Source organism: Streptobacillus canis (assembly GCF_009733925.1).
GTDB lineage: Bacteria > Fusobacteriota > Fusobacteriia > Fusobacteriales > Leptotrichiaceae > Streptobacillus > Streptobacillus canis.
The window spans coordinates 1-44,376 of record NZ_WOEI01000011.1 but is presented as its reverse complement, the minus strand read 5'-3'; the positions used below and the strand labels follow the sequence as shown (position 1 = coordinate 44,376).

Annotated in this window: 39 protein-coding genes, 1 tRNA gene and 1 rRNA gene; 28 read left to right on the top strand and 13 right to left on the bottom strand. The window is 28.2% G+C overall.

All coding sequences use genetic code 11. The annotated features are described in order from the left end of the window. The first annotated feature begins 11 nt into the window (after positions 1-11). The 13 genes from rrf to GM111_RS04110 all read left to right on the top strand — a co-directional run bounded on the left by rrf (position 12) and on the right by GM111_RS04110 (position 12,190). Positions 12-120: ribosomal RNA gene (gene rrf / locus GM111_RS04170) — 5S ribosomal RNA — on the top strand. Between the two features lie 14 nt (positions 121-134). After that, positions 135-211: transfer RNA gene (locus GM111_RS04165), tRNA-Asn, on the top strand. Between the two features lie 248 nt (positions 212-459). After that, positions 460-1,251, top strand: a complete 792-nt coding sequence (locus tag GM111_RS04160; RefSeq protein WP_197034481.1) for an HAD family hydrolase — start codon at positions 460-462, stop codon at positions 1,249-1,251. Between the two features lie 12 nt (positions 1,252-1,263). Beyond that, positions 1,264-2,988 (top strand): glycoside hydrolase family 3 protein, encoded by a 1,725-nt coding sequence (locus GM111_RS04155; RefSeq protein WP_156299610.1) that lies wholly within the window; start codon positions 1,264-1,266, stop codon positions 2,986-2,988. A gap of 8 nt (positions 2,989-2,996) precedes the next feature. After that, the gene (gene uidA, locus GM111_RS04150; protein ID WP_156299609.1) at positions 2,997-4,763 is read left to right on the top strand and encodes a beta-glucuronidase; all 1,767 of its coding nucleotides are present in this window, start codon (positions 2,997-2,999) and stop codon (positions 4,761-4,763) included. A 12-nt stretch (positions 4,764-4,775) separates the two neighbouring features. After that, the gene (locus GM111_RS04145; protein ID WP_156299608.1) at positions 4,776-6,218 is read left to right on the top strand and encodes an MFS transporter; all 1,443 of its coding nucleotides are present in this window, start codon (positions 4,776-4,778) and stop codon (positions 6,216-6,218) included. 54 nt (positions 6,219-6,272) lie between these two features. Further along, the gene (locus GM111_RS04140; RefSeq protein WP_156299607.1) at positions 6,273-7,307 is read left to right on the top strand and encodes a LacI family DNA-binding transcriptional regulator; all 1,035 of its coding nucleotides are present in this window, start codon (positions 6,273-6,275) and stop codon (positions 7,305-7,307) included. Further along, entirely contained in the window at positions 7,304-8,713 is a 1,410-nt protein-coding gene (uxaC, locus tag GM111_RS04135) for a glucuronate isomerase (protein ID WP_156299606.1), read from the top strand. The genes GM111_RS04140 and uxaC overlap by 4 nt, the downstream gene beginning before the upstream one ends. Continuing rightward, positions 8,710-9,753 carry a mannonate dehydratase gene (gene uxuA / locus GM111_RS04130; RefSeq protein WP_156299605.1) on the top strand — a complete coding sequence of 348 codons (1,044 nt, stop codon included), beginning with the start codon at positions 8,710-8,712 and terminating at the stop codon, positions 9,751-9,753. Before uxaC ends, uxuA begins: the two co-directional genes overlap by 4 nt. Positions 9,754-9,755: 2 nt before the next feature. Then, the gene (locus GM111_RS04125; protein WP_156299604.1) at positions 9,756-10,580 is read left to right on the top strand and encodes an SDR family oxidoreductase; all 825 of its coding nucleotides are present in this window, start codon (positions 9,756-9,758) and stop codon (positions 10,578-10,580) included. A gap of 2 nt (positions 10,581-10,582) precedes the next feature. Further along, positions 10,583-11,218 carry a bifunctional 2-keto-4-hydroxyglutarate aldolase/2-keto-3-deoxy-6-phosphogluconate aldolase gene (locus tag GM111_RS04120; RefSeq protein ID WP_156299603.1) on the top strand — a complete coding sequence of 212 codons (636 nt, stop codon included), beginning with the start codon at positions 10,583-10,585 and terminating at the stop codon, positions 11,216-11,218. A gap of 86 nt (positions 11,219-11,304) precedes the next feature. Beyond that, entirely contained in the window at positions 11,305-11,577 is a 273-nt protein-coding gene (locus GM111_RS04115; protein ID WP_197034480.1) for an autorepressor SdpR family transcription factor, read from the top strand. Beyond that, positions 11,570-12,190, top strand: a complete 621-nt coding sequence (locus tag GM111_RS04110) for an SdpI family protein (protein WP_197034479.1) — start codon at positions 11,570-11,572, stop codon at positions 12,188-12,190. The genes GM111_RS04115 and GM111_RS04110 overlap by 8 nt, the downstream gene beginning before the upstream one ends. Positions 12,191-12,235: 45 nt before the next feature. Here GM111_RS04110 and GM111_RS04105 read toward each other — a convergent pair whose 3' ends face one another. Continuing rightward, positions 12,236-13,324 carry a glycerol dehydrogenase gene (locus GM111_RS04105; RefSeq protein ID WP_156299600.1) on the bottom strand — a complete coding sequence of 363 codons (1,089 nt, stop codon included), beginning with the start codon at positions 13,322-13,324 and terminating at the stop codon, positions 12,236-12,238. Between the two features lie 166 nt (positions 13,325-13,490). Here GM111_RS04105 and GM111_RS04100 point away from each other — a divergent pair, with 166 nt between their 5' ends. From GM111_RS04100 to GM111_RS04050, 11 genes are all read left to right on the top strand, one after another. After that, positions 13,491-14,846: a glucose-6-phosphate isomerase gene (locus GM111_RS04100; RefSeq protein WP_408022634.1), complete on the top strand. Its 1,356-nt coding sequence runs from the start codon at positions 13,491-13,493 to the stop codon at positions 14,844-14,846. Between the two features lie 12 nt (positions 14,847-14,858). After that, positions 14,859-15,374, top strand: a complete 516-nt coding sequence (locus GM111_RS04095) for a hypothetical protein (RefSeq protein WP_156299598.1) — start codon at positions 14,859-14,861, stop codon at positions 15,372-15,374. 14 nt (positions 15,375-15,388) lie between these two features. Further along, positions 15,389-15,850, top strand: a complete 462-nt coding sequence (locus tag GM111_RS04090) for a hypothetical protein (RefSeq protein ID WP_156299597.1) — start codon at positions 15,389-15,391, stop codon at positions 15,848-15,850. A 152-nt stretch (positions 15,851-16,002) separates the two neighbouring features. Then, positions 16,003-16,872: an MliC family protein gene (locus GM111_RS04085; protein ID WP_156299596.1), complete on the top strand. Its 870-nt coding sequence runs from the start codon at positions 16,003-16,005 to the stop codon at positions 16,870-16,872. A gap of 132 nt (positions 16,873-17,004) precedes the next feature. Beyond that, positions 17,005-18,069, top strand: a complete 1,065-nt coding sequence (locus GM111_RS04080; protein WP_156299595.1) for a thiolase family protein — start codon at positions 17,005-17,007, stop codon at positions 18,067-18,069. Positions 18,070-18,071: 2 nt separating this feature from the next. Then, positions 18,072-19,208, top strand: coding sequence for a hydroxymethylglutaryl-CoA synthase (locus tag GM111_RS04075; RefSeq protein WP_156299594.1), 1,137 nt, complete (start codon positions 18,072-18,074; stop codon positions 19,206-19,208). A gap of 1 nt (position 19,209) precedes the next feature. Continuing rightward, a complete protein-coding gene (locus GM111_RS04070) occupies positions 19,210-20,430 on the top strand; it encodes a hydroxymethylglutaryl-CoA reductase, degradative (protein WP_156299593.1) in 1,221 nt (406 codons plus the stop codon). 15 nt (positions 20,431-20,445) lie between these two features. After that, on the top strand, positions 20,446-21,753 hold the full coding sequence (locus tag GM111_RS04065; RefSeq protein WP_156299592.1) for a C1 family peptidase: 1,308 nt from the start codon (positions 20,446-20,448) through the stop codon (positions 21,751-21,753). Between the two features lie 11 nt (positions 21,754-21,764). Continuing rightward, positions 21,765-22,562: an aldo/keto reductase gene (locus GM111_RS04060; protein WP_156299591.1), complete on the top strand. Its 798-nt coding sequence runs from the start codon at positions 21,765-21,767 to the stop codon at positions 22,560-22,562. A gap of 226 nt (positions 22,563-22,788) precedes the next feature. Next, positions 22,789-23,322, top strand: coding sequence for a Panacea domain-containing protein (locus GM111_RS04055; RefSeq protein WP_156299590.1), 534 nt, complete (start codon positions 22,789-22,791; stop codon positions 23,320-23,322). Continuing rightward, positions 23,294-23,647 carry a type II toxin-antitoxin system PemK/MazF family toxin gene (locus tag GM111_RS04050; protein WP_197034478.1) on the top strand — a complete coding sequence of 118 codons (354 nt, stop codon included), beginning with the start codon at positions 23,294-23,296 and terminating at the stop codon, positions 23,645-23,647. Before GM111_RS04055 ends, GM111_RS04050 begins: the two co-directional genes overlap by 29 nt. Positions 23,648-23,699: 52 nt before the next feature. Here the strand turns inward: GM111_RS04050 and GM111_RS08215 are convergent, their stop codons facing one another. Next, on the bottom strand, positions 23,700-23,885 hold the full coding sequence (locus tag GM111_RS08215; protein ID WP_197034477.1) for a hypothetical protein: 186 nt from the start codon (positions 23,883-23,885) through the stop codon (positions 23,700-23,702). Positions 23,886-23,906: 21 nt separating this feature from the next. Beyond that, entirely contained in the window at positions 23,907-24,314 is a 408-nt protein-coding gene (locus GM111_RS08210) for a 5'-nucleotidase C-terminal domain-containing protein (protein WP_197034476.1), read from the bottom strand. Between the two features lie 181 nt (positions 24,315-24,495). Between GM111_RS08210 and GM111_RS04040 the strand changes: the two genes are divergently transcribed. Beyond that, the gene (locus GM111_RS04040) at positions 24,496-25,512 is read left to right on the top strand and encodes a hypothetical protein (RefSeq protein WP_156299588.1); all 1,017 of its coding nucleotides are present in this window, start codon (positions 24,496-24,498) and stop codon (positions 25,510-25,512) included. A gap of 26 nt (positions 25,513-25,538) precedes the next feature. Here GM111_RS04040 and GM111_RS04035 read toward each other — a convergent pair whose 3' ends face one another. The 3 genes from GM111_RS04035 to GM111_RS04025 all read right to left on the bottom strand — a co-directional run bounded on the left by GM111_RS04035 (position 25,539) and on the right by GM111_RS04025 (position 28,931). Beyond that, positions 25,539-26,723 carry an ADP-ribosylglycohydrolase family protein gene (locus GM111_RS04035; RefSeq protein ID WP_156299587.1) on the bottom strand — a complete coding sequence of 395 codons (1,185 nt, stop codon included), beginning with the start codon at positions 26,721-26,723 and terminating at the stop codon, positions 25,539-25,541. A 2-nt stretch (positions 26,724-26,725) separates the two neighbouring features. After that, positions 26,726-27,625, bottom strand: coding sequence for a GTPase Era (gene era / locus GM111_RS04030; RefSeq protein WP_156299586.1), 900 nt, complete (start codon positions 27,623-27,625; stop codon positions 26,726-26,728). 82 nt (positions 27,626-27,707) lie between these two features. Beyond that, entirely contained in the window at positions 27,708-28,931 is a 1,224-nt protein-coding gene (locus tag GM111_RS04025) for a phosphoglycerate kinase (RefSeq protein WP_156299585.1), read from the bottom strand. A 157-nt stretch (positions 28,932-29,088) separates the two neighbouring features. On the opposite strand from GM111_RS04025, the gene lacD reads away from it, so the two are divergent. The 3 genes from lacD to GM111_RS04010 all read left to right on the top strand — a co-directional run bounded on the left by lacD (position 29,089) and on the right by GM111_RS04010 (position 35,980). Further along, positions 29,089-30,063, top strand: a complete 975-nt coding sequence (lacD, locus tag GM111_RS04020) for a tagatose-bisphosphate aldolase (RefSeq protein ID WP_156299584.1) — start codon at positions 29,089-29,091, stop codon at positions 30,061-30,063. Positions 30,064-30,159: 96 nt separating this feature from the next. After that, on the top strand, positions 30,160-34,593 hold the full coding sequence (locus tag GM111_RS04015) for a S6 family peptidase (protein ID WP_197034475.1): 4,434 nt from the start codon (positions 30,160-30,162) through the stop codon (positions 34,591-34,593). Between the two features lie 136 nt (positions 34,594-34,729). Beyond that, positions 34,730-35,980, top strand: a complete 1,251-nt coding sequence (locus GM111_RS04010) for an ATP-binding protein (RefSeq protein ID WP_156299582.1) — start codon at positions 34,730-34,732, stop codon at positions 35,978-35,980. A gap of 16 nt (positions 35,981-35,996) precedes the next feature. Here the strand turns inward: GM111_RS04010 and GM111_RS04005 are convergent, their stop codons facing one another. From GM111_RS04005 to GM111_RS03980, 7 genes are all read right to left on the bottom strand, one after another. Further along, positions 35,997-37,430, bottom strand: coding sequence for an arylsulfatase (locus GM111_RS04005; protein ID WP_156299581.1), 1,434 nt, complete (start codon positions 37,428-37,430; stop codon positions 35,997-35,999). Then, positions 37,427-37,594, bottom strand: coding sequence for a DUF6903 family protein (locus GM111_RS08205; protein ID WP_197034474.1), 168 nt, complete (start codon positions 37,592-37,594; stop codon positions 37,427-37,429). Before GM111_RS08205 ends, GM111_RS04005 begins: the two co-directional genes overlap by 4 nt. Before the next feature lie 8 nt (positions 37,595-37,602). Further along, on the bottom strand, positions 37,603-38,490 hold the full coding sequence (locus tag GM111_RS04000) for a carbohydrate ABC transporter permease (protein WP_231479766.1): 888 nt from the start codon (positions 38,488-38,490) through the stop codon (positions 37,603-37,605). A gap of 11 nt (positions 38,491-38,501) precedes the next feature. Beyond that, positions 38,502-39,398: a carbohydrate ABC transporter permease gene (locus GM111_RS03995; protein WP_156299580.1), complete on the bottom strand. Its 897-nt coding sequence runs from the start codon at positions 39,396-39,398 to the stop codon at positions 38,502-38,504. A gap of 66 nt (positions 39,399-39,464) precedes the next feature. Continuing rightward, a complete protein-coding gene (locus tag GM111_RS03990; RefSeq protein ID WP_156299579.1) occupies positions 39,465-40,793 on the bottom strand; it encodes a carbohydrate ABC transporter substrate-binding protein in 1,329 nt (442 codons plus the stop codon). Positions 40,794-40,818: 25 nt separating this feature from the next. Next, positions 40,819-42,936 (bottom strand): 1,3-beta-galactosyl-N-acetylhexosamine phosphorylase, encoded by a 2,118-nt coding sequence (gene gnpA / locus GM111_RS03985; RefSeq protein ID WP_156299578.1) that lies wholly within the window; start codon positions 42,934-42,936, stop codon positions 40,819-40,821. An 8-nt stretch (positions 42,937-42,944) separates the two neighbouring features. Next, positions 42,945-44,123: an SIS domain-containing protein gene (locus GM111_RS03980; RefSeq protein WP_231479765.1), complete on the bottom strand. Its 1,179-nt coding sequence runs from the start codon at positions 44,121-44,123 to the stop codon at positions 42,945-42,947. Between the last annotated feature and the right edge of the window lie 253 nt (positions 44,124-44,376).

Here is a 44,376-nt window from a genome sequence, read left to right as displayed (position 1 = left end):
AACAAAACAAGTTTGGTGACAATAGCCACAGGGATACACCTAGTTACATTTCGAACCTAGAAGTTAAGTCTGTGTACGCTGAAAATACTTAGTAATAGGGAAGATAGGTAGTTGCCAAACTTTTTTTAAATCATGACTTTGTAGCTCAGTCGGTTAGAGCATCTGACTGTTAATCAGAGGGTCGAAGGTTCGAGTCCTTCCAAGGTCGCCATTTAATATTTAAAACAGAATACATAGAAGCCTTTTGGCTTCTTTTTTTTTGTTTTTTTATTTTCCCCTCTTGACTATTTTAAATTTCAAGGTATAATATGTTATAGAAAAAGGAAAACGGTTTCTATAAAGCAAGTAAAACTGCTTTATTTAATTATATTAATTATGGTAAACGGTTACCATATAGTAACTTTTTTATTTAACTCTATATGGTAAACGGTTACTAAAATGAAAGGAGTAATTAAATTAATGAAAAAAATAGTATGTGTAGATTCTGATGGTTGTGTAATGGATACTATGAATTATAAGCATATTGAATGTTTTGGTCCTCTTGCTGCAGATATTTGGAATGTAGAAGAGAGAGAAGAATTTTTAACTTTATGGAATAAGATTAATCTTTATTCAAAAACTAGGGGTATAAATAGATTTCATGGTTTAAATGAAATATTTAAAATCTTTAGTGAAAAATATTCTAAATATTCTATGTTAAAAGAAGTTGATAATTGGATAAACTCCACTAACGAATTATCAAATAATTCTTTAATAAGAGAGATAGAAAAAACAGATTCAGAAGAATTGAAAAAGACTTTACATTGGAGTATGGAGGTTAATAAAAGAATAGAATCTCTAGTTGGTATGGATAAACCATTTGAAATGGTAAAAGAAGCTTTTGATGCAATGAAAGGTAATGTTAAAATAGTAATAGTCTCATCTGCAAATAAGGAAGCAATACTTTCTGAATGGGAAAGACATGGTTTGCTTGAATATGTAGATATAGTAATGGGACAAGATTCAGGGACTAAAAAAGACTGTATAAAGAAATTAGTAGATGAAGGAATAGATCCTAATGATATATTAATGATAGGAGATTCACCTGGAGATATTACGGCAGCCAAAGATAATCAAGTACATTTCTATCCAATAATATTTGATGATGAAGCTAGAAGTTGGACTAGATTTAAAGATAGTATTTTAGATGAATTCATATCTAATAAATATATAGATCAAAAATATATAGATGAATACAATAGCAAGTTATAGTTAGGAGGAACAATGTCAAAATTAGTTAATTTAAGAGAAAAACCATATAACTTAAATGATGAACAAATTAAATGGGTTGAAGATACATTAGCAAATATATCTGATGAAGAAAAAATAGGGCAATTATTCTTTAATTTATTTTGGTTAGGTAATTCACCATTTGCTGAAGCCAAATATTCAAATGAGGAAATTATTACTAAATTTAAAGTAGGAGGAGCTAGATATCAAGGTGGTAATAAGTATGAAGTAATGAATTTATTAAACTCATTACAAGAAAATTCTAAAATACCTTTATTAATAGCTGCAAATTGTGATTCAGGTGGAAATGGAGCATGTTCTGATGGGACATATATTGCAACAGCTGCTATGTGTGAAGCTAGTGGAGATACAAAAGTTTCATATAATGCTGGGTATGTAAGTGGAGTTGAGGAAGAAGCATTAGGAATAAATGTAAATTTTGATCCGTGCGTAGATATATTAAAAAATTGGAGAAATACTATAGTTAATACAAGAGCTTATGGAAGAGAAGTAGATGTAGTAATTAAACATACAAATGCCTATTTAGAGGGACTTGATAAAAGTAATATTATAAAATGTATTAAACATTTTCCAGGAGATGGAACAGAAGAAAGAGATCAACATTTAATACTTGGAGTAAATGAGCTAACTGTTGAAGAATGGGAGAAGAGTTTTGGTGAAGTTTATAGAAATCATATAAATAATGGAGTTGAAATGATAATGGCAGGACATATTGCATTACCACATTATCAAAAATTAATAAATCCAAGTCTTGAGGATGAAGATATTTTACCAGCTACATTATCTCCAGAATTAATAGAAGTATTGCTAAAAGATAAATTAAATTTTAATGGATTAGTAATTACCGATGCTTCACATATGTTAGGAATGACTGCAAGTATGAGAAGAAAAGACTATGTTCCTTTAGCGATAGCTTCAGGATGCGATATGTTCTTATTCTTTAATGATATAGATGAAGATTTTAATTATATGTTAGAGGGATATAAAAATGGAATTATTACTGAAGAAAGGTTAAATGATGCAGTAAGAAGAGTATTAGGACTTAAAGCTAAATTAAATCTACATATAAGACAAAAAGAAAATACTTTATTAAAAGATGAAAAAGGATTGGATATTATAGGTTGTGAAAAACATTTAGAAATGCAAAAAGAAGCGGCAGATAAAGGAATAAGTTTAATAAAAAATACTAAATTTGAATTGCCTATAAGACCTGAAACACATAAGAAAATAAGACTATATATTCTTGAAGGTGAAAAAAATGGAATATATAAACCAAATGAAAAATTTCAAGAATACTGTGTTAAGAAGTTAGAAGAAAAAGGTTTTGAAGTTACAGTAAATGAACCTGGTAAGAGAGAAAAAGGATCAATAGAGAAATATAGAAGTGAAGTAGATGCAGCTTTAGTATTTGCAAATATTAAAGGATATGCAGAAGCAAACAATATGAGAATTAAATGGAGTGGACCTATGTCTAATGAAATACCTTGGTATGTACATGAAGTGCCTACAGTAATGGTATCATTTAATTTCACTAACCATTTACATGATGCAACTATGGTTAAGTGTTATATTAATGCATATTGTGACAATGAAGTAACTATAGATCATTTAATAGAAAAATTAATGGGTGAGTCAGAATTTAAAGGTCAACATTTCAATGAAAATGTATGGGCTGGACAATGGCAAGCTAAATTATAGGAGGAAATATGTTATATCCATTATCAACATTGAGTAGGGAAATTATTGAATTAAATGGAATTTGGGATTTTCAATTTGAAAATGATGATATGAAGTATATGATTAGTGTCCCAGGATCATTTAATGATCAATTCTCAGAATTTGAGAAAAAACATTATGTAGGAAATATGACTTATACTAGAAAATTTACTGTAAGTAAATATATGTTAGAAAAAAGAATATATTTAAGATTTGGTTCAGTTTCACATATAGCTAAAGTATATGTTAATAATGAATTAGTAGGAGAACACAAAGGTGGATTTACACCATTTGAGTTTGAAATTACAGATGTAGTTAGTTTAGGAGAAAATAAATTAGAAGTTTTAGTTTCTAATGTATTAGATCATACTTCACTTCCAGTAGGTAATTATAAAGAAATTAAAGATGAAAATGGAAATGTAGTAAAGAAATTAGTAGATGAAAACTTTGATTTCTTTAATTATTCAGGAATACATAGACCTGTAAAATTATGGATAAAACCTAAAAATCATATAGAAGATATTACTATTACTTATGATGTATTAGATAATAATGCTAAAGTTAATGTAAAAGTAGATACTATAGGAAGTATAAAGGAATTAAAAGTAACTATATTGGATGAAGAAAATAATATAGTAGCAAGTGGAGAAAATTTAAATATATCTAATGTTAGATTATGGGAACCATTAAATGCTTATCTATATAAAGCTAAGGTTGAATTAATAAATGAAAATAATGAAGTAGAAGATGAATATATTGAAGAGTTTGGGATAAGAACTGTTGAAGTTAAAAATAATCAATTTTTGATTAATGGTAAACCATTTTACTTTAAGGGATTTGGAAAACATGAAGATACTTATCTTCATGGAAGAGGACTTGATGAAGTAGCAAATGTTGTAGATATCAGTAGAATGAAATGGTTAGGAGCTAATACATTTAGAACATCTCACTATCCTTATTCTGAAGAAATGATGAGACTTGCAGATAGAGAAGGGATAGTAGTCATAGATGAAACTACAGCAGTAGGATTAATGGAAAATTTTGGATTTGATCTAATGGGTAGTTCAGAAAAGAAAAATACTTGGGAAACATTAAATACTACAGAAGCTCATGAACAAGTAATTAGAGAATTAATTAAAAGAGATAAAAATCATGCATGTGTTGTAATGTGGTCTATTGCAAATGAACCATCTACAGCAGAAGTAGGAGCGCATGAATATTTTGAACCATTATTTAAACTTGCAAGAAGTTTAGATCCTCAAAATAGACCATGTACTTTTGTAAATATAATGCTTGCACCAGCAGGTAAATGTTTAGCAACAGATTTAGTTGATGTAATCTGTTTAAATAGATATTATGGTTGGTATGTAAATCTTTCTGATTTAGAAACTGCAGAAAATAATATGAGAGCTGAATTGGAATACTGGCATCAATTATTTCCAGATAAACCAATAATGTTTACAGAATATGGTGCAGATACTATTGCCGGGATGCATGATATAGATATTAGAACACCTTTTACAGAAGAATTTCAAATAGAATATTATAAAATGAATGAAAAAATATTTGATGAACTAGATTATTTTGTAGGTGAACAAACATGGAATTTTGCTGATTTTCAAACTAAATTTGGAATTTTTAGAGTACAAGGAAATAAAAAAGGTGTATTTACAAGAGACAGGGCACCAAAATTTGTAGCACATCACTTAAAACAAAGATGGAATAATATACCAGAATTTAATTATAAAAAGAAATAATAGGAGGAAACAATGGAACAAATTAAATATAACAGAGCCAAAGTATGGCAAATAGCTTTATTTTCAGTAAATAATACTGCAACTAATATGTTTTTTATATTAACATTTTATTTAGGATATTTTGCAACAGGGTTTATGGGAGTTGCAACAGTTGTAATATCAAATATTTTAACAGCAATGAGAATATTTGATGGAATTACAGATCCGCTTGTAGGATATTTAATTGATAAAACAGATGGAAAATTTGGGAAATTTAGACCATATATGGTTATAGGAAATATAATAATGTCAATTACAATGACATTAATTTATGTAGTAACGCCTACATTACCAGAAGCAGTTAGATTTCCGTTTTTCTTAGTAGTTTATATAATTTTTATCCTTGGATATACATGTCAAACAGCAGTAACTAAAGCTGGACAAGCTTGTATAACGAATGATCCTAAACAAAGACCATTATTTTCAAGTTTTGAAGGTGCTTATACATTAGTATTTTTATCTTTAATTTTCCCTATGTATGTAAATGGATATTTATTACCAAAATATGGTAATGCATTTACTTTAGAGTTATTCAGAGAATTTTTATTTACATTTATGTTTGCAAGTATGATATTAACAGTATTAGCAATTATAGGAATATATCAAAAAGATAGAACAGAATTTTTTGGAGCTGGAAATGCAACTGCAAATATTAAGTTTAAAGATTATGTAGATATTATTAAAAATAATAGAGCAATACAAACATTAATAGTAGCGGCATCAACTGATAAAATTGCAGGAACTACATCAGGAAATGCAGCAGTTGGTATAATGGTTTATGGAATTATTATGGGGGATAATACTTTACAATCGAAAATGGCTTTAATAACTATAGTTCCAGCATTCTTATTATTACAATATTTTGCACAATATTCAAGAAAATTAGGAATTAGAAAAGGTATGATAACTACAGCTTGGGGAGCAATTATTACTTATATTCTATTATTCTTATTATTCCAATTTGGAGATCCAACTAAGATAAGTGCAAATAACTTATTTGGATTTGAAACTATAGCATTTATAGTATTATGGTGTATAGGTAGAGGAATAGTTGGTGCAAGTGGAGGATTAACAATAAATGCAATAGCAGACTGTGCTGATTATGAAACATATAGAACAGGGAAATATGTGCCAGGTATGATGGGAACATTATTCTCATTTGTTGATAAAGTTATTTCTTCAGTTTCAACTACAATAATAGGTCTAGTAGTAGCAATGATAGGATATACTAATGGATTCCCTAAAATTGGAGATCCAAATACTCCACAATTATTCTATGCAGCGATGTTCTTATTTATAGGAATGCCAGTACTTGGATGGATAGCTTCAGTTATTTCATTAAAATATTATCCATTAACTCCAGAAAAAATGGAAGAAGTACAAAAACATATTAGTGATTTAAAACAAGCAAAATAAAAACATTCTTTATTGACAATTTTTATAATTAATTATAATATTAAGGTGATAAAATTGTTAAGAAAGTGTGAAATTATGAAAGAGAAAGTTACTATAAAGACAATAGCAAAAATAGCAGGAGTTTCTGCAAAAACAGTCTCAAAAGTTATAAATAATCAAAGTGGTGTAAAAAATTCAACAAGAATTAAAATTTTAGAAATTATGAAATCGAATAATTATAGTATTAACTATAATGCTAAAAGGTTATCTGAAAGTAAATCTAGAAATATAGCTTTAATAGCTAATATTTCTAGAAAACACCCTTTGAATAAAAATTATATTATAATGCAACATATTTTAGAAAATATTGTTGATTATGATGTAATAGTATACAATTCTGTTGCTGATTTACAAGAAAATCCTTATGGGGGTATAGCTAAAAGTTATTATGATGGTATAATACTTTTAAATCCAAGAGATATAGAGGATATAGAATATGTTAAAAAAAGTGAACTACCTTTTGTTATATCAGGAATATATGGTAACTATAGTTATGTAGGGACAGATCAGTTTCAAAGTGGTATTATAGCAACAGAGCATTTAATAAATTTAGGATGTAGTGACATAGTTTTTTTACTTGATAATAAAGAAAGTTTAACTGCAAAAAAAAAGATTCAAGGATTTAAAAAAGCTTTGGAGCTATATAATATTAAAGATAAAAAACAAAGTATTTTAGATGGTTATTCAACACCTGAAAGTGTAGAAAAATATATCATAGAAATTTATAAAAAGAAAAAGTTACCAGAAGCAATATTAATTGATTCTGACTATCCGGTATTTGGTGCATTGAGAGCTTTTCAAAAACTTGGAATTAAATGTCCAGAAGAAATTAAAGTAGTAACATTTGGTAATACTTTTATATGCTCTGTATTAACACCATCTATAACAGCAATAAAACAAAATTTTGAATTGATAGCAAAGAAATTATTAGAAATACTTATAGAAAAAATTGAAAGTGAAAATAATATAGATAAAAGCTTTGAAATAGCAGCAGAACTTATTATTAGAGAATCTACAATAAATGAAAATAGAAAGGATAACATAAAATGAGTTTTATAAATGATGATTTTATGTTACATAATGATATATCAAAAAAATTATATAACATTGCAAAAGAACAAAAAATAATTGACTATCACTGTCATTTAGATCCTAAATTAATAGCAGAAGATAAAGAATTTGAAGATATAACTGAAATATGGCTTTTAGGTGATCATTATAAATGGAGAGCTATGAGAGCAAATGGAGTTAAAGAAGAAGAAATAACTGGAAAAAATACGAGTAATAAAGAAAAGTTTAAAGCATGGGCAATGACGCTTGAAAATACTTTAGGAAATCCATTATTCCATTGGTCAGCTATGGAATTAAAAAAATATTTTGGTATAGATGAAATTTTAAATGAGGAAAATTGGGAAAGAATTTGGGATAAATGTAATAAAGTGATTAAAGAAAAAAAATATAGTCCTAAAAAGATAATTCAAATATCTAATGTAGATTACGTATGTACTACTGATGGACCACTTGATGATTTAAAATATCATGATGAAATAAAAAAAGATAAAAACTTTAAAGTAAGAGTAGAACCAGGATTTAGACCTGATATATTTTTTAATGTATATAATGAAAATTTTTTATCAAATGTTGAAAAATTAGGAAATTTAGCTAATATTAAAGTTTCAAATTATGATGAATATATTAATGCATTTTATAATAGAATTACTTATTTTAAAGAAAAAGGATGTAGTATTTCTGATCATGGTATATCTAAATTAGAATTTAGTAATTATACTAAAGATGAAATAAATGATATTTTTTTAAAAGTTTTAAGAAAAGAGAAAATAACTAAATTAGAATATAGTAAGTATTTAACAGCTTTGCTTGTAGATCTAGCAAAAAAATACAAAGAATATAATTGGGTAATGCAATTGCATTATGGAGCTATTAGAAATAATGATAGGACATTATTAGAAAAAATAGGAGCTGATGCGGGAAGTGATTCAATAATGGATCAAGGTAATGTAGCAGAAAACTTAAACTTAATATTATCATTAATGAAAGAAAATGAAGGGTTACCTAAGTTTATAGTATATAATTTAGAACCAAGTCAAAATAATATGGTATCATGTACTTTAGCAAATTTTAGTTCAAATTTACCTAAGGGGTATTTACAATTTGGTTCTGGTTGGTGGTTTAATGATACTAAAGAAGGTATGTTAAGACAATTAAAAGCATTAGCAGATCAAGGATTATTAATGAATTTTGTTGGAATGCTTACAGATTCAAGAAGTTTTGTATCGTATACAAGACATGATTATTTTAGAAGAATATTCTGTGAATTTATTGGTAATTTAGTTATATTAGGAGAAATTCCTAATAATGATAGATTATTAACAAAATTAGTAGAGAATGTTTCATATAGAAATGCTCTAGAATATTTTGGTTTGGAGGAAAAATGAAAATGACATTTAGGTGGTATGGGAAAGATGATCCTGTAACACTAGAAAATATTAGACAGATACCTGGAATGACTGGAGTAGTAACAGCAGTGTACAGTGTCCCAGTAGGGGAAATTTGGCCTATAGAAGATCTTGAAGAATTAAGAGAAATGGTAAATAGTCATAATCTAGATATGGAAGTAATAGAAAGTATTCCTGTTCATGAGGATATTAAATTAAGAAGAGGAAACTATAAAGAATATATTGAAAATTATAAAGAAAATATTAGAAGATGTGCTAAAGTTGGGGTTAAAACAATTTGTTATAACTTTATGCCAGTATTTGATTGGACGAGAAGTCAACTTGATAAAGTATTAGAAGATGGGTCAAAAGCTTTAGTTTACTATAAATCACAAATTGACAAACTAGATCCAACTAAGCTTGCACTTCCAGGATGGGATTCATCATATAGCCCAGAACAAGTAAAAGAGTTAATAGAATCTTATCAAAAATTAGGAGAAGAAGGATTATGGAACAATTTGAAATTATTCTTAGATGAGATTATTCCAGTTGCAATTGAATGTGATATTGATATGGGTATACATCCAGATGATCCACCTTGGCCAATATTTGGAATTCCAAGAATAATTAAAAATGAAGCAGATTTAGATAGATTTTTATCGTTATATGATGTAAAAAATAATGGTTTAACACTTTGCTCAGGTTCTCTTGGATGTAGTAGAGAAAATGATTTTGTAGCTATGGTAAAAAAATATGCTGGAAAGGGAAGAGTTCCATTTGCACATTTAAGAAATGTAAAAATATTAGAAGATGGAAGTTTTGAAGAATCAGCTCATCTTTCAAGTGAAGGTTCTCTTGATTTTGCGGCCATAGTTAAGGCATATTATGAAGCTGGATTTACAGGATATGTAAGACCAGATCATGGTAGAGAAATTTGGGGAGAAAAGGCAAGACCAGGTTATGGATTATATGATAGAGCATTAGGAGCTACATATATCAATGGACTTTGGGAAATGTGTAAAAAGAATAAAGGAGAGTAAAAGTGTTAGAAAATAAAGTTGTTGTAATTACAGGTGCAGGAGGAATTATTTGTTCGGAAATGGCTAAATTTCTTTCAACAAAAGGGTGTAAAATTGCATTACTTGATTTAAATTTTGAAAATGCAAAAAAAGTTTCAGATGAAATCAATCAAAATGGAGGATATTCTATACCTGTAGTATGTAATGTTTTAGATGTAGAAAGTATAAAAAAAGCAAAAGAAGAAATAGATAAACATTTCGGTGGGTGTGATATATTAATTAATGGTGCAGGAGGAAATTCTCCAAAAGCAACGACAGAAAATGAATATCATGAGACAGATTTACCAAATGATACAAAAGATTTTTTTGGATTAGAACAATCAGGAATAGAATTTGTATTTAATTTAAATATTTTAGGAACTATATTGCCTACACAAGTATTTGCTAAAGATATGGTAGGAAGAGAAGGTGCAAATATTATCAATATTTCAAGTATGAATGCGTATACTCCATTAACAAAAATACCTGCTTATTCAGGAGCAAAAGCAGCTGTAAGTAATTTTACACAATGGACTGCAGTTCATTTTTCACATGTTGGGCTAAGATGTAATGCAATAGCTCCAGGATTCTTAAGAACTATGCAAAATGAAAAATTATTATTTGACGATAATGGAAATCCAACTAAAAGAACTGAAAAAATATTAAATAGTACTCCAATGGGAAGATTTGTATTGCCAGAAGAGTTAAATGGTGCTTTAGAATTTTTAGCAGATAGTAGTAAATCAAGTGCTGTAACAGGAATTTGTATTCCAGTTGATTGTGGATTTTCAGCATATTCGGGGGTGTAATTATGGAAAAAAATTTATTTCAAAAAATATATGATGATAAATTAATTGCAGTAATTAGAGGAAAAGATGATGATGATGCATATAATATTTCTAAAAAGGTAATAGAAGGTGGAATTAATATAATTGAACTTACTTTTTCTACTCCTTTTGTAGAAAATACTATAGAGAAATTAACGAAAGAAAATATACCTGGTGTTGTAGTTGGAGCTGGAACTGTTCTTGATGACATTACTGCTAGAATAGCAATAATGAAAGGGGCAAAATTTATAGTATCTCCTCATCTAGATGTTGAAATCTCTAAAGTGTGTAATAGATATAAAGTTCCGTATTTACCAGGTTGCGCAACTATTACAGAAATAGTTAAAGCTTTAGAAAGTGGTGCAGAGTTAATTAAATTATTCCCTGGTGATTTATTGGGGCCTAACTTTATTAAAAATGTTAAAGGACCTATTCCACATGCTAAGATGATGCCATCTGGTGGAGTAAGTATAGATAATATGGATAAATGGTTAGATGCAGGAGTATTTGCATTGGGTATAGGAAGCGCTTTAACTAAAAATATTAAAACTTTAGGCTATGAAAGTGTTAAAGAAGAAACAAAAAAATTTGTTGAAAAATATAATGAATTAAAAAAATAGAAGACGTAAGTCTTCTTTTTTTCTTGACTTTTTAATCTATTTAGAATATAATCTAATTAGATAAATATCTAAATAGAGGTGAGATTATGTTCAAAGAAACTTTTAAAGCCCTCTCTGATCCCATTAGAAGAGAAATACTTTTACTTTTAAAAAATGGTAGAATGAGTGCTGGAGATATTGCAAATTCATTTAATATTACTGCTCCAACAGTTTCTTATCATTTAAATTTATTAAAAAAAGCGGATTTAATACGAGAGAGCAAATACAAAAACTTCATTTATTATGAATTGAATATTTCAGTATTTGAAGAATTAATTTTATGGTTTAATAATTTTAAAGGAGATGACCAAGATGCTTAATAAGAAAAAAGTGATGATTTCTATTGTTTTATGTTTATTACCTATCATATATGGATTAGCAGTTTATTCTAGATTACCAGAAATGATCCCTACACATTGGAATTTTAGTGGAGAAATAGATGGATATACTTCAAAAAATATGTTCATATTCGGTATGCCATTACTTTTTGCAGCTATAAATGCATTTTCAATATTTGGTGTTAAAGAAGATCCTAGAAATGCAGAAAATCAAAAAACATTTTTATTTAAAAACTTTATTTGGTTAATACCTATAATGTCTAATTTTATTATGATAATAACTATACTAGTATCATTAGGATACAATATTAGTGTTTCTAAATTAATATTTGTACCTATAGCAATACTATTTATAGTTTTAGGTAATTATATGCCTAAATGTAAACAAAACTATACTATAGGTATTAGAACTCCATGGACTTTAAATGATGAAGATAATTGGAATAGAACTCATAGATTTGGTGGAAAAATGTTTGTTTTAGCTGGAATAGTTACCCTATTTTCAGTAATTACAGAATATGCATTCTTTGTTTCATTTGTGTTTATATTTGCACCAACAGTATATTCATATTTGATATATAAGAAGATAATATAATTTGATAATAATGTATAAAAAAAGGTGGCATTGCCACCTTTTATGTTATCTTGAACCTAATTTATCTGCTGTAAGTAATGCTGCAAATACATCATCAGCTGTTACTTCAAATGGCATATTATGGATAGTTTCACCAGGTGCTACTGAAGCTTTAGCAACTTCATATAGAGCTTCTCTAGAAACTTTATCCATATTTAAGTCTTTAAGACAAGTTGGTAATCCTACTGATTTACAGAAAGTAATAACCTTATTTATTTCTTCTAGTGATCTATTTTCAAGAACTAATTGAGTTATAGTACCAAATGATACTTTTTCTCCATGATACATAGAATGTCCTTCATGTAAGATAGTTAATCCATTATGTATTGCATGTGCTGCTGCAAGTCCTCCACTTTCAAATCCTATTCCACTTAAGTAAGTATTTGCTTCTACAACGTTTTCAAATGCTTTAGTAACAACTTTTTGTTCACAACTTGCCATAGCTTTAACTCCATCTTCCATGATGATGTCTAAGCAAAGTTTTGCAAGAGCAATAGCTGTTTTAGAAGGTTTTCCACCTGCTATAGTATTAGAATTTGAATCAAGACAAGCTTTTGCTTCATAATATGTAGCTAAAGCATCTCCTATACCTGCTGCAAGTAATCTTGCTGGAGCGTTTACTATAACTTCAGTATCCATTACTACTACATTAGGATTAGCTTTTAAGAATAAATATTGTTCAAATTCTCCGTTATCTGTATATATAACTGATAAAGCTGAACATGGTGCATCAGTTGATGCGATAGTTGGAACAACTATCATAGGTAAATGAGAATAATGTGCAGTAGCTTTACCGCAATCTATAGTTTTTCCTCCACCTATAGTAATAACAACATCACAATCTTTTTCTTTTAATAATTCAATATTTCTGTTAATTTCATTTTTAGAGCATTCTCCGTTAAATACTTCTAAATGGTGTTTAATATTTTCAGCTTCAAAGCTTGATTTAATATCAGAAGCATATTTTTCAAAAATGAATCTATCAACTAAGATATATGCTCCTTTTTCACCTAAATTTTTGAAATAATGTGATAATTTTTTGATTTCACCAAAACCTTGAATATATTTTGATGGCGAAAAAATGTTTCTAGTCATCGTATACCTCCATAATTTTATAATACTAATATAGTATACCTTGTTTTTTTAAAAATACAAGTTAAAAGATAGTGGAAAATAAAAGTAAATGTATATAAAGTATTGAAAGAAATTTGATTTTAGTATATACTTAATAGATAGAGACAATTTTTTGAAAGAAGGATGAATGATGAAACTAAGATTAGAAACAACATATGTAAAACCATTTATTGGTAAACACGAATATGATCAAATTAGACCGTTTGTAGAACTTGCAGACAAAATACTTATGGACAAAACTGGAGCAGGAAATGATTTCTTAGGATGGTTAGATCTTCCTAAAAATTATGATAAAGAAGAATTTGCTAGAATTAAAAAAGCAACTGAAAAAATCCAAAATGATTCAGAAGTATTAATAGTAATAGGTATAGGTGGATCATATTTAGGAGCTAAATCAGCTATAGAATTTTTATCTAATACTTTCTATAACAATATGAGAAAAGAAGATAGAAAAACCCCTGAAATATATTTTGCTGGAACTAATATGTCACCAGTATATTTACAACACTTACTTAATTTAGTAGGAGATAGAGACTTCTCTATAAACGTTATTTCTAAATCAGGAACAACTACAGAACCTGCTATAGCATTTAGAGTATTTAAGAAAAAATTAGAAGAAAAATATGGAAAAGAAGAAGCAGCTAAAAGAATTTATGCAACTACAGATAAAGCAAAAGGGGCATTAAAGAATTTAGCAACTAGTGAAGGATATGAAACATTTGTAGTACCTGATAATGTTGGAGGAAGATTCTCAGTATTAACTGCAGTAGGGCTATTACCTATAGCAGTAGCTGGAATTAATATAGATGAATTAATGCAAGGTGCTCATGATGCTATGGTTGATTATTCAACTAAAGAATTCTATGAAAATGATGCTATGATTTATGCTGCAACAAGAAGTCTTTTATACAATAAAGGTAAAAACATGGAAATCTTAACTAACTATGAACCAAGACTTCACTATATCGCAGAATGGTGGAAACAACTATTTGCTGAATCTGAAGGAAAAGATGGAAAAGGAATTTATCCTACAAGTGCTGATTTTTCAACAGATTTACACTCTATAGGACAATCTATACAAGAAGCTAGAAGAACTATGTTTGAAACAGTTCTATTAATAGACACTCCAGAAGTTGATATAGAAATAGAAAAAGAAGAAGTAGACTTAGATGGATTAAATTATTTAAGTGGTAAAGGAATAGACTATGTAAATAAACAAGCTGCTAAAGGGGTAATACTTGCACATGTTGATGGTAATGTACCTAACCTTGTAATTAATATACCTGAAGCAACTCCATATCATTTAGGATATATGTTCTATTTCTTTGAAAAAGCAGTTGCAATAGGTGGATATATGTTAGGAATTAATCCATTTGACCAACCAGGAGTTGAAGAATACAAGAGAAATATGTTTGCTCTTTTAGAAAAACCAGGATTTGAAGAACAAACTAAAAAACTATTAGCAAGATTAGAAAATAGATAAGAGGGAGAAAATATGAAGAAAATATTTAAAAGCTTTTTAATTGTAATGTTAACATTCTTTACAATTTTATCTTGTAGTGCACCAGGACAATCTAAAGCTGCATTAGAAAAAGAAATGGAAATGATTAGACAAGAAAAATTCTTGGATAGAGAAGATTTCATATCTAATGCTGTTGATAACTTATTAAAAGAATTCACATATACAGTAGGAGAAACTAAGGAAACTGGAGAAAATTCAGAAATTAAATTAGACATGAAGAGAATTGATATTAAATTCTACGTTACAGACATGTTACAAAAAATGGTGAAAGATACTTTTGCAGGAAAAATTAATAGTGAGGAAGAATTTAATGAAAGTATAGTTGATTACTTAACTAGTTTAGATAAGAATAACTTAAAATATTCAGAAAAATCTTTCAATATTAAAATGCAAAAAGTAGATGGTAATTGGAAATTATCAGATATTAGTAGAAATGAAATCATGGAATTTATGATTGGAGATCTTAAAGGACAATTAGATACTAAATAAAAGGAGAGATGAAAATGAAAAAATTAGTTTTATTATCAGTTACATTATTATCATTAACAACATTTGCTAATTTTGATTCAGCAAATTCAAATACAATGATGATGAAAGAAAAACATTCACAAGAAACTATGGTAAAATTACATAAGGAGGAACATGCGCATAATCATGAGCATGAACATGAAATAGAAGATTTTGTAGTATATAACTTCCATAATGAAAAAGGCCAACCACATTCTCATATGTTAGTTATAGTTGAAGAAGATGAAGCATTTGTTAGAAAAGATGGAGTAGAATATGAATTAGAAAGAGTAATAAGTGGTTCAGGAGATATGTTTAAAAGTAAAGATGGAACTATCATAGTAGGAATTAAAGCTAAATCAGCTTATATAGATATTAATGGTAAAATGATTACTTATTTTTTAGTAGGTAGGGCAAGTACATCTTATGCAAAACATTTAGAACATGATCATAAATAAAGCAGGATATCCTGCTTTTTTTTCTTTGATTTTTTTTTAAAATTCTAAGTTAAATTTAATTTATATAAAGAAAAATATAATAAAAAAGAAAAGGAAAAAAAATAATAAAGTGATATACTTACACCATGATAATAAAAAAGGAGAGATTTTAAATGAAAAAATTAATGGTAATACCTATGTTACTTTTAGCGATGAATGCTTATTCAAATTCAAATACAATTATGAATACAAATAAGATGGTGAAAAATGAAAAAGATTTAATGGAAAAATTAGATGAGGAGATCATTTTAAATTTACATAGTACTCATGGGAAACATTCACATGCAAAGCTAAGAATAAAAGGAGATGAAGCTTTAGTAAATGTTGATGGAAAAGAATATAAGTTAAATAGAAAAGTTAGTGCATCAGGAGAGAAATTTAGTGATGGGAATGTAAATTTAGCTATGAAGGGTAATGAGGCATATATAGAAATAAAAAATGTACTTAAAAATTATGAAATAGAACAAGAATCATTAGATGAAGTTAAATTTGTAATGACAAATGTTGAAGGAAATAAGAAAACAACTATAAAAGGAACAATAAAAGGAGATGAAGCTTTAGTAAATGTTGATGGAAAAGAATATAAGTTAAATAGAAAAGTTAGTGCATCAGGAGAAATGTTTACAGATGGTATGGCAACTTTAGGAATTAAAGGTGATATGATATTTTTTGAATTAAATGATAAACATGAAGAATCATTTGATGAAATTATTTTAAATCTTCATAATATTAAAGGTGAAGCTCATTCACATGTATTAGCTGTAATTAAAGGGGATGACTTATTTTTAAAAGTAGATGGAAAAGAATATAATTTAAAAAGAACTATGAGTGCATCAGGAGAAATGTTCAGCAATGGTAAAGTAACATTTGGAATCAAAGGTAAAGAAGCATATGTTGAAATGAACGGTAAAGTTGCAAGCTATGTAGTAACAGGGCAAGCATCTAAAGGTTATGCAAAAGATATGAAACACGACCATAAATAATAAATTAATCGAGAAAATGGCAGGATTTTATCCTGCTTTTTTTTCTAAGATAAAATAAAGTTCTTTTAGTTGATAAAATCTTAAATAAAAGATATAATTAGTATATATGAAATAATTTTAGGAGGAGAAAAATTGGTATCAATAATAAAGGCTATGAGGACAGCCATAGGTAAGTATAATGGGATGTTTAAAGATATAGAGCTTGTAGATTTTTCAGCTGATTTAGTTAAGAATATTACAGAAGGAATAAAAATTGATGAAGTAATATTAGGTAATGTATTGGCAAATAATTTAGGGCAAAATATAGCAAGACAAATAGCTATTAAAGGTAATTTAGGAGAAGAAGTTCCAGCATATTTAGTAAATATGGTATGTGGATCTGGAATGAAGGCTATAGAACTTGGATTTAATAGTATAAAAAGTGGAGATAATAAGGTAGTACTTGTAGGTGGAGTAGAGAAAATGACAGGAAGTGAAAACATGCTAAAAGATGGATTAACTGATGCATTTTCTAATACACATATGGGAATTACTGCAGAAAATATTGTAGATAGATATGGATTTAGTAGAGAAGTTTTAGATGATTTTGCATTTAATTCTCAAAGAAAAGCACAAACTGCTATAGAAAATGGATATTTTAAAGAAGAAATATATAATGAGATGGTAGATGAATATCCAAGATTTAATTTAGAAAGAGAAAAACTATCAAAATTAAAAGCAGCATTTAAAGAAGATGGTAAAGTAACTGCAGCTAATTCATCAGGTATTAATGATGGAGCTGCAATGTTAGTATTGGCAGATAATGAATATGCTAGAGATAATAATTTAGAAATATTAGCAACTATCAAAGGATTTGCTACAGTTGGAAATGATCCAAACTATATGGGACTTGCTCCAATATTTTCAACTAAAAAACTTTTAGAAAAATATGATTTAAGTGTAGAAGATATAGATTTATTTGAAGCAAATGAAGCTTTTAGTGCAGTATCTTTAGCATTTAATAAGGAACTAAATATACCGGAAGAAAAAATAAATGTTAATGGTGGAGCTATAGCTTTAGGGCATCCTATAGGAGCAAGTGGAGCTAGAATAGTAATAACATTAGTACATGAATTAATAAGAAGAAACCTAAAAAGAGGTATTGCAACTCTTTGTGTGGGAGGAGGTCAAGGAATTTCAATTTTAATTGAAAGATAATTATGAATATAGGAATAGATAAAATAGGAGTAGAATTCTCTGATAAATATTTAGATATTAAAGATTTAGCTGTTTCTCGTAATGTAGAAGTAGAAAAATATACTAAGGGTATAGGACAACTTGAAATGTCATTTACTTCTAAAAATCAAGATATAGTTACTCTTGCTATTAAGGCAGCAAGAGATATTCTAACAGAAGAAGATAAAAAAGCAATAGATGTAGTAATAATAGGAACTGAAAGTTCAGTTGATGAATCTAAGGCTTCAAGTGTGTATATCAAAAATTATTTAGGAATTAATGATTTTTGTAAATGCATAGAAATAAAGCAAGCATGTTTTGGAGCAACAGCAGCTCTTGATTATGCTAAAGCACATATAGCGCTTAGACCAGAATCTAAAGTTTTAGTAATAGCAGCAGATATTGCTAAATATGGTAAAAATACTGGTGGTGAGGTTACTCAAGGTGCAGGTGCCATAGCTATGCTTATTTCTCAAAATCCTAGCATAGTTAAATTTAATAATGATGAAGTATCTGTAAGTGAAGATATTATGGATTTCTGGAGACCAACTTATTCAAAATATGCTATAGTTGATGGAAAATTTTCAGTGGATAAATATTTAGAGTTATTGAAAAGATCATACGATGAGTATAAAAAATATAATGACACTAACTTTAAAGCAATTTGCTTACATGTTCCATATAGTAAGATGGCATACAAAGGGCTTACATCTATTACAGGAGATGAAAATATTTTAAATGAATTTGAAGCATCTACTATGTATAATAAAAGGGTAGGAAATATATATACTGGTTCATTATTCCTATCTATGTTATCATTAATATTAAATTCTAAAAATATTAAATCTGGAGATAGAATAGGAATGTTTAGTTATGGTTCAGGAGCTGTAGCTGAATTTTTTTCTATAACTTTAGTTGATGGATATGAAAAAGTATTAGATAAAAAATTAATAGAAGAAAAATTAAATAATAGAAGAAGATGTAGTGTAGAGGAATATGAAAATATATTCTTTGAAGATATTATCTTAGATGAAGAAGGTAATGCAGATATTGGTATGATTGAAGATAGTGCTTATCTTAGAGAAATTAGAAATCATAAAAGAATATATGAAGTGATATAATATGTGGAAAGATAGCTACAAAAAAACAAGAGAAGAAAGAATAAAATTACTAAAAGAAAATGGAAATATTGGGCATGAATCTTTTGAATATTTAATGGATTCATCTGTACTTAGTAATGAAATGGCAGATAAGTTTATAGAAAATCAAGTAGGTGTTTACGGTATACCTTTAGGTCTTGCAACAAATTTCTTAATTAATGATAAAGAATATGTAATACCATTTGCTATAGAAGAACCATCGGTTATAGCTGCAGCATGTAATGCTGCTAAAATAATTAAAAATAGTGGTGGTTTTAGAGCAAGAATAGTAGAAAGACTAATAATAGGTCAAATAGCAATATACGATGTTATAGAATATGAAAAAAATATTTCAAATATTTTAGCAATTAAAGATAAGTTATTAAATATTGCAAATGAATCTCAGCCTAATATAGTTAATTTAGGTGGTGGAGCTAGAGATATTAAAGTAGAAAGAAAAGAAGACTTTTTAATTATATATCTTTATGTAGACACAGTAGATGCCATGGGTGCAAATACTGTAAATACTATGCTAGAAACCATAGCTCCAGTTATACTTGAAGTATGTCATGGTACTAAATTAATGAGCATAATATCTAATTATTCAACTTCTAGTATGACTCATGCAGAATGTAGTATAGAAGTAGAAGAAAGTTTAGGTAAAAGAATAGAAAAAGCTATTGAATTTGCCAATATAGATACCTATAGAGCTGTAACTAATAATAAGGGTATATTTAATGGTATAGATGCCATATCACTTGCTACAGGTAATGATTGGAGGGCAATAGAGGCAGGACTTCATGCTTATGCTGCAAGAAGTGGGAAATACCAAAGTTTAAGTAACTGGAAATATATAGATGGTAAATTACACGGAAGCATTGATTTACCACTAGCTATAGCAAGTTTTGGAGGATCTGTAGGGGTTCATCCTACAAGTAAGATAGCTTTAGAAATATTAGGTAATCCTAATGCTAAAGAACTAGCAGAGATAACTGCATGTGTTGGACTTGCACAAAATTTTGCTGCACTTAGGGCCTTAGTTACTGTGGGAATACAAAAAGGTCATATGAAATTACAACTAAAATCATTTGGAATGTATTTAGGTTTAAGTGATGAAGAAATAAAAAAATTAGAAATAGAATTTGAGAATGAAACTCATATTACTTTAGACAAGGTTAAGGAAAAAATTAAATATATAGATTAGAAAGAAGGAATTTTTATGAATCTTGGAGAAATGGAAAAAAAATTTAAGGAGAAAAATTATAGAGTATTACAAAATGCTACTCTTAGAATGGGTATCACAGATGCTGTCATGAATAATGATGTATTTGCTGAAACTATACATGTATTTTCTGAAAATATTGAAACAGGTAAGGTTACTAGCCAAAAATCTAGTGGAAGATGTTGGATATTTGCAGCTTTAAATACATTAAGACATAAAATGAATAAAGAGTACAATCTAGAAAATTTTGAATTATCTCAAACATATACATTCTTTTGGGATAAATTAGAAAAATCAAACTTTTTCTTAGACGCTATAATTAAAACTCGTAGCGAAGATATAGATTCAAGAATAGTGCACCATCTATTATCTACACCACAACAAGATGGAGGACAATGGGATATGGTTGTATCTCTAATACAAAAATATGGAGTGGTACCAAAAAGTGCTATGCCAGAAGTATTTCACTCATCAAATTCAGCTATGTTAAATAAACTATTAAACAAAAAATTAAGATTAAATGCTGAAATAATTAGAAATAGTGAGTTAGATGAAAAAGGATTATATGATCTTAAAGAAGAAATGATGGGAGAAATATATAACTTCCTATGTGTTATGTTAGGAGTTCCACCAAGAACAGTTAACTTTGAATATTATGATAAAGATATGAAATTCCATAGAGATTTAGAAATTAGCCCACAAGATTTCTATAATAAATATATCAACATGGATTTAAATGAATATGTAAGTGTAATTAATGCACCTACACAAGATAAACCTTTCTATGAAATGTTTACAGTAGAATTTTTAGGTAATGTTATAGGTGGAAAACCTGTAAGATATTTAAATTTACCTATGAATGAATTTAAAGAGTTAGCTATAAGACAACTTAGCGATGGAGAAACTGTATGGTTTGGTTGTGATGTAGGTCAAAATTCTCATAGACAATTAGGAATTATGGATTTAAATTTATACGAATTTGAGAAGAGTTTAGGAATTAAATTTGAACAAAGTAAAGCAGCTAATCTAGAATATTGTGAAAGTTTAATGACTCATGCTATGGTACTTTCTGGAGTAAATATAATTGATGGTAAATCAACTAGATGGAAGGTAGAAAATAGCTGGGGTGAAGCTAATGGTAAAGATGGATATTTTGTAATGAGTGATGAATGGATGGATAAATATACTTATCAAATAGTAGTAAATAAAAAATATCTATCTAAAGAACTACAAAATAAATTAAAAGATGAACCAATAAAATTAAGACCATGGGATCCTATGGGGTCACTTGCAATTTGTAAATAAAAGGAGAAAATATGAATATAGGGAAGTTAGGATTTGGAGTGTATAAATTAACTGATGAAGAAAAAATGAGAGTGGCACTTCAAACTGCAGTAGAAGCAGGTTATAGGTTAATAGATACAGCGACTTTCTATAAAAATGAGAAATTTATTGGAGATTTCTTAAAGACTTGTAAATTAAAAGATGAATTAATAATTACAACTAAAGTTTGGCCAAGTGATATGAGTTATGATGATACATTAAGATCATTTGAAAAAAGTCATAAACTACTAGATGGAAAAGTAGATATACTATTAACACACTGGCCACATCCAGAAAAGTTTATCGAATCATACAAGGCTATGGAAAGATTAAAAAATGAAGGAGCAGTTAAGGAAATAGGAGTATGTAATTTTAAGATACATCATTTAGAAAAACTTAAAGCTAATTGTTCTATTAAACCTTTCTTTAATCAAGTTGAGCTACATCCTAAGTTTTCACAACCTGAATTAAGAGAATATTTAAAGAAAGAAGGTATACAAGTAGAAGCTTGGATGCCTATAGCTAAAGCTAAGTATTTAGATGATGAAGTATTAGTAGAAATTGCAAAAAAACATGATGTTACTAGTTCACAAGTAATATTAAATTGGCATATTCAAAGAGGAATTTATGCAATACCTAAATCTGAAACACCTTCAAGAATTATAGAAAATTTTAATTCTCAAAATTTCACTTTAGATGAAGAAGATTTGAGAAAAATTGATTTAATGGATGGTGGAGTTAGATTTAGCGCTGATCCAGACGAATTCCCTTATGATAGAAAAATAGATTAATTAAATTTTTATACTAAAAAACCTTTACTTTTTTTAATTTATATGTTAATATAAATTAGGGCTGGTTGTTGAGTTAAATGATTGACATAAATTAGGGTAATTGATATTATTTAGTTAAGAAAAGAATTAAAGTATGGTGTCCCACTACCTGAGAGCAAAGGTGGAACATTAATTCAGCAGACTGGAGGAATCCATTCTGCTTTTTTTTTTAGGGGAGGGAGGTTAAATGGAAGATATAATTGACGTTGCAAGATATATCTCTATTAAGTTTTTAAAGAAATATGGATTTAATATTGATGAAATAAGGCTACAAAAGCTTGTATATTTTTCTCAAAAAGAATCCATGCTTTATACTGGAAATATACTTTTTTATTCTAAGATGAAGGCTTGGAAATACGGGCCTGTATCTATAAAGGTAAGGATGGCATATAGGAATAGAAAGGTATTTAGAAAGAGGAAAAGGCTTAATGTTTTTAATAGATATATTATTAATAATGTAATAGAAAAATATTCATCATTTTCACCTAGTAAGTTAATAGAGTTAACCCATAAAGAAAAGGCATGGAGAAAAGCTAGAGAAGGGTTAGACAAAGATGATAGATGTACAAAAAATATATGTATTATGCTAATTTATGAAGAAAATGAAAGAGTTTATGATACTTACTGGGATATGTATTGTGATGAATTTGAAGATCATATTATAGATAAGAGGGACGATTATGGTGGGGAAAATGTATATAGCCTTATTTCCATATTTTGATATAGGAACTAAGCGGAAAGGGTTAAAAGAGAGACCAGTTTTAGTAATAGGAGAAACTAATGATAATGATTGTATAATTTTACCTGTTTCAACAATAACGAAGAAACAATATTACAATCCAAAATATGATGTAGAGATAGATCCGGAGAAATTTCCTAAACTAAATTTAGCAAGACTTTCATATATTAGGGTTCATAAGCAAGCTATAATATATAAAAGGGCACTACATAAAGAAATAGGAGATTTAAAATTAGACTATAATACTAAGTATTATGAAATAATCAAGAAATTAGAAGGTTTCAATAATACTATTTATGATAACTAAATATTTGTTTAAATAAAAAGTTCAGACTCATAGTGAGCCTGAACTTTTCATATTATTTAACTTCATCAATTTTTATTGATTTAACGTTTAATGTTCTTCCATCTTTAATTTTTTCAGCTAATTTTTCAAGTAATGGATTGTTGAAGTCATAGTTAATGATTTCCCAGTTTCCATCTAATTTAGGAGTAACTACTCCATTTTGTTTTTCAGTAACATATTTAATGATTAAATCTCTCATTGCTCCTGCAGTTTCTAAGCTTTAATCATAATATTTATCTGCTTCAGTTACTAAACCTAAAGTAGAAATAGTTCCAAATTTATAGTTATTTACTGCTAATTTGTATGTAGTCTTAGGATCTATAGGTTTACCATTAATAGTTGCATCAACTATTTTTTCTCCATCTGGTTTAGTTATGTCTACTTTGTAGTTTACTCCAGCGAACATATCATAGTTATATCCTCTTACATTTTCATTTTCTGCTCTTTGTTGTTTGACAAGTGTAGCAATTCTTGTTAATCCATTGTTTGATTTTTGTTCATCTATTGCATATTTATATGAAAATAGTCTTCCATGAATATCAGATGATTCTAATAATACGACTTTAACCTCTTTAGTAAAAGTAAAAAATACTAATACTAAAAGAAGTGAAAAGAAAAGTTTTTTCATGATAGTTCTCTTTTTTGTTTGGTATCTAACTTTATTATACATCAAATATTTTTTTTGAGTATAAAAGTTTTTCATTTATATGATAAGTATTTGAAAGTCCTTAGTCATGTTGAATTAAGATATTTGCTGTGATATAATTAGCTATATCTCAAAAAGGAATAATAAAAAGGAGAAAATAAATATGAAAAAAGTTATATTATTAACGTCAATGTTACCACTTGCAGCAATGGCTAGTGATAAGGTATTTGACTTTAACAATGCAAAACCATTTGGAGGAGAAGTAGAAACTAATTTAACTGTTTCAAATGAAATATCTGCAGGATATAAAACTGATATTAAAAACACAATGGTTAAGCATGATTTAGCAGTAAAAACTGATGTATATGAATTTGTTACATTAGGAGCTAAATTAGGTTATGGATATAAAGGAACAGCAAATGGAGTATATTTTGATGTAGAAAGTACAGAAATTAATGCGAAGGCAGACTTTAAAAAATATGGTAATGTAGGAGTAGCATATGAATTTGGTGGAAAATATGGACCAGCAGTTAGAGTAAAATATGCTAACGAAGGTAAAATTAATCCTGTGACTGTAGGAGGACATGTAGAATACAAACATGTATTTACACCAAAAGTTCAAATACGTGATATATTTACTGGAGATATGAATATAGTAGATGGAGAAGTTTATGTTTCTCACAATGTAAATAAAGATCTTAAATTAACTGGAAAAGCAGGAGTAAATGTAGAAGTTGGAAATGAGTACTTATTTGATAGTAAAAAACTTAAGAAAACTAGAGTTAATTCTGATATAAGATTAGGAGGAAAAGTAGACTATACTATTAACCCTAAAGTTAAATTAATTACAGATAATGAATTAGGAATTATGATTAATAAAATCATTGTAGTAAATTCATCTTATGATCCAAGTGCAGAATTAAGATTTAAATCAGATAATAAAGTAGAAGTTAAAGCAGCGAAAGATTTATTAGTAATACCAAGTTTTGTATTAGATAGTCAAAAAACTGAAACTAAATTAAATACTAGTGTAAGAGTAGATTACAAAATATTAAAAGGTTTAAATATAAATGGAACTGTGGGATTTGAAAATGAATTTAAAATTGAACCAGATACAAATAGCCAAAAATATAATTCAACAACACCATATTTACAAGTAGGATTAAGTTATACATGGTAATAAAAAATCCACCGAAAGGTGGATTTTTATATGTTCACATTATTTACAATTTCTTGATATCTTTCTAGTATTTCAGATACTAATCCGTCAGCTATAGCTCTACTTATAGTACCAACGCCAAATCTTTCACGTCTTATTATACTTGTAAGCATTGCTCTTAAACCTAGCATATTTGCAGTAGGTATAGCTTCTTTAAATGAATTAATTTTAAGTCTTTTAATAGTTTTTTGATAACCAAAATCTGCAAAGTTAGGAGTGTTCATTAATTTAATTAAATCATTAACTTCTTGTCCATAATCTGCAAAAAATTCTGGAGTTTTTCTATTGTTAGTAGGTAACCATCTAACTATTTCTCTTTTATCAAAAAATGGCTTATATTCCATTATTTTATTCATAGCTGCAATCTTTTCAGCTCTTAAACCTGATAGAGCTTCATAATAGTAAGTTAAGAAACCTACAGTATTTTCATCAAGATATTTGAAAGCCTCACTTGATAAACTTTCATCTATGCCATAATAAGCTTCAGCAATAGATCCTGCAATAGCTGCAAGAGTATCACTGTCTCCACCAAGAGAGATTGCAAGTCTTATTACTTCTTCAAAACTATTTCCTTCAAAAAATGCTGCAAAAGCTTCAGGTACTGTTTCTTGACAGCTTTCTACATGATGATAGTCTGGACGTATTTCATCACAAGGTTTAAATATATATTCATATGTGTCGATAATATAGTTTTTTATATATTCTTTAGTAGCCCCCATTCTAGCTAAGAATATAGCTGCCGCAGTAGCCTTAGCTCCTTTAATACCCTCAGGGTGGTTGTGGGTAATTCTTGCAGAGATTTCAGCATATTTTTCAACATCTCTAAGATTATTATATAACCAAGCACATGCAGAAACTCTCATAGCAGAACCATTTCCAAATGAATTATATGGAGTAGATTCATCGCTTAATACCCATTGAGAAAACCTTAAGCCATATCCTGCATTAGGATATTCTTTTGCCCATTTTTTCATGGCTTTAATTATTTCCTTTTCTGTTAATTCTTCATTTCCATATCCAGCAATTAAACCATCTGCAACTGCAATAGACATTACTGTATCATCAGTAAAGCAAGATTTTTCTGAAAATAAAGGGAAAATAGTAGTTTTAATATTATTTTGATCAAATTCATATGGTGAACCAATTATATCACCTATTATTGCTCCAAGCATTCTTATCTCCTTTTAAATTTTTTAATATCATATCCTAGTTCATTAAGCATTTTTTCATTTTTTCTCCATTTTTTACTTACTTTAACCCATAGTTTTAGGGTAATTTTTAAATCAGTTAATGCTTCTATTTCACGTCTAGATTCTATTCCTATTTCTTTTAGTAATCTACCACCATTTCCAATAATTATACCTTTTTGACTATCTCTTTCTACATAGATATTAATGTCATATCTTCTTTTATCTTCAGTAGACTCTATATTAATTATTTCAAGTGCTACTGAATGTGGTATTTCATCTTTAGTTTTTTGTAGGATTTTCTCTCTAATAGTTTCTATAACTATTTTATTTACTGATATGTCAGTATAATAATCTTCAGGGTAGAACCAAATATCATTAGAAAGATATTTTTCACAAACGTCAAATATTTTATGAACACCAATGCCATAACTTGCTGACATAGTTATGATTCCTTCAAAATCACCTAATTTTTCTTTGATTTCTTCCATCTTGTTATTTAAATCTTCATCACTCATTTGATCTATTTTGTTTACTATAACATAAGTAGGAGTTTTAGAGTTTTTAATATTTTCATTAACAAACATATCTCCTGTACTAATTTCTTTAGTTCCATCAAGTAAGAATAGTATTAAATCACATTCATTTAGAGTTTCTATGGCAAGATTAGTCATATATTCTCCAAGTAAATGTTTAGGTTTATGTATACCTGGTGTATCTATAAATATGAATTGATTTTCTCCCTTATTAACTATTCCTCTAATTTGATCACGAGTTGTTCCAGCTTTATCTGAAACTATGGCTACCTTTTCTTCTATTAATTTATTAATCAAAGTTGATTTTCCTACATTAGGTCTTCCAACTATTGATATAAATCCTGATTTCATTTTATCTCCTCGCTTCCTTTAGTGAAATTTGTTTATCATATTTTTCATGGCTAAAAAAAATGCACCCGAAGGTGCATTTATATTAATGAGAACAACAACATTTTTTTTCAGCGATTGCGTCTACTCCTGGTAAAACTTTACCTTCTAAGTATTCAAGAGAAGCTCCTCCACCAGTTGAAATGTGAGAGAATCTTTCAGCATATCCAAGTTGGATAGCAGCTGCAGCAGAATCTCCTCCACCTATTACTGTGATTGCATCAGCTAAGTTTGCTATAGCTTCACATACACCTATAGTTCCTTTAGCATAGTTAGGCATTTCGAATACTCCCATAGGTCCGTTCCATACTACAGTTTTAGCTCCTTCTAATTCTTTAGCGAATAATTCTATTGAAGCTGGCCCTATATCTAATCCCATTTCATCATCTTTAACTTCGTCAACAGATACTACGTGGTGTTCAACATCGTTGTTAAATTCTTTAGCAACTACTGTATCTATAGGTAAGATTAATTTGTTTCCAGCTTTTTCTATTAATTGTTTAGCAAGTTCAACTTTATCTTCTTCTAATAATGATTTACCTGTATTTTTTCCTAATGCTTTTAAGAATGTAAACATCATTCCTCCACCGATAATTACTTTATCAGCTTTGTCTAATAAGTTTTCAATTACACCAATTTTATCACTAACTTTAGCTCCTCCTAAGATAGCAACAAATGGTCTTTTTGGTTCATCAACTGCTCCACCGATGAATTCTATTTCTTTTTGCATTAAGAATCCAGCAGCTGAATCAGCTATGTTAGATGAAATTCCAACGTTTGAAGCATGTGCTCTATGAGCTGTTCCGAATGCGTCGTTTACGAATACATCTCCAAGTGAAGCCCAGTATTTACCAAGTTCAGCATTGTTTTTAGATTCTTTTTTAACAACTTCTCCGTTTTCAACATCTTCAAAACGAGTGTTTTCGAACATTAGGATTTCTCCTTCTTTAAGTTCAGCAACTGCTGCTTCAAGCTCAGCACCTCTTGTAGCAGGTACGAATTTAACTGGTTTACCTAATAATTCTTCTAATCTTTTAGCAACTGGTGCAAGAGATTTTGCAGCTTTATCTTCTTCAGCTTTAATTCTTCCTAAGTGAGAGAAAGCTATTACTTTTCCACCGTTTTCTAAAACGTAGTTTAAAGTAGGTAATGCAGCTTTAATTCTATTATCATCTTTGATAACTCCTTCTTTAATAGGTACGTTGAAATCAACACGTACTAATACTTTTTTTCCTTTTACTTCTAAATCTTTTAAAGTTTTCTTTGCCATGTTTTTCTCCTTAAAAAAATATGATTTTACAAGATAATTATAGCACTAAACCCCTTTTTTTTCAAGTCAATATATTTATATAAAAAAATGTGGAAAAATTCACATAAATGTAGTATAATAATTATATATATAAATTTTGAAAGGTGGATTTCACGTTATGAGAAAAATTTCTAAAAATGTTTATGCAGCTATGGAAAGACTTTCTAACAAAGAAGGAATCATAGGTGCTTTAGCAATAGACCAAAGAGGATCTATTAAAAAAATGATAGGGGCTTATTCAGATGCAACTACTGAAAAAATTGAAGATTTCAAATGTTTAGTTTCTTCAGAATTAACTAAATATGCATCTTCTATATTATTAGACCCAGAATTTGGTTTACCAGCATCTAAAGTAAGAGCTACTGATGCAGGATTATTATTAGCATACGAAAAAACAGGATATGATGCTACTAAAAAAGGAAGATTACCAGACATTTTAGAAGAATGGTCAGTAAAAAGATTAAAAGAACAAGGTGCAGATGCCATCAAATTCTTACTATACTATGATGTAGATGATGATAAAGCTATCAACGAATCTAAACACATCTTTGTTGAAAGATTAGGATCTGAATGTTTAGGTGAAGATATTCCTTTCTACTTAGAATTAGTTTCTTATGATGAAGAAGGAAGAACTGGAAAAGAATATGCAAAAGTTAGACCTCACAAAGTAATAGAAATGATGAAAGAATTTTCAAAAGAAAGATATAACGTAACAGTATTAAAAATGGAAATACCTGTAGATATGAACTATGTTGAAGGATATGGTGAAGAATGGGTATACACTAAAGAAGAAGCTAAAGCATTCTATAAAGAACAAGCTGAAGCTACTGAATTACCATTCATCTTCTTATCAGGTGGAGTAAGCATGGACTTATTCAAAAAATCATTAGAATTAGCTAAAGAAGCTGGTTCTACATTTAATGGTGTATTATGTGGAAGAGCTACTTGGGCAGATGCAATTAAACCATATAGCTTAGATGGAAGAGAAACAGGTCAAAAATGGTTACAAACTGAAGGTAAAGAAAAAATTACATCACTTGATGAAGTATTAAATAAAACAGCTACTGACTGGAGATTAAAATTAGGAAAATAATAGAAAAATATATAGGGAAGAACAAATGTTCTTCCTTTCTTTTTTTGCTAAAATGGAGTAAAATATATGTATAATAAAATTATAGAATGGAGTTTTATGAATAGAAAATTATTATTTATACTATTAATAACGAGTTTTTCTTCTTTTTCGGGAGCACTTAGATATGATATTACAGCTGAAGATTATGAATCATTTGCTATGAATAATGGAAAATTTAAACTTGGGAATACGAACGTAAATGTATATAAAAAAGATGGAAGTAAGAGTGGAACATTAGAAGTTGTTCCAAACTTTGATGGTGTTAATACAGAAGGAAGTTATTCTTTTTTAGATGATCCACAAATTTTATCTGGTGTTAAGCATATAGGTAATCTTAGATTTGGATACGAATTTCTAAGTAGGCATATTAGAAAAGATGTTAATTTATATAATGGAAATAAAAAGGTAGTTTCTAGATTTAGAGATAAAGATACTTTAAATTATGAAGAGTATAATTTAAAGATAAATGAATTGAAGAAATTTAGTGAAACTGCAATAGGAAATCAATATACTTCAATAGGAACAGATTGGGCTTTAGTTAGATTAGATAGAGTTTTACATGACGCTACAACTAATGAAGTTTTGTATGATTTATCAAGAGTTTCAGAAAATGATTTAGTCGCAAGAATGGGTAGAGGAGAAAGAACTGTAAGTTTTGAAGATGGAACAAGTTCAAAATTAAATAGAACATATAGTGGAGGATTAAATAGAATAACTAAATTTTATAATGGTCTAGATGAAAAAAGGGTAAATATAAGATTAGATAAAACACCTAAGACTGCTATGGATATTGGAACTAATAATGGTGATAGTGGTTCTCCTCTATTTTGGTGGGATAAAGAGAATAAAAAATGGTTATTTTTAGCTAATAATAGCGCAGGAAATGGAGCTTTAGAAAATAGAGGATGGGATGTAGTCTCTATTTTAAGAAGTGATATAGATAAATATAGAGATTTAAAATTAAAGACACAAAGTAACGAAATTGATGATGCGTATAGTGCAGAATTTAAATCTAATAAACTTTTAATAAATGGAAAAGAAGTTTTTAATGCTAATATAACAAAAAGAAATGAGGAATCGGATTTTTATAATTTAAAAAATCAAATATTTAATGTTCCAAATTTAGTTATACAAGTTTTGAGTAATACAAATATAAATGAAGCAAGACTTGAGTTTAAAGAAAATACAAGAATAGATGGAATTGCTGATTTAAAAACGGCAGGCTATGTAATTGATGAAGATAAAACTTTAACGTATAAACTTAAAATTAATAAAGGAAATATAGTTAGAAAAATAGGAAAAGGAACCCTGTATGTTAATTCATTAGGAAATAATGAAGGAGATATAAATATAGGAGAGGGAACTTTATTATTAAATAATACTGGAGGATATGCTGCAAAGAACATAAGAGTTGCAAAGGGAGCTATTGTAAAACTTATGTCTGAAAATCAACTTAATGCAAATAATATATATTTTGGATTAAGAGGAGGAAAATTAGATTTAAATGGAAATAGTTTAAAATTTGAAGATATTTATCATATTGATAGAGATGCTGAAATAAAAAATACTTCAGAAAAATTTTCTAATTTTGAATTAAATTTTAAAGGAGACGAAAATAGAACATATTTGGGTTCATTTATTGGCAATATAAATCTAAAATATAAACCATCAAATAATATTGCTTGGGAATTAAGAGGAAAAAGTGATATAAAAGGAAAATTTGATATTGAAGATGGGAAAGTAATCTTTACTGGAGACAATATTATTGTTGGAGCATATAATGATATTTTATTAAATGAATTTGAGAGAAGTTCTTTTAAATCCAAGGAAATAAATGTTAAAGGTGGAAGTATATTAGAATTTAAAAGAGCTATTGAGGTAGATTCTAATATAAATTTATCTCCTGATTCAAAAATTGAATTAATATTAGAAGGAGAAGTGAAAGATAAAGGAGAAAATTTAGATTTTGAAAATTCAAAAACTGAAGAAGAGATAAATAAAACTATATTAAAAGGAAATATAAATTTTTCAGAAACAAGTACTATTGAAAATTTTAAATTAAATATTGAAAATAATAATAAAGTAGTAATAAATTCTAAGATAGCAGGAAATGTTAAAGCGACTAAAACAGGTAAAGGTTTACTTGAAATAAGTAGTATAGATAATATTAATACTGGAACTTTTGTAATTAATGAAGGAAAAGTTAAGGTAGCAGAAAAAACTAGTTTAGGTAATACAATTACAAAAATTTCTGAAGATAGTATTTTAGAAGTAGATAAAAATATTGATTTTCCAAACCTATTAGATAGAATTGATAAAAGTTCTACGGGTATATTAAGTTTAGGGGAGAATGTAACTAATTTAGATGTTAAATATAAAAATTATCCTAATCTTTATCTTGGAAGTAGTAAAGAAATTACTATAGGAAATGAAAATATTAAAATACCTGAGGAAATAAATATAATTAACCTTGGAGGAGATGGTGGAATAATTAATTTAAAAGGTAAAGGACTTTTAAGAAAAGATAAAACCATTAATATATATAAGGGTAGTAAGGTAAATATAATTGAAGATAATAATCAAGAAATAGATGAACCTAAAGTAATTAATTTAAATTATGGTGCTTTTGGTGAATATAAAGATAAGAAATATATTAAAGAAGGTTCACTTGGAGTATTAGAATTAGAAAATGAAAAAAATATAGAAAACACGATGTATGTAGGTGCTAAAAAAAATACTAGTTTAAGTCTAGATAATATAGAAGTTAAAGATGAATATAAATTGTCTGGTAGAGGAACTTTAATTTTAAATAATAATTTAATATCTAAAAATATTATAGTAGATGCACAGTATAGCGACAGTGGAGTAATAGATATTAATTCTATTAATCCTACATATATTGGAAATATTACAATAATAGGAAATAGAGAAGATAAAAATCAAGGTAGTATTACATTAAAAATAGATAATAAAGAGGAATTAGGTAATAATAATAGCTTCTTAATTAAAGATGGTGGAATTTTAGATGTTAGTGCAACAGAATTAAATTTAAGATTACATAAAGATAATGAAGATAGTGGAAAAATAATTAATAGTGGAAATAATGAATCTAAATTAAATCTATTAGTAGAAGAGAATATTTTAGTAAATAACTTAATTACTGGGGATATTAAAGTAGTTAAAAGTGGGAATGGAGATATAGAATTTACTAATAGTGAAAATACAATTAAAGATTTAGAAATAAATAGTGGAAAATTAATAGTTAGAGAAGATGAATTAGAAAATACTAATATTATTTTAAAAGAAAATACTGAAGCAGAAATTTTAGCAGATGTAAGTTTAAAGAGTGTTAATAATAGTGGAATAATTAAATCTGAGGATAATATAATAAATATAGGAAATTATTTAGGTAGTTCAAGTTCATTAATAGATCTAGTATTAAATAATAAAGAAAATTTATTAAATATTGAAAATGTAGACGTTGTTAATGTTAAGGTTACTCTAGGAAATGATATAAATAAAGATAAAGATGTATTAATTGGAACTTTACCAGGAAAAATTAATTTAGTAAATGCTGATAATCTATCAAATCTTTTCAAATATAAAGTAACAAAAAAAGAGATGCAGGCTATACTAACTAAGATAATAAGTGAAAAAGCAGTTAGTAGACTATATTTCTTAAATGAATTAAATCTTTTAGCAACAAATAGTGATGTATCAATATTTAAAAATGGTGTTTATGCTTCATTTATAAATTATAATAAAAAAGATAATGAAGTAAATAGTCAAGAAAACAAAAAATATCAAAATAGTCTTTTAAGTAATGGAGTAAAATTAGATATTGAAGTAGTAAATAAAATCAAAGATTTAGAAATATTATCTGGAGTAGATTTTAAAACAATGTATTCAAATGTATCAACCAAGTTAGAGGAAAATGAAGTAAATTCTAATTTCTTAATTACAGAAATACTTCCTAAATTTGGGATTAAGTATGGAATGTTTAGTGGAGAAACTAAGATAGGATATATTAATGTTTTAGATACAACTGAAAAAGGCAATATACATATGATTAAACATAGTTTAGATGTATCGATAAGCCCAGTATTTAAATTAACTAAAGATATAGAGTTACAATATCTAAATAATTTAGGTTATGTAATTAATCCAATAATTAAAGATAATATGAAGGTAAAAGTAGAAAATAGTTCACCGTTTTATGCAAGATATAATACAGGAATTAAATTGAAACATAAATATGTAGATGCATATGTTGAAGCAGATTTAGGTGTAAATTTATCTAAGATCAACTTAAAAGAAAATGAAGTAAGTTTAGATAATACTTATACAGATGTATTAAGAACTAAATTTAAAATAGGTTTAGATGGTAAACCTACAAAGAACATATTAATATCGACTAACTTTGGATTAAATTTAAATAGGAAATCATATTCAGATTATTCATTTAAATTAGGTTTAGGATATAGTTGGTAATACTTTAAAAAATAAGGGTAGAAATACCCTTATTTTTTAATAAAATAATATTTGTTATTTTGAAATAAAGTTATTTCATGGTATAATATTAAAAAATAAGGGTAGATATACCCAAAATTTTAAATGGGGTGAAATTATGCATATAGAAAGAGACATATATTTAAATAGATTAATTAGGAAAATGGATAATGGGTTGATTAAAGTAATTACTGGAATTAGAAGAAGTGGTAAATCATATTTTCTATTTAAGATTTTTAAAAAATATTTAAAGAGCATAGGAGTGGAAGATAGTAATATTATATCAATTCAATTAGATCTTTTTGAAAATAAAGAATATAGAAAACCGGGAAAAATATTAGAATATATATATTCTAATATATCTAAAGATGGAAAGACATATATATTAATAGATGAAATACAAATGTTAGAGGATTTTGAAGATGTTTTAAATTCTTTATTACATAAAGATAATTTAGATATATATGTTACAGGAAGTAATTCTATGTTTCTTTCACATGATATATTAACTAAATTTAGAGGACGTGGAGATAGATTACATATATATCCATTAAGTTTTAAAGAATTTATGTCAGTATATCCTAAAGATATGTACCAAGGTTTTAGTGAATATTTAAATTATGGAGGACTTCCTTTAGTTCTTAGAATGGAAACTAAAGAAGAAAAAATGAATTACCTTATTTCCTTATTTCAAGAAACATATATTAAGGATATATATGAAAGACATAGAATAGAAAGAAAAGAAGAGTTAAATGATTTAATTAATATATTAGCTTCTAATATTGGAACACTTACAAATCCGAGTAAAATAGAAGCAACTTTTAGAAGTGTTATTAATTCTAAAATTTCAAATTTAACTATAGGAACGTATATCGAATATTTACAAAATGCATTTTTAATTACTGCAGTAAATAGATATGATGTTAAAGGAAGAAAATATATAGGAACCCCTTTAAAATACTATTTTGAAGATTTAGGATTAAGAAATGCAAGGCTAAATTTTAGACAATTTGAGCAAACACATTTGATGGAAAATGTAATATATAACGAACTAAGATTAAGAGGTTATTTAGTAGATGTTGGTGTTGTAGAAAAAAGATATTATGAAGGGGAAAAGTATAAGAAAAAATATTTAGAGGTTGATTTTATAGCAACATTAGGAGATAAGAAAATATATATTCAATCAGCATATTCTATGCCTAATTTAGAGAAAATAGAGCAAGAAAGTGCATCTCTAAAAAATATTAATGATTCATTCAAAAAGATTATCATAGTAAAAGATGTTGTGGAAACATATATAAATGATTATGGAATAATTACTATGAGTCTATTTGACTTTTTATTAAATGAAGATAGTTTAGATATATAAAAGAGAAAGCAGAGAATTATCTCTGCTTTTTATCTAGTGTTGTTTTTGCTTTTATTCCTTTAATCAACTTATTATCTTGTACATAACCTTCTTCCCTATCTTTTAGGGCCTGTATAAGATAATCTCTTAATTTATTAGCCACTTCTTTATTCTCATTAATTAGATCTTTTAATTCATTTTCATCATTTGATATATTAAATAATTGTTCTATACCACTTTTACTATACCATATATACTTCCAATCTTTAGTAATAATGAACTGACTAGAATAGTCATCTAATGCATGTTCACCATGTATGTATTCATGTATAGGCTCATCATTTTTAATAGTTTTAACTATAGATTTACCATCTATACCTTGAGTTTCATTTTCTGTAGCAAGTTCAATAAGAGTAGGGAAGATATCTCTAAGTTCAATTATGTCATCTATTTCTTTAGATTTATTAATATCTCTATCATATATAAATAGAGGAATATGAGTACTTCCTTGATATGGATAACCCTTTCTAAGTAGGTTATGATCTCCCATTTCATCGCCATGATCTGATACAAATGCAATGATAGTATCATCAAGTAAATTATGTTCTTCAAGTCCTATTAAAAATCTTCCTATTTGATGATCAATATGAGTTATTAATCCGTAATATGCAGCAGTTGCTCTTCTTAATTCTTCATCTTTTAATATACCTTTTTTAGCATAAATATTTTTAGTTGCTTCAGTTAATCCAAGCTTTTCTATCCAATCTCCTTTAGGAGGAGTAGGAATATCACTATTTGCATACATATCAAAGTAATATTTTGGTGGATCTAAAGGTGAATGAGGTCTAACGAAAGATAGTTTTAAGAAAAATGGCATAGTTGTATCTCTTTTTCTTAAGAAGTCTAGTCCTCTCGTAACTACCCAATTTGTTGGATGATATTTTTCTTCATATTGCCAAGGTCTTGCAACCCAAGAGTTACAATCAAGCCCAAGGTCTATTAAATCAACATCATTTCCTAGTTTTTCTTTGATCCAATCTAAATAATCATCAGTTTGAGTGTATTGAGAAATATATGATTTATCATATTTCCTATTTTCATGTAAATATCCATCATGTAATTCTATATGGTGGAAACCACAAGTTTTTCTTGCTGGATATACATGCATTTTTCCTATACATTTACAATAATATCCATGACTTGCAAATTCAGTTGCTATAGTCTTAGGATAATCAAATTCTATTCCATCTTCATAACCAACATGTCTATGGTTTTCAGGTTTTAATCCTGTAAGTAATGAAGCTCTTGCAGGTACACAAGACGGAGTAGCAGTATATGCGTTAGTAAAGTTATACCCCTCATTAGCTAGAAAATCTAGATGAGGGGTAGAAACTATATTATTTCCGTTTATTCCTAAACTATCGTATCTTAATTGATCAACTACAATTAAAACTACATTTTTCTTTTTCATTGTTGACCTCTATTATATGCCCATAAAAGACCAATTAATCCAAATAATCCAACAAGCATTTTACCTAAATCTTGAAGGGTAACATTTTTTTGCCCGTTAACTATTAGTTTTAAAAAAAAGATGAATAGTATTAAATAAAGTAGTGGTTTTAAATATTTATTCATAAAATCTCCTATTCTTTACTTCCTCCGGCAGTCATACCTTCTGTAAGTTTTTGTTGAACTATAATATATAGTATTAATGTAGGTAACATTACTATAACCATACCTGCATATAGTCTACCATAGTTTGCAGCTCCTCTACTTGCTGCCATTAATGTCATAAGACCTACGGGTAATGTTTTTTGAGGACCAGGTAATAAAGTTAAAGCTATAATATATTCATTCCAGAATGCTAAGAAGTTGAATAATATTACTGTAATTATACTTGGTCTTGCCATAGGTGCCATAACCTTAACCATAGTAGTGAAATGTCCTGCACCATCTATATATGCAGCTTCTTCATAAGTCTTAGATATAGACTGGAAGAAGTTAGATAATAGATATATAGTAAATGGAAGTGCAGTAGACATATATATTATTGCAAGTACTGTCATGTTGTCTAAGAAAAAGGCTTTTTTGATGATAGCGTTTCTTCTTAAGAATTTATCTCCATCAAGTAACATTAAAAATATAGGTATAACTATATAGTTAACGTTGATGAATAATCCAGCTTTCATGAAAGTATTCCAGAATGCTCTACCTTTGAAATCAAATCTAGCTAGAACATATGAAGCTGGTAGTGCAACTACTATTAATAGTATTAATGCTAATGCTGTAACATAAATAGAGTTTAATAGGTAATCACCCATTTTTGCATTTACAAAGGCATCAATAAAGTTTTGATAATAGAAACCTTTAGGCATAGTCCAAGGTGATCCTACAAATTCTGAATTTTGTTTTAAAGAGGCTATAAATACCCATGATACTGGAACAATTATTGATATAGCAAAAGTAACTAATGCTACATAAATGAATAGCTTATATAGTGCTTCAGCACTCATACCTTTTTTCTTTTTCACGTGATGCCTCCTTAATATTGTAATATTTCTCTATTAGTTACTACGTTAATAATTCCTGATAGTGCAAATGAGAATAAGAATACTACAACCCCTATAGCCATACCATATCCATAACTTTGGTTAGTATATGCTTGAGAGTACATGTAGCTTAAGAATACTTCTGTTGCTCCATCTGGCCCTCCACCTGTTAGAGGTACTACTAATAGGAAACTTAAGTTTATTGTACTGATTATAAAAAATGCTAAAGTAGCTCTAATATTTAGCCAAACTAGTGGTAAAGTAATACTAAAGAATTTAGTGATTTTACCTGCACCATCTATATCGGCTGCCTCATAAAGGCTTTCAGGTATTGCTGACATTGCTGCCATGTACATAACCATGTAGTAACCAATCGCTTGCCAAATTAATGCAAAAGCTATAGAGTAAATTACTATACTTTGGTCACCAAGCCATCCAAACTGAGGAGGCTTAATCCTGAACATTATTAATATACTATCTATTAAACCACGTCCTGGATCATATATAGCTGCAAATATTCCTGATACTACTACTATAGATAATATATTAGGAATGTAGAAAATTATCCTAAATAGATTTGCGCCTTTAATTTTCTCTGTTGCAAGTATAGCAGCGAAAATAACTGCAACTGCAAGTGTAACTATTGTAACAACAACTATTAATAAAATAGTATTTTGGAATGTTTTAATGAACTTAGGATCATTAAATAAAATAGAGAAATTCTTTAATCCAACAAATTGTGGATTTCTAGATAATGCACTAGTTCTAAATAAAGACATTCTAAATACTTGTAATGTAGGAATAATTCTAAACATAATATATAAGATCATAGCAGGAGCTAATGAAAAGAATATAAATAAGTTTCTTGAATAATTTTTACCTTTTTTCATTTGCTTCTCCTTTATAAAATATTACAGAGAGCATAAGCCCTCTGTAATATAAGATTTATTGTTTAATTATTTAATTACATTAGGTCTTAAAGTGTCAGCCATTTTAACTACATCTGCTTGCCACTCTTCAACAGTCTTAGTTCCATTTACTACAGAGTTAATTGTATCGTAAACAGTTCCTTTAACATCTACACCTTCAACTGGAGTAGTTGCAGCAAATCCACCTGCTAGAGGGTTAGCTCCATTTTTGAATGCTTCGTAGAATACTTGGTTTTCAGCACTTAGCATATCGAATGGGAAGTTAGTAATTGGTTGTACTGCACCTTTTTCAGCAAAGATTTTAGCTGCTATATCTGAATATAAGAATGCGATAAATTCTTTAGCTGCGTCAACGTTTTTAGCTGCTGCAGGAACCCAAATGTGTTCAAAGAAGTTTAATGCATATTGTTTTCCATCTTTTTCGAATGCTGGATAAGCTGTCATTCCCCATTTGAATCCTTCAGGAGTTGTTGCAGCCATTTCTCCAACTATCCATGTACCATTAGGCATGAATAAAGCTTGGTTATCAATAACTAATTGTTGGTTTTTAGTAAATCCTTCACCGTTAGCATTTGCAACTGTAGTTGGGTGAACATATTGAGCAACTTGCCCTAATAATTTGAATACATCTGTCATTTCAGCAGAGTTCCATACACCTTCTTCAAAGCTCATTGCTTTGTTTAAGAATTCAGTTCCACCTTTAGCTGCTAAGATTGGTGGTAAGAATGAATCTAAGTATCCTGTAGTTGGGTAAGTTAATAATGAAATTCCTTCAGCTTTAGCTGTTTCAGCAAGAGCTAACATTTCATCCCAAGTTGTAGGCACTGCCCATCCTTTTTCTTCGAATAATCCTTTGTTGAAGAATAATCCAGTTGGAGAGTTAAACATAGGCATTAAATAAGTTTTTCCATCTAAGTAAGGGTCAGTTTGGTTGTTTCCTACTGCACCATCTGTTAATTTAGATCTAACAGTTCCAGTTTCACCAGGTACTGTCATATCAAGAACTGATGTTAAATCAGCTAATGCTTTTTCTTTAACGAAGTTTTCAGGTATTCCTGCTTTTCTACTTAAAGCTAACATAACTACATCTGGATAGTCTTCAGCTTGGAATAATCCAGGTAATGTTGATTCGATGTCTTTAGATTGAGTTAATTCGATTTCAACATTTGGGTTAACTTGTTTGTATGCTTCGATTATTGCTGGCCACATTTGATCACCATAAGCACTTTCGATTGCAGCGAATTTTAAAGTAACTTTTTCTCCTTCCGCAGGTTTTTCTTCAGCTTTAGCTCCACAAGAAGCTACTGTAAAAATTGTTAAAAAAGCAGCAAGTGCTAATTTAAAGAATTTTTTCATGATTGTTCCTCCTAAATATTTTTGTTTATTTCATTATCCATTTTAGTTCATATTTTTCTAATTCAACATTGCCTAACCCTGTTATATTAGTTTGAACTTTTTCTGCGCTATTGTTAACAACAGCTATGTAATTCATAAATTCATATGCTTCAACGTAAATGTTGTCACTTACATATTTCTTATCAAGGTCATTAGTTACATATCTTAAGATATTGTATAAGAAACGAGTATTTTCTATGCTGTAAGGTAAACCTTGTAAGTAAACTCCTTTACCTTTACCATAAGAATTGATACTAGCTTCAACACCAAATTCTTTGTTAAGTTGTAATATTTCTAAGTTCTCATTAGTTGAGTATATATATTTATGTCTATTACCTACATTAATTGTACCTTGAATTTCATTAAAAGCAAGATGTTTTTTATCAATTTCTTTCATATATCTTGAAAATTGTAATGTGTTTCCAACTTCTTTGTCAACTCCAAGTACGTCTTGTAATTGGAAATATGTACCATTTCCGCATGTTGCAGATGGATCTCCAACTCCAATAAAACTATTTCCTTTTGCAACAAATTCTCTTATTGCACTAAGAACTTCTTGATCTTTCCATTTGTCTCCACCAGAGAAAGAAGTATTAGCTTCTCCAACGTTGATGATTACTTTGAATTCATTTAATTTTTCAGGGTTTTTAATATCTTCAAAATTAATAAATTCTAAGTTGTATGGTAATCCAGATAATGCTTCAAGTACACCTATGTAAGAAACATTTTCTTTAACTCCTGAAGCATGTCCAGTTCTGTTAGCTTGCCATGATTTGATTTTACCCCAAGAATTTAATATACCAACTTTGTAGTTAGGTTTAATACATTCTTCATTAGGTGTTTTATCATGTATTTCTCTAAATTCATTAGTTGATCTTGTTACACCATCAACAAATTCAGGGAATTTAGCTGCAAGAGATAAATAACCTCCGAATCCCATTCTATCAACTTTTTTAGTTAAAATAGCTCTTCTTGATCTCATCCAATTGTATTCCCATTCTAAGTGAGGAGTATTTCCTTCATAGAAAGTATCTGGGAATAAGTATGGAAGGAATCTAATTTCTTTTATTCTGATATTTTCCATATCAGCTACCATACGTATATCTACACCACATTCAGCTGATCCTGCAACACCGTCAAGTCCCATATCTTTAAAGTATGGACCAAATGGCTCAGTTCCAACCCAGTTATCTCCAACAAACATTATTGCCTCTTTACCATATTCATGAACTATATCTACACATACTTTAGCTATAGTAGAAACAAATCTTTGCATGAAGTCTATATAATCTAGGAATACTTTGCTTGGATTTCTAAATTGGTTATTGTAATATCCTTTATCTATGATATCTTCAAGTGTAATTTCATAACCTTTTTCTTCTTTAAATTTTTCAAACATTTTTGGTGAAACTGATGCAGAATACCCGAACCAATCTCCAAATTTTTGCATAGCATGTTGGTTATACATAATAGTAAAGTGATAGAAGAAAGTTGTAAATCTAACAACATTAATATTAGTATTTCTTTCACACCATTCTCTTAAATGTTTGTACATATGTTCTCTAGTTTTTTCAAAAACTACATCATATGGAATAGACTTATCTGTAGTCCAGTTATTAGTCATATGATTGTACATATGTGTTGTATCCCAAACTTGTTTTGAGAAAAAGTTTACTGTATATTCATGGAATTTTGTAACTTTATTAATTTTTACTACATTACCATCAAAAGTCCAGTTTTCTTTAGCAACAAGTTCACCTGTTGTTCTATCAAAAACTTGCCAATAATCAACTGTTTCTGGATCAAGTTCTAATTGTTCTTTATAATATCCTGCCATAGGATCTATCTCTAATGTTTCTTCAAAAGCAGTATATCTTTCAGAGATTAATGCTTGATGTTGTATTTCATCAGGATTATTTCTTGGCCACTCTTGATCTTCTCTAGCAGGGAAGTATGTAGAATATACTTTTGCGTCAAGATTTTCAAAGAATTCATTTAATTTTGTACCGTCACTATTTCTAATAGCATCAGCACCCCAAAGTTTGATTAGTTCTAAAACTAATTCTTCACACCCTTTTTCAATAGGTAATGTAACTCTGCTCATTTATCCTCCTAGAATTCATATATTTGGAATTTTTTAACTACTCTGTTAACTTCTCCACTTGGGAAAGGATTATCTGTAGTTAAGTTAAAGTGTTGTGATTTAAAGAATGCGTACATTTGTCCGTAAATTAAGTAAGTGAATATTGCTTTTTCTAAGTTGATTTCAACTGCAGGACTTACTACAACTTTACTTGCTTCTTTAACACAGTCACAGTCTTTTAATGAATATGTAACAATGTTGTTAGCTACATCTTCAGATTTCATTTCAGTTAAAATATCTAATGCATATTTTCTTGAATGAGCTTCACTAGATAGTAATAAGAATACTATAGTATTTTTGTTTATTATTGATTTAGGACCATGTCTAAATCCTAAAGTAGTGTCACTTTTAGCAACAACTTTACCAGCTGTAAGTTCCATTACTTTTAATGTTAATTCTTCAGCTAATCCTTTGAAAGGACCATCTCCAAGAACTATAATTCTATCTTGATCTTCATTTGCAATTGCTTTGATAGTTTCAAGTTTAGCATCTCTTTCTTTTTCAACAAGAGCTATAACTTCCCTCATGTTAGCAGCACTTGTTTTGTTGTAGAATACAAGCATAGCTGTCATTAACATACTTGAGAAACTTGAAGTCATTGCAAATCCTTTATCATTACTTCCTTCAGGCATCATTAATACTAATGTATTATTTACATATTCTGGAGTAGTAGCCATTTGAGCTAATTCTCCTTCAGGGTTACATGTAATGAATAAGTGATATACTTCTTTAACTAATTGGTTTGCAAGGTTAATTGTTGCAACTGATTCTGGTGAATTTCCAGATCTAGCGAAAGATACTAGTAAAACTTTTTTATCTTTCTTTAAATAGTGAAGAGGATTATTAACTATATCTGTAGTAGCTATAGATCTAAAATCTCCTTCTTGCATAGAATTTAACATAGGAGCTAAAATGTTTCCTACATATTCTGAAGTTCCAGCACCTGTAAATATTACTTGTGCATCTTTACCTACTTTTTCTAAAAATGCTTCAATTTTTTCTTTGTTTGCTTCATAATAATCAACTGCTTTAGTCCATATTTCTGTTTGAGTATGGATTTCTTTTGCAGTATTAAATGAATTTGTTTCTGCTAATACGTTTTCACAGATTCCTAAATAATACATATTTTCACCTCTTTTTTTATTCACTGGTACTAACCAATATTATCTAATAATATTATACTTTAAAATATCAAAAAGTCAAGATTTAATGTGCAAAAAAGAACTACTTATTTAACCAGTTTTTTAATGATTTTTATATATAAATTTACAAAAAAGGGGCTGTTGAAAAGTCCTAATTAATGAAAAGAGATAAAAAACATATGAAAATTCATATAAATTTTATCTCTTTTTTTTACAAAAAAAGTATATTAAATCACTTAAAAACTAGATAAAATCAAGG

Coding starts and splice junctions, on each gene's coding strand:
- GM111_RS04065 (WP_156299592.1), top strand. CDS start 20,446: ATGAATCTTGGAGAAATGGAAAAAAAATTTAAGGAGAAAAATTATAGA.
- GM111_RS08205 (WP_197034474.1), bottom strand. CDS start 37,594: ATGAATAAATATTTAAAACCACTACTTTATTTAATACTATTCATCTTT.
- GM111_RS04055 (WP_156299590.1), top strand. CDS start 22,789: ATGGAAGATATAATTGACGTTGCAAGATATATCTCTATTAAGTTTTTA.
- gnpA (WP_156299578.1), bottom strand. CDS start 42,936: ATGAGCAGAGTTACATTACCTATTGAAAAAGGGTGTGAAGAATTAGTT.
- GM111_RS04025 (WP_156299585.1), bottom strand. CDS start 28,931: ATGGCAAAGAAAACTTTAAAAGATTTAGAAGTAAAAGGAAAAAAAGTA.
- GM111_RS04085 (WP_156299596.1), top strand. CDS start 16,003: ATGAAAAAATTAATGGTAATACCTATGTTACTTTTAGCGATGAATGCT.
- GM111_RS08210 (WP_197034476.1), bottom strand. CDS start 24,314: ATGAAAAAACTTTTCTTTTCACTTCTTTTAGTATTAGTATTTTTTACT.
- uidA (WP_156299609.1), top strand. CDS start 2,997: ATGTTATATCCATTATCAACATTGAGTAGGGAAATTATTGAATTAAAT.
- uxaC (WP_156299606.1), top strand. CDS start 7,304: ATGAGTTTTATAAATGATGATTTTATGTTACATAATGATATATCAAAA.
- lacD (WP_156299584.1), top strand. CDS start 29,089: ATGAGAAAAATTTCTAAAAATGTTTATGCAGCTATGGAAAGACTTTCT.
- GM111_RS03995 (WP_156299580.1), bottom strand. CDS start 39,398: ATGAAAAAAGGTAAAAATTATTCAAGAAACTTATTTATATTCTTTTCA.
- GM111_RS04090 (WP_156299597.1), top strand. CDS start 15,389: ATGAAAAAATTAGTTTTATTATCAGTTACATTATTATCATTAACAACA.
- GM111_RS04075 (WP_156299594.1), top strand. CDS start 18,072: ATGAATATAGGAATAGATAAAATAGGAGTAGAATTCTCTGATAAATAT.
- GM111_RS04005 (WP_156299581.1), bottom strand. CDS start 37,430: ATGAAAAAGAAAAATGTAGTTTTAATTGTAGTTGATCAATTAAGATAC.
- GM111_RS04050 (WP_197034478.1), top strand. CDS start 23,294: ATGTATATAGCCTTATTTCCATATTTTGATATAGGAACTAAGCGGAAA.
- uxuA (WP_156299605.1), top strand. CDS start 8,710: ATGAAAATGACATTTAGGTGGTATGGGAAAGATGATCCTGTAACACTA.
- GM111_RS04105 (WP_156299600.1), bottom strand. CDS start 13,324: ATGACTAGAAACATTTTTTCGCCATCAAAATATATTCAAGGTTTTGGT.
- GM111_RS04035 (WP_156299587.1), bottom strand. CDS start 26,723: ATGCTTGGAGCAATAATAGGTGATATAATTGGTTCACCATATGAATTT.
- GM111_RS04115 (WP_197034480.1), top strand. CDS start 11,305: ATGTTCAAAGAAACTTTTAAAGCCCTCTCTGATCCCATTAGAAGAGAA.
- GM111_RS08215 (WP_197034477.1), bottom strand. CDS start 23,885: ATGAGAGATTTAATCATTAAATATGTTACTGAAAAACAAAATGGAGTA.
- GM111_RS04100 (WP_408022634.1), top strand. CDS start 13,491: ATGATGAAACTAAGATTAGAAACAACATATGTAAAACCATTTATTGGT.
- GM111_RS04110 (WP_197034479.1), top strand. CDS start 11,570: ATGCTTAATAAGAAAAAAGTGATGATTTCTATTGTTTTATGTTTATTA.
- GM111_RS04040 (WP_156299588.1), top strand. CDS start 24,496: ATGAAAAAAGTTATATTATTAACGTCAATGTTACCACTTGCAGCAATG.
- GM111_RS04160 (WP_197034481.1), top strand. CDS start 460: ATGAAAAAAATAGTATGTGTAGATTCTGATGGTTGTGTAATGGATACT.
- GM111_RS04015 (WP_197034475.1), top strand. CDS start 30,160: ATGAATAGAAAATTATTATTTATACTATTAATAACGAGTTTTTCTTCT.
- GM111_RS04070 (WP_156299593.1), top strand. CDS start 19,210: ATGTGGAAAGATAGCTACAAAAAAACAAGAGAAGAAAGAATAAAATTA.
- GM111_RS04010 (WP_156299582.1), top strand. CDS start 34,730: ATGCATATAGAAAGAGACATATATTTAAATAGATTAATTAGGAAAATG.
- GM111_RS04120 (WP_156299603.1), top strand. CDS start 10,583: ATGGAAAAAAATTTATTTCAAAAAATATATGATGATAAATTAATTGCA.
- era (WP_156299586.1), bottom strand. CDS start 27,625: ATGAAATCAGGATTTATATCAATAGTTGGAAGACCTAATGTAGGAAAA.
- GM111_RS04145 (WP_156299608.1), top strand. CDS start 4,776: ATGGAACAAATTAAATATAACAGAGCCAAAGTATGGCAAATAGCTTTA.
- GM111_RS04095 (WP_156299598.1), top strand. CDS start 14,859: ATGAAGAAAATATTTAAAAGCTTTTTAATTGTAATGTTAACATTCTTT.
- GM111_RS04060 (WP_156299591.1), top strand. CDS start 21,765: ATGAATATAGGGAAGTTAGGATTTGGAGTGTATAAATTAACTGATGAA.
- GM111_RS03990 (WP_156299579.1), bottom strand. CDS start 40,793: ATGAAAAAATTCTTTAAATTAGCACTTGCTGCTTTTTTAACAATTTTT.
- GM111_RS04155 (WP_156299610.1), top strand. CDS start 1,264: ATGTCAAAATTAGTTAATTTAAGAGAAAAACCATATAACTTAAATGAT.